Below are 57,671 nucleotides of genomic sequence, written 5' to 3'. Positions count from 1 at the left end.
CACCCAGCTCTATACTGTATCGGCTACCAGCCCAACCTAATGCCCAAGGGGTACTGGTTAGGGTGTTTTTTAATTTATCTTCTATTTTTGCTCTGATTAATGCACATTTAACAACAGGCTCTTTTTGCGTTTGTACAAACGCACTAATTTCTTTACTTAGCGCCTCTTTAAACAAGACTGTGTCCTCTTCGCTTTCTTTTTGGCAATCTGTTCTAGTCTCTACTGAATTTTTTAACAATAGATTAACAGCTTTTTCAAAATAAATAATATTTGATTTAGCCTGATTCAAAAACGCTTTACCAATTAAGAAATCTACAAATGCATGATTATGAACTTGACTAATCGAATTGATAGTAGAAGCTGGAATTTGCTTTATACCATCCTCCGTTGACAAAAAAACAACCGTATAAAATAAACTCTTGAAGCACTGAGCATTGTCAAATGGAGAAGACTGAATGGATTTTATTTTTTCGCGTAAATAAGGGGGCATTGTTTGTTGAGTAGGATCAAGTTTAAAATACTCAGTTTCAAAAAAATCCTCTATTAAGCTAATGCGATACCGTGAATCACTAAGCTCATAATCATAATTAGACACTTGCTGGTTTAACTCTTCAGATCCAGAAAGCTCTGTAACTTCTTTTATCAAGCTTGATAACTCTTCTATTAAATCTAAGAATTGCTTTTGTTTATTAAGTTCTTCTAAACAATTATCTAACATAAACATGCCGGTATTATGAGAGATTTTTTTTGACTTTTCATATCCCTCTCTCATTCCAAGACGTACAAATGCTGATTTAAACAATGTAGATTTTATAGTAGTTTCATTAATATTTTTTTGTTTTAACTCAACTAGCTTATTGAAGATACGCATAAATGTAGTATGGTCTTCTTCTCTGATATGCCCATCTGTTTTTAATACATCTAATAATTGCCTGATTTCATCAAGATTAAAGGCTGACTTAGGATATGCAATCGAAGAACTTATTAAATTAACAATAAATTCTTTAAAATTATCATCATCTATTTCTGTAAAGTAATTTGAATCTATAAATTCTTCTGAATATGATATGTGCCGCAATAGGCTTTCATAAAAACTTTTTTTATTTTCATCATCTACTTCAATTTCTACACTAATGCATTGATTATTATAAGTATTGTTACTGCTATCGAATCGAATTACAGCACTTCTATGTGATTTTTTGACTCCAATAGGTTGCTGATGATGCCGTGGTAATACAGGATCTTTCTTATATATGTGAGTATCATATTTACCAGCAGGCATATATTTAAAAACTATCGATGGCATATATATCTCTATTTGAATCTGGACATAAAATATTATAGCAGATTAATATTAATAAAATATTAACTAAATTTAGTCAATCGGTTTTTCTATAAAGCTGAACCACCTAAAATCAACTGGATATTCTAAAACAAAATTTTTATACTTATATCTTACATGGGTATAGCAATCCAATTAAGCTTAAGTTTTTATTAATATACGTTTTTGCAAAAATTGCACTAAATTATCCGGTTGTATGCCCCATTTTAAGTCTGATAATTATATTAATCAGATTTTTCTAGTTTATCATTAGTTGACTGTTGTTCAGATACCGCTTTTCTAGCATCTTTTAAAAGAAGTAGTAATTGATTCCCTCTTATTGGAGAAGGTTCAAATCCAAATCGTTTGTAAAAGGTCTCGGCTTTCTCATCAATAGCATGAACTAATAAAGCTCTGACCCCGCTCTGTTCTGCAATTTGTAAGGTTTTTAATATTGCATCTTTAAGCATTGCTTTCCCAATACCCTTTCCTTGATATGTATTAAGAACAGCTAATCTTGCTAATATGACAACAGGAATAGGGTATTTACCCATTCCCTTTTTTATCCGTTCAGATGCCTCATCAACATCAACCTGTCCTACTGTAAGGCTATAAAAGCCAACCACAAGAGCATTATCAGCAACTATAAAAGTATTGGCAGAACCGGACATTTTTGCTTGAAAAGCATATTTTTTTAGCCATTCATCTAATTCTGGATAATTACATTTAAAATCAGCTAAATTATGATCTTTATTTAAAGGTTCAGGTTTTTTTAACGTCATTTAAATCCCATGGAGATGATGAAGAAAATAAATCCTTTAGCCCTTCATTCTTTTGCTCTGGGCGATCCAGAATTTCAGAAAATTGATTAAAAATATCACCCGAAACCATAAAAAGCCGCTGATCCAAAATAATTTTTTCAGCCGCTTGATACGCACTCTCCGTTATAAATTCGGTCAATGACTTATGACTTATATCAGAGGCCATTCGGATTATTTTAGCTTGAGACTCAGAAGCACGAAATCCCAATCGGGAAGTTTTAGCACGCACAGTTCTTGACTGAGGTCTTTTTCCCCTTCTTTGGTCTTTAGCTGTAGGTGTTTTTATATTATCCACCTTTCTAGCATTAGTCATGTTATATCTCAAAATAATATCTAATATTTATATGTTAGTACAATTGACGCACATTATCAATGAAAATAGCTTTTAAGCTCAGGATGAAAGGGTACGTAATCCTTCTCGGTTAAGCATATCTTGCAAGCATAGGCGCACATATTGCTTCTCAGAATATCCTGGTTTACTTGCAAATAAAGCAGCTATGTTAGAGTGATTCCCATTTTACGCCAGCTACAAAAACTCGCATTTTCAAGCAACATGGGTATAATTTATTCTTCGGGTTACGATTGCAAAGTCTTTGGAAGGCGAAATTATTGAGGTAAATATGATTAGCCAGATTCAGCTAAGTTCAGAGAGCATTGCACTGATAAAGCAACTAACAAGGATAACCAGTTCATTAACTGTGCTCTCCGGGCAGGAGGAGCAGGCAACAGTCGAGCGCAGGCAACTTTGCCAATGGCTACTCACTGCACATGCAATTGCGGATTCAGAACGCTATCTCTGGGAAGGGCTGATGGTGGCTTTGCTGCGTGACCTGGCAGGCAACAACGCTGACTATGCCCGGCATACTGCCTCAACCTGGCGAGACAGGCTGAAATTTCTTATGTTGGCTTTTGCCGGTATTATTGTTTTGGGCTGTGAAGGATTTGATGGAATTACCTCTATTTTAAACTTGTTCATGCTGCCGGCCAGCGCGATTTTTTCGGTGGGGCTCGTGTTTTCTATCCTGTCGATTGCAGTATTTTTTGCGTTTGATTTTCTGGAGCTTTCCCGCAACCTTGGTTTTAGAATAAAACATACCCCGCATATGCTCGAATTATATCAACAGCAAACTGCTTTACTTAAAGGAATGCGCAAGCAGCTTGGTAATAGTTTATATAATGAAGAAAACATTGATAAATTGCGTGCAGATAAAACGCTGCTCGATTTGCTCCGAAATCGTCAGACGGTGCTGGATGAGGTCAGAGCCAAATTGCGTGCAGCGTTAAACAATAATGTCATGAATATCATTAAAATGATTACCGCGGCGGCAATAGGCGTTTTCTTTCGCTTTGGCGGCGGTTTCTTTGCTGGCCAGGCGGTTGCTATGTCTATTGCGGCGTTATGTTCTGCTTCGGTGTCGCCGACATTTCTGCCCATTATTCTGGCTTGCACAACGGTCGGATTAGCCAGCTTTATTGTGTACTGGTTTCTGGAGCGCCCTGCCATTGAGGGCGTCATTGGACGCTGGATTGGGTATGAAAAAGAAAAAATTGAAGAAATATGCGATGAAGGCATAGCCCAAAAGGAAAAAGACAAACTAATCGGGTTATCGAATTATGTTGAACAGAAAATAGCAAAATATGACGCGAAACCTGAGCCGATGCCTGTTATCCGGGAACAAGGCATTGCTCTCACCGCAAAACCGGTTACATTAAAGCGATCATTATCGGCAAACAGCTTTTTCAAACTTAAAACTCAGGACGACAATAGTGATGCCGAAATGGAGTTCATTGCCTGTCCTGATTATGAGTCGGCTGCTGGCAGACCATGCGCTTGATGCTGTCGCTTATGGTTGATAATTCAAGTTCCAGATAGACCAGCAACAAATCTCCATTCTGGTAATCAGGATTAACGGAGTAATAATAATCAGTTAACGTATTGTTGCTCATAGCTTTTGTATCATCGAGTGGTATAAGAGGCATGGGACTGGTAATCACCATGGGATGATTGGGATTGGAGAGCCAATTGTTTGCGGTTTTTACTTGTTCTACCAGGTTTAATACCGTTTCAGGAACGGTTTCATCAGGGTAAGGATATACGGTATCGCTTAAGCTGCATAAAAATTGATAACGTTCTGGACTATAGGCATGAGCAAAATAAAAGATGTCTTCTGATGGATTGGACAGTCTTTGTTTGACTGCGTGTGCCAGGCCAAATTTCGCATTGGCATTACCGAGATTACAGTGCTTGTCGTGATAGGTGCCGCCTGTATAAATAGTCGCCCACCTGTTATTAACATACAAGCGCTGGCGGTTAAAGCGGGTGAAACCGAGTAGTTGCCCATGGCAATCATAATAGAGCGCCAAATCCCCTTCCTGCCCAATTCCAAGAATTTGTTCCTGATATGCCTGTTGATCCTGAATAAAATAATGTTGGCGTACGAACCTTTCCAGACCGCTTAACAAACTGTCATTGAGCAGATCTGATCTCGCCGTGATGATCTCAGTCCTTGAAATCGTAGGCGCATTCATTGGCGTTCCCTAGGAATAATAAGTTATTAATATTATTGACTATATTAAGAAAAAATTAAATACCCAGAACCATTTTAACAAATGGAATGGTAATTTTACGCTGTGCTGCCAACGAGGCTTCATCAAGCCGATCCAGGATATGGTAAAGCTCATGCATGTTGCGGGCACAGCGGTTAATCATAAACAGGGCGACGCTGTCTGGTAGTTCAAAACCTCGTTTTTGTGCCTGTTTCTGTAAGGCGGTGATCTTGAGTGCATCATCAGGCGGTTCAATCTGGATAACCAAACTCCAGGCTAGCCGTGAGCGTAAATCAGGGAGCTGAATCGGAGATGACGCAGGAGGGGTTTTGCCGCTGATTAACAGAATAGTTCGGCCATTATCGCGTATTCGGTTATAAAGATGGAAAATAGCTTCTTCCCATGCCGCATTGCCGGCAATGGCATCAATGTCGTCGAGGGCGATTAAATCCTGCTCATCCATTCCCTCGATACTTTCAGTATCCCAGTCACGGAGAAAATTGAGCGGCAGATAAGCCGCGGTACTCTGGCGATTGATCGCATGACAGCAGGCCTGCAAAATATGGGATTTACCACAGCCGGTTTCGCCCCATAAATAAAGCAAACGTTCCCCGTTATGGTAGAGTGTGTGGTCAAGCTGTTGCTGCAGAATGGTATTGTTGCCCCAGCAATAGTCATCCAGGGTTGCCTGTTCATCAAGTTTAATGGCAAGCGCTAATTGAGAACTATTCATTTAGGTGCAGATTTCATTAAACGGGCTTTCCTGCCCCAGGTCAATCCATAGTCAATATAGGTGGCGGCAGTGGTTGCAGCTGTACACCACATCACTATCGCGATTAAATAAGGCAGTTTGAAAAACGCAAGTTCAAAGAGACAAAGGGTTACCAGAAATAATTGCAGGGTAGTATTAATTTTGCTGAGCATGGTTGGCTTAAATTCGAGCTTTCGTTGCACAAACCAGTACCAGAAAACGACCGAGAGCGAAATAGTCAAATCACGTAGAAAGACCAGAATGACTAACCACCAGGGCAGGCTGCCGATGACAGCAAGCGAAATAAAGCTCGTAGCCACCAGCAGTTTGTCTGCCAGGGGGTCAATAAAAGAGCCCAACGCACTTTGCCACTGAAAATGACGCGCAAGCCAGCCGTCCAGCCCATCAGTAAAGCCGGCGATAAAAAACACATAAAGCGCCTTATCGTATTGCTGATGGCATAAAAAAAACAGGAAAGGCGCGATCAATATCAGGCGAAAGAATGTTAAAATATTTGGTATATGTTTTAGCATTATCTGAATCAACTCTGCGCAATACTGCAAGTTTATACAATCTTCAGGAAGCTGTCACGCGCAATCTAATGCTACAATACCCGCAAAAGGCGATTAATTAACATCAAAAGCCAGAACATCATGCATCGGATTCAATTGTGCCAGATAGGAACATCCTCTCTTGCCGGTAAGCTCTGTCAGCAGCGGACTGCCTTTATACCAGTGACTTGCAGATAGCGCTTTTTTCAGACTTTGGATTGCCTTGTCCGTATCAACGGATTTAAAGCGTAACATCAGGCTGTCCAGCATGTTGGCCAACAGCTGCCATAGCCTCTGTTCCGGCAATTGATAATAATGACTCAGGCAATCAATCAGGATTGATATATTATTATGAATAGTATTCTCAATGAATAATGGAAAATATCCTGCCGGGCTGAAATCATCCCGTTCAGTCAAACTGTACTCAATATTTCTTAAAACAAGCGCTCGCGGTTGAGCATTTTCCATGACCAATAACTGATTTTGCGATTTAGTCATAAAAGCCAGTTTATCGATTAGCAACGCCTGGAGCTGGCTTGTCAGAATACATTGACAGTATTTGATAAAATAATTTTCTGGCGACAGACGGCTGGCAGTAATCAGATCCAGCAATAGCGGTTTGCTGCTTAATGGTGAATGAGCGAATACTGCCGGTAACGGGATTAATTGCTGGTTGTTTTGTAATACCTGAACCGGGTGCTCAGATAATGAGAAGGTCAAGGTGCCATGTAACGTGTTAATCTGGCTTGTTTGGGCCATGATAAAAAGCGATTGCTGATAATGATGATTTTCTTCCAGAATGGTTGTAATCTGCTGCATTATCTTATTATTCACACAATTTTCTTCAGGCCGGGTACTTGTAAGGTTTGTTTGCAGGCAGCGGTTTGATGTAGCTGGTGATATAAGGGTATCGCCTGTAGCCAGAGGCCGTGTTGGCTGGCAATGCGGCATAACCAGAATCAATTCTTTATTGTCGATTGGCTGAGCCAATTGTTGCTGGTTATGCGCCCTCCATTGCCAGGGATGGACAGGTATGGGGTAATAATCGTCGGGGTTAAGCCGTTTAAACAGCAAATGCTCATGCCAGATTTGCCATAATTTGGGAAAATACTGTTTGATTTCTGCCTTATAGCCAGGTGTAGCTTCGGCCTGGTTATGATGTAACGCGCACCAGTGCAAATTGACCTGAGCATTGAATTCTGGAAAATATTGCAGGCTTTCACGGTAGCTGAATAGCTTTCGTTCTAAAATTAATTGTTGTTGCTGGTATGCATAACTTCCCCATTGCTCTAAAAACAATAGCATTTCCTCGGCGGTATGATGCGTGATGAGCCATGACCAGAAGGATGCCGCCCGTTTGCTGCGGTTATAGAGTGTGTTCTGCCAATGATGCCGATAGGCACGTGCTAAAGCCTGATTGGCAATCGTGTGTTGAACTTCGGAATGGAATTGCTGCCATCGATAGAAAATACTTTCGCTGATTGTTGTTTTGCATTGCTGTTTTAATTGTCGGATAAAATCCGATGAATCAAAAGCCGAGACTGGCCTGTTTAGCAAACCATCGTTAGCGGCCTGCACTTTAAGCTGCCGCAGATGCGATTCACTGGCCGCAAGAATGAAGGACTCAATCGCGGCAGGGGATAATGCAATGCCAATTTCAAACAACAAAAAACGGATCTGATGATTCAGTTCAGAAATATTGGAATATGCAAATGCCATCGATTGCTCCATCTAAAGTGTTTTTATTCACTATAGATGATAATGATTATCATTTGCAATAGAAGTATTCTTTAGTTATTCAGGTTTTTTACGATACACAACAATTGTATTGCCAATGGTCTGTACCAGTTCAGCAGCCAATTGTTCGCATAACTCAATAGCCATCTGCCGGCGATCGTCACGTTCCGCGCCATTAATTTTGACTTTAATTAATTCATGCGCATTAAGCGCGACATCGGTTTCTTCAATAACCGCCTGAGTTAGTCCCTTGGCGCCAAGCAGGACAACAGGCTTCAAATGATGGGCCCGAGCCTTCAATTCTTTTCTAAATTCACTTTTCACAACAAATCCTTAATTAAAAATGGTGAATTATTGCACGTTTTGCTGGGAAAAGGTAGCGAAGTTGAGTATTATCCCTTAATCTATTTCTATTTTTTTAATGATTAACCAGCATGGCGCGTTCAAAAAGCAGTAAAAGATGGTTGCAGGAACATTTTGATGATGTGTATGTTAAGAAAGCTCAGGCTGAAGGCTACCGCAGCAGGGCTGTCTATAAACTCATTGAAATCGATGAGAAAGAGCAATTAATAAAATCCGGGATGACAATTGTTGATCTTGGGGCGGCCCCTGGCGGCTGGACACAATATGTCAGCCAGAAATTAAATGGTCAGGGCACGATTGTTGCATTGGATATACTGGTTATGGATGCTTTGCCTGATGTGACGTTTATCCAGGGCGATTTCAGAGAAGATACCGTTTTTCAGGCGTTGCTGGATGTTATTCCCGAAAACGGAATAGACTTGCTTTTGTCAGATATGGCCCCAAATATGAGCGGCACCGATGCGATTGATATTCCACGGGCAATGTATCTGGCTGAACTGGCTTTTGATTTTGCGGACAAGACTCTGAAACCAGGAGGCGCCTTGTTAATGAAGATTTTTCATGGTTCAGGCTTTGATGAATTGATTAAGCTGGCAAGGCAGAAATTTAGCCGGGTCGTAATCCGTAAGCCCGCGGCATCACGGGCTCGTTCAAGGGAAACCTATTTAATGGCAAAACAGTATAAGGGGTAGACGTAACCCAATAAAATTGTCAGGATGTTATAAAAATAAGATATTCAATTGCGGTGTAACTATAATTTATAGTAACTTTATCATTCCGGCGTCGTGAATACGTCCTAATCGAGGTTAATACTTTGAACGACATGGTAAAAAATTTATTTTTATGGTTGATAATAGCCATTGTGCTGGTATCAGTGTTTAGTAATTTCGGTCCGCGTCATACATCGACTGAAAAAATTTCTTACAGCCAATTCCTGAAAGAAATTGATCAGGGACTGGTAAATTCGGTAATTATCGAAGATAGCAAGGTTATTAAAGGAACAACAAAAAATAACCAACGCTTTATTACCTATATGCCGTTACAAGACGATGCTTTATTAGGGCAACTGCTTAAAAGCAAAGTTGATGTCAGCGGTCAGGAAAAACAACAGGAAAGCTTCCTGCTGCACTTGTTTGTTAACTGGTTCCCGATGTTGCTTCTAATCGGCGTCTGGGTTTTCTTCATGCGCCAGATGCAAGGCGGCGGCGGCCGGGGCGCGATGTCGTTTGGACGTTCACGGGCACGTTTGCTAGGCGAGGATCAGGTCAAGGTGACCTTTGCTGATGTAGCCGGCGTCGATGAGGCGAAAGAAGAAGTCAAAGAGCTGGTTGATTTTCTGCGCGATCCAAGCAAATTCCAGAGCCTGGGCGGCCGTATCCCGCGCGGTGTATTATTGGTAGGCTCTCCGGGTACAGGAAAAACGTTGCTGGCCAAGGCCGTTGCCGGTGAAGCCAAAGTTCCTTTCTTTACTATTTCCGGTTCTGATTTTGTTGAAATGTTCGTAGGGGTTGGCGCATCCCGCGTTCGCGATATGTTTGAGCAGGCCAAAAAACATGCGCCTTGCATTATCTTTATCGATGAGATTGACGCGGTCGGCCGTCATCGTGGCGCCGGTCTTGGCGGCGGGCACGATGAACGTGAGCAGACATTAAACCAGTTACTGGTTGAAATGGATGGTTTCGAAAATAATGATGGCGTGATTGTCGTCTCAGCGACTAACCGTCCTGATGTGCTTGATCCGGCCTTGCTGCGCCCTGGCCGTTTTGATCGTCAGGTTGTTGTTCCATTACCTGATATTCGCGGTCGCGAGCAAATCCTGAAAGTTCATTTAAGCAAAGTGCCGATTGACAAAAATGTTGAAATTCTGCCCATCGCGCGTGGTACACCCGGTTTTTCAGGCGCAGATCTTGCAAATCTGGTGAACGAAGCTGCGTTATTTGCCGCCCGTGCCAACAAGCGTAAAGTCGGCATGATTGAGCTTGATAAAGCAAAAGACAAAATCATGATGGGCGCTGAACGCCGTTCAATGGTTATGGATGAGAATGAGAAAAAACTCACGGCATATCATGAAGCAGGGCATGCCATAGTTGGGCTGTCGGTTCCTGAGCATGATCCGGTTTACAAAGTGACAATTATTCCGCGTGGACGCGCTTTGGGGGTTACCATGTTCCTGCCGGAGCAAGACCGCTACAGTCATAGCAAACGCCGTCTGGAAAGCCAGTTGTGCAGTCTGTTTGGCGGCCGTTTGGCGGAAGAACTGATTTTCGGTGTGGAAAGCGTCACGACGGGTGCATCAAACGATATTATGCGTGCAACGGAAATTTCCCGCAAAATGGTTACCAGCTGGGGGTTATCGGATCTGGGGCCATTAACCTTTGGTCAGGAAGAAAATGAAGTGTTTCTGGGGCGCAGCGTAAGCCAGAACAAAGAAGTTTCTGATAAGACTGCCCAACTGATTGATGAAGAAGTGAGAGCAATCATTGATCGCAATTATCAGCGTGCCAAAGAAATTCTGGTCGCTAAAATGGATATATTGCATTTGATGGCTGAGGCGCTGATTAAATACGAAACCATTGATAGCCAGCAGATTCAGGAAATCATGGCAGGTAAAACACCTTCACCGCCGGAAGATTGGGACTCTATGCAGTCGCTTGATAAAGATCAACACTCTGATAGCGGTAAAACAGCGAGAGTAGTGAACGGCAGTCCTGTCGATCACCCAGCCGAAGAGCATTAATCCGGGCAAATCAAACGTTGAATGATTTAATAGATGCCCTCCCCTGTAGAGGGAGGGCAAAAATTATTCGACCAAAATACATGCAATATACCAATGGATAGTTTTAAATTTAAAGAATGGCTTTTATCAGAATATAAATCTCCCTTGTTGATGGGGATTCTGAATATCACCCCTGATTCATTTTCTGACGGCGGCTCATTTCTTACCCTTGATGCTGCTATTGCTCGTGCCGAAAACATGATCCTCGATGGCGCCGATATTATCGATATCGGCGGCGAATCAACTCGACCCGGTGCTGGTGCTGTCAGTGTGCAGGAAGAGCTGGATCGGTTAATGCCGGTTATTGAAGCAATACGTGAGATGAGCGATATCTGCTTGTCTGTTGATACAACCAAGCCCGAGGTTATGGCTGCGGCAGTAGACGCAGGAGTAACCATTGTGAACGATACTAACGCCTTGCAGGCTGATGGCGCTTTGGAAACAGTTGCGAAATATCAGATACCAGTCTGTCTCATGCATATGAAAGGCAAGCCGGAAAGTATGCAGCAGAACGTGTTTTACCAGGGCAGCGTCATTGATGAAGTAAATGCTTTTTTTGAGCAGCGCATCGCCGCTTGTTTGCAGGCGGGTATCGCTGCTGAAAATATTATTCTCGATCCAGGGTTTGGGTTTGGGAAATTGGTTAATCATAACTTATTGTTAGTGCAATTATTGCAGTCATTTAAATATCATAATCTGCCGATAATGATGGGTGCATCCCGTAAACATACCATTGGCGTGGTGCTCGGGAAACCGCCGCAAGAGCGTTTAACAGGCAGTCTGGTTACTCATGCAATTGCTCTGATGAATGGTGCTGATTTAATAAGGGCGCATGATATTGCCGAAACACGGCAAACAATCATAATGACGCGCGCGATAATGCAGGCAAGTGAAACAATGCTAAATAAGGAAAACTGTAATGGCTCAGCGTAAATATTTTGGAACGGATGGCATCCGCGGTCGGGTTGGAGCATCAAACGTTAATCCGGAGTTTATTTTAAAATTGGGCTGGGCTGTTGGACGCGTTCTGGCAGATGGCCCGCGTAAAAAGGTGGTTATCGGTAAAGACACTCGGGTATCAGGCTATATGCTTGAGTCTGCCCTTGAGTCCGGCCTTGCCGCAGCAGGCGTGGATGTTAGCTTGCTGGGTCCAATGCCTACACCTGGTATTGCTTATTTAACCCAGACATTACGGGCTAATGCCGGAATTGTTATTAGTGCATCGCATAACTTGTTTGAGGATAACGGGATTAAATTTTTTTCTGCCGATGGCACTAAACTCGATGATGAGCTCGAACAGGCAATTGAGGACGAACTTGAAAAGCCAATGCAGATGGTTGATTCATCGCAACTTGGCAAGGCGCGGCGAATTAATGACGCTGCAGGCCGATATATTGAGTTCTGCAAATCAACTATTCCATCGCTGACCCGGCTCACAGGCTTAAAAATCGTAGTTGATTGTGCCAATGGCGCGACGTATCACATTGCCCCCAATGTTTTCAACGAACTGGGTGCAGAGGTAATGACAATTGGCGATAAGCCAGACGGTTTTAATATTAATCGCAAATGCGGTTCTACCGAACCTGACGCGCTCCGTAATAAAGTGCTGGAATCGGGCGCTGATATTGGAATTGCACTTGATGGCGATGGTGATCGGGTAATTCTGGTTGACGCTGCCGGTCATATTGTGGATGGCGATCAAATCCTGTATATCATTGCTAATGACCGTCATCAACGCGGTATCTTGCATGGGGGAGTGGTAGGTACTCAGATGAGCAATTATGGTCTTGAAAAAGCCATCACTGCCCTGGGCGCACCTTTTATGCGTACGAAAGTGGGTGATCGTTATGTTCTGGAAGCCTTAAAAGAACACAACTGGAAAATTGGCGGTGAAAATTCCGGCCATATTGTGTGTCTTGATAAGACTTCAACCGGTGACGGTATTGTCGCAGCGCTGCAGGTTCTGGCCTGCATGGTCAAGCAGAATAAAACCCTGCAACAATTGACAGAAGGCATTACGCTCATGCCGCAGGTTTTACTCAATCTGAAAACAGAAAATGCAAACAGGTTGCTGGAGAGTGCGAAAATAAAGTCAATGGTTGAAGACATTACGGTCGGGTTAAACCAAAATGGTCGTGTATTACTGCGTCCTTCAGGAACAGAGCCCGTGTTAAGGGTTATGGTTGAAGGTAGCGATAAAGAGCAGATTACCCGCTATGCCGAGCATTTGTGTAATGAACTTAAAGCACTGGAACAACAGCTGTAGGTGTGTCTATTTGCTCTACAAGTTCCACGTACCGCGGACAAGCCGCGGTACGTGGAACTTTAGAGGAATTGTCAACAGACATCTAATACTTTTAGTAGAGTGTTTAACCGCACTGATTCACCCTATTATTCAATACATTAACGCGCTTTTAGCTAGAACAGCTGCTACTGCTAGAAGAGTTTTCGTACGCAGGATGAGGCGGTTGTTCTACAATTGGTTGGTGAATCTGAGCTATTTCAAACTGGAGAACTTGCTCAAGCTCGCTGCGAGGTGGTGCACCACCCATCAAAGCCTGAATATGCTCAGGAGTGATATGCTCAGCATTCAATTCTGCCGCAAATTGCATGTGATCAGGCCGCTCCGAAGCGATTGCCCTTGCATGCAGATTATTAAAAAACCGATGAACATTTTCAGGTTGTGGGGGACTAAGTCTTCGCAGAATATCTCGTAACTCAGCTCTTCGCGGGTCATTTGCTGGTAACTCCACTATTAGTTGCCCAATATGTCTTCGGGCTGCTACTCTTAACTCCCTTTGCTGTTGATTATTACTTCTTATCTCATCTGCTCGTATCCCGTTTATTCGCAGAGCAGCCAACTGCCTTGCAAGTCGTTGTGGACGAGGTTCAGCATACTGATTTTGATTATTACCTGGTTTATTCTGATTATGTTTTGCCATTATTACTCTTCCAAAAATAAGGAAAATGCATTTTATCATAACATTTTATGTAAGTTAATATCATTATGATCTATTTGCAATCATTAATGCCCCAATCTACATTTGAGGACGACATCCTGCCTCAGCAAGTAAAATCTCCGTTCGAGTCGGACTGAAAAAAAAGTGTTTACGATAACCATTCTCCGGTTGTTTAAAAAATAGTCCTTTAATATCCGTAAAAATCTCGGCGAGCCATTGCGAAAGACGGCCAAATCCTCTGTGCCGCAGCAAGCACTCATAACGCGGATCTGCCAGCAAATCAGGTAAAGGCTCGTTCCCTGCCCGGCCAAGCGTCAATCCCTTCAGCCGTATGATCAGTTCTTCCAGCAATTTTGCTTCACGCGGATGCTTTTTAAGCAAATTTTCATGGTGCTCATATAAACGGGCAAATTTTCTTGTTAACTGCCGGCCAGGAGTCGTTTCAATCATTTCCATATCCGTAACAGGCAATACCGGCTTAAGCGCAATAAGTACATGCCAGTTTTGTGCAGGCAGGGGGCACAGTTTCCGGTATTTTTTTAAAACCGAATAATGTTTGTCTGCCGGGTATTGTAATTCGAAAAAAATATCATTGAGTAACTGGCAAGTCTGATAGTAAAGTCCTGTATCGGCAATTTGCTGTTTAAGAACTGTATGCAGTTGCTCATACCAATTTTTATATCCAGGAAATTGAGCAACAATTCTGGCGACGGTTTTTTTATGCATAGTCTCCAGATAAGCCAGTCTTTTGTCGTGAAAATTATTGTCCTGAAGATCCCTGGCCGGTTTTTCAGCTGGGGCAGCAACTGGCAGGCTGGTTTTTAGCCGGGTTTGCAAAGCAATCAACAATTCGCTTGTCTCCTGCTGAAGTGATGTCAGAGTCTCGAGAATTTGTTTTCTGTCACCCAGGCCGGCAAGTTCTTTTTGGGCTTGTTTCAGCTTCACATTAATTGCTTTCCTGTCAGTCTGTAAACGAGCCAGTTCTAATGCGCCATTTTGTACTTGTTTGGCCAATAGTATGCATTTATCGATGTCGCTTATTTGTTCGTTTAATTTATTTATGCGGGTATTAATTTCATTATCATCAGGCGGTAATGAGTTGGTATCAGAAGCCAGAAGATAGCTCGCAGCAAATGGGGTTATATCGCGGTTGATCTGGTCCAGATTTTTAAGAAGTTCCAGGAGTGCAGTATTGTTATTGTTGCTATTAGTCAGGGCTTCATAAACAGTTAGCAGGAGATTCTTTAATTCAACCCACTCAGTTGGATCAGCAACGTCTGGAATGTGCGGCCTTAAAAAATTTATTACAGTTGCTTTAATGTTTTCTTCATCGGGTAGTTGATCGCCAAATCGATTTCTGAACGATTGCGTTTCAATAAAGTGCTCATTAACTAAAGTGAGGAACAGGAACTCATCTGACAGATTTGAAGCTGGCTTATTACGGCTTAGCCACTTGGAGTACCAACCAGTCCCCTGGTTGGCTTTTAGTTCATATTCACGTAGCAGAGAATTTTTTTCTTCATCACCGCACGCTTGATATTGCGTTTCCAGAGCTGTTTTATTGGGTAATTGAATGGCATCAATTTTCTGACGCAGTTCTTTTATTTTTTTAGTATACAGGCAGGGCTCAAGTTGAAGCAGTAAATCATTTAACTCTTCGATTAATAATTGATTTTTTGTAATCAAGTGCTGCTTTTGTTCGATTAAATCCGGAATTGCTTCGTTATCTTCAATTGAACTTATCTTTTCATATTCGGCAATCTGTTCGATAATTTCTCTACGTTCGTTATTGAGTATATTCAGTTCCTGTCTGTCAGTAAAATTCTGGAGCTCGGCACGCTCTTTTTTTAAATCATTAGTAAACTGCTGCAGCAGACCAATCTGGGCAAGAAGCGAACTTGCACTGGTTACAGCCGCTGTCTGGGAAAGTTGGCGGGTTTCGTAAGCCGCATAAGTTTTTTGATAGGCCTTTTTAAAATCCTCTGTCTCATTAGCGTTGCTATTCTTTGCCGTCTTAATCGCCCTGATTAGTGTCTTTCGGTTTGCTGTTAAATCTGCAATTGTATTACTCAGCGCGTCATACTCCTGCAATTGCCGGGCTAGTTTCTGCCATTGTTCAATTTTTGCTGATAGCGAGCCATACTGACTGGCGAGCGTATTATCTTCAAAAATTGGCTGCTCCGTGTTGTTAGATTCAAATAGCTGTGTCAGCGTTTCCAGTCTGAATGGCGGTTGTATATCAATCAGCCGGCTTAATAGGGCAGAAGCATTTTTCATCAGGTTATTCCTTATTATTTATATCCCTAAGTATGATCATACCGATTTTAACAAGAAGATTTCTATATCACATTCATAAAAAAATTGACGGCAGTGTACCGATACGATATATTCCGCCTCGATATGATTTGGGGAACAAATGCGAAAAAAAATTGTTGCCGGTAATTGGAAGATGAATGGCCGGATTGAGTCGATTCGCCCATTGCTGGTCGAGCTAAAAGAGCTTTTGACTGAACAAAGCAACAATTGTGGCGTAGCAGTGTTTCCGCCTGCAATTTATTTACCGTTGGTAAGCGAGCTTTTAAACGGCACGGCAATCGCTTGGGGCGCCCAGAATGTTTATTCGCAAGATAGCGGTGCATATACTGGCGAGATATCGTCTCCCATGCTGAAAGATTATGGCTGCCGCTATGTATTGGCGGGTCATTCCGAACGGCGAAATCTGTTTGGAGAAAATGAAAAAAATGTTGCAGAAAAATTCCACCATGCAAAAGAACATGGTATGATACCGGTTCTATGTATTGGTGAGACTTTGCAGGAACGAGAGCAAGGCAGAGCAAAAGATGTTCTGGCTGCTCAATTAGGCAGTGTCGCAAAAGAAAGCGGTAACGCCTTCAGCGGTTGTATAGTAGCTTATGAGCCTGTATGGGCAATTGGGACGGGAAAAACAGCATCCCCTGAGCAAGCTCAGGAAATGCATGAATTTATCCGGTCGGTAGTTGCTGGTTACAACGCTGAACATGCGCAAAACCTGACTCTCCTGTACGGGGGTAGTGTTAATGAGAAAAATGCGCAATCGTTGTTTGCAATGCCGGATGTTGATGGTGGTTTGATTGGTGGTGCATCACTTAATGCACGACAATTTGTGGAAATTGTTAAATGTATCAACTAATTTTAGTGATTCATGTATTAATTGCCATGACTTTGATTGGTCTGGTATTAATGCAGCATGGTAAAGGCGCTGATATTGGTGCAGCTTTTGGTTCAGGCGCATCAAATACAGTGTTTGGCAGTCAGGGTACCGGTGGTTTTCTGTTTAAGTTAACTGGTGGTTTGGCGTTGGCATTTTTTGTTACCAGCCTGACTCTTTCCTTCCTTGTGTCAAGCCAGTATCAAAAGGCAGCACAGGGAGCGATACCTCAACAAACCAGTGTACAGGAACCTAAAGTTCCAGTGCCGGTTGATAGCAGTAAAAGTGAAAAACAATAATTAACGCGTGCCGAAGTGGTGGAATTGGTAGACACGCCGTCTTGAGGGGGCGGTGGCGTAAGCCGTGCCGGTTCGAGTCCGGCCTTCGGTACCATTTATCCAAGTGATGCGAATTATGCTATCAAATTATTTACCAGTACTTGTTTTTATTGTTATTGGATTGGCGCTCGGAATTGCTATGCTCTCCGGCGGTGCGCTGCTATCCAAACATAATCCTGATTCTGAAAAAAATTCGCCTTATGAGTGTGGATTCAGTGCTTTTGAGAGTTCCCATATTCCTTTTGATGTGCGTTTCTACCTCGTTGCTATCCTGTTTATAATTTTTGATCTCGAAACGGCATTTTTCTTTCCCTGGGCATTAGTGCTTCGCAAATTAGGCTGGTTTGGCTTTTCAGCAATGATGCTATTCCTTGGACTGCTTGTAGTCGGTTTCATATACGAATGGAAACGGGGCGCGCTTGAGTGGGAGTGATATCCTGTTCGTGCTGTAATTTATCGTAATCCAATAATTAATTAGAGGCTCTTGCTATGGCTGTTGCAGAATTGCAAAAAAGTGGCTTTGTTACAACCTCCGTCGATAAACTGCTAGGCTGGGCTCGTAGCGGTTCAATGTGGCCTATGACTTTCGGGCTGGCGTGTTGTGCGGTAGAAATGATGCACGTAGGCGCTGCGCGCTACGACCTCGACCGATTCGGAATTATTTTTCGACCAAGTCCACGTCAGTCTGACGTTATGATCGTTGCCGGTACTTTATGCAACAAGATGGCTCCTGCCCTGCGCAAAGTCTATGATCAGATGCCGGATCCACGATGGGTAATCTCTATGGGTTCCTGTGCTAATGGCGGCGGATACTACCATTATTCTTACTCAGTAGTGCGCGGTTGCGATCGGATAGTTCCGGTTGATGTTTATGTCCCTGGTTGTCCGCCGACTGCAGAAGCTCTTCTCTATGGAATTATTCAGCTTCAAAACAAGATTAGACGCAAGCCGATCATAGAAGCGTAATGAACAGCACAGGTGAACTAAATGACAAAATTAACCAAGTTGGCTGAACAGGTTGAAAAAGAATTAACTGGCATAATCAGCACAGCAGAATCCTCGTTTGATGAGCTTACTATTGAATGCGACGCTGTACATATCAGAGCAATATTGCTGCAATTAAAAAATAATGATGGCTTTTTGTTTGATCAACTTATTGATGTATGCGCAGTTGATTATCTTAACTATGGTGTTTATGACTGGGAAACCGAAGAAGCGACTGAAAGCGGGTTTTCCCGTGGAGTAGAACGGCAGGAAGCTCGGGCCTATGCGATGACCAAGCCGCGTTTTGCGGTTGTATATCACCTGTTGTCGTCCCGGTTAAACCACCGTATCCGGGTTAAAGTATTCCTCGAGGAACAACACCTGATTATTCCCTCTGCTCATGATATCTGGAAATCAGCAAACTGGTTTGAGCGCGAAGCATATGATTTATATGGCATTTTATTTGAAAACCACCCTGACTTAAGAAGAATCCTCACGGATTACGGTTTTATCGGTCATCCTTTCCGTAAGGATTTCCCGGTTAGCGGCCATATTGAGATGCGCTATGACGCCCATTTGAAAAAAGTGATATATGAGCCGATTGACTTGGAGCCAAGAGTACTTGTGCCCAAAGTGATACGCAATGATAATCGTTATCTTGATAATAAAAGGTCTGAACAATGATCGAACTTAAAAATTACACCTTGAATTTTGGGCCTCAACATCCAGCTGCCCATGGTGTTTTACGATTGGTTCTTGAGCTTGAAGGCGAAACAATTGTTCGCGCCGATCCGCACATTGGTCTTTTGCACCGTGCTACCGAGAAACTGGCTGAAACAAAACCTTATCTCCAGAGCATTGGCTACATGGATCGCCTTGATTATGTCTCCATGATGTGTAATGAGCATGGTTATGTGCTGGCGCTTGAGAAATTACTGGGAATAGAAGCGCCGATTCGAGCCCAGTACATTCGAACCATGTTTGACGAAATAACCCGTGTTCTTAACCATTTGCTCTGGTTGGGAGCTATCGCGCTCGATATTGGGGCGATGACGGTATTTCTGTATTGTTTTCGTGAACGTGAAGATTTATTTGATTGCTATGAAGCAGTTTCAGGCGCTCGTATGCATGCTACGTATTACCGTCCAGGCGGCGTAGCCAGGGATCTGCCGGATTCCATGCCCCAATACCAGCCATCCCGCTGGCATAACGAACAGGAAACAGACAGGCTGAATGAACATCGTCAGGGCAGTCTGCTGGATTTCCTTTGGGCATTTACCGAGCGTTTCCCAAAATGTGTTGACGAATATGAAACCTTGTTGACGGATAATCGAATTTGGAAACAGCGTACAGTTGATATCGGAATTGTTTCCCCTGAGCAAGCTTTGCAATGGGGTTTTACTGGTCCTATGCTGCGTGGTTCCGGAGTCGCTTGGGATTTACGTAAAAAACAACCTTATGCCGCTTATGATAAAGTTGAGTTTGACATTCCTGTGGGAAAAACCGGTGACTGCTATGACAGATATCTGGTCAGGGTTGAAGAATTGCGTCAATCGAACAAAATTATAAGACAATGCATTGAGTGGCTGCGTAAAAATCCTGGGCCGGTTCGTCTGGATGATTATAAAGTAACACCGCCCAAACGTGCGGTGATGAAACACGATATGGAAGCGTTGATCCATCATTTCAAATTATTTACGGAAGGGTTCTGCCTGCCGCGGGGTGAAGTGTATACCGCGGTAGAAGCCCCTAAAGGCGAGTTCGGCATCTATCTGGTATCAGATGGTGCAAACAAGCCTTATCGGCTTAAAATACGCGCACCTGGTTTTGCGCATCTGGCCAGTTATGATGAAATGGTCAGAGGACACATGCTGGCAGACGGTGTAGCTATTCTTGCCAGTCAGGATATAGTGTTTGGTGAAATTGATCGCTAGAGCGGTTATTGCCAGAGAATAAACGTTTTTAAAGGTAATTAAAGTATGGCTGAGAATTCAGATAAATTGCTTTGTCAGTTCGTTTCAGCAGAACGAATTAAAGATATCGATCACTGGATAGCGAAATATCCCGCAGATCAAAAGCAATCAGCAGTAATGAGCGCGCTTCGCATCGTTCAGGAGCAGTACGGCTTTCTGACTGCCGAGTTAATGGATGCCATAGCTGAATACCTGGAAATGCCTGCAATTGCTGTTTATGAAGTCGCTACTTTTTATACAATGTATGAACACAAACCAATTGGGCGTAATTTGATTAATGTATGTACGAACATTTCATGCAAATTACGTGGATCGTCAGAAATAGTTGATTATTTACAACAAAAGCTGGGCGTCAAATTGGGCGAAACCACGCCTGACGGCCGGTTTACCCTGCGCTTTGTAGAATGCCTGGGCGCATGCGTCAATGCCCCCATGATGCAAGTTAACAAAGATTACCACGAGAATTTGACCAGAGAAAAAATTGATCAAGTTTTGGAACAATGCCAATGAACAATAGAGGTAGTTTGCCATGGTTGAACTGAATCAAGTTTGTTACCGGACTTTCCATCTGCCAGAGTCATGGACTCTGAAAGCGTATGAAAGCGTTGGTGGCTATAGCGCATGGCGCCGTATTCTTGCCGAAAAGACACCGCCTCAACAAATTATTGAAGAACTGAAAACGTCGGCTTTACGTGGACGTGGCGGTGCTGGTTTCCCAACCGGCTTGAAGTGGAGCTTTATGAACAGCAAGGCTCCCGGTCAGAAATATGTAGTCTGTAACTCAGACGAAGGCGAGCCTGGTACTTGTAAAGATCGTGAAATTTTAAGCCTGAATCCGCATCAGTTAATCGAAGGTATGGCTATTGCCGGTTATGTGATGAATGCAACCGTTGGCTATAACTATATTCGCGGCGAGTTCTGGTTGCCGTTTGAGCGTACTGAAAGCGCTTTACGCGAAGCCTATGAAGCCGGTTTGCTGGGTAAAAATATCCTGGACAGCGGCGTTGATTTTGATTTATATAATCACCTGGGAGCTGGCGCTTATATTTGCGGCGAGGAAACAGCGCTGCTAAATTCTCTGGAAGGCAAAAAGGGAATGCCGCGCTTTAAACCCCCTTTCCCGGCTAACTTTGGATTGTACGGTAAACCGACAACAATCAATAATACTGAAACCTTTGCTTCTGTACCCGTTATTCTGGAAAAAGGCGGCGAATGGTTTTTAAAGCTTGGTAAACCAAACAATGGCGGCCCCAAGTGCTTCAGCGTAAGCGGTCATGTTAATAAACCCGGCAATTTTGAAATTCCACTGGGTACACCGTTTAAAGATCTGCTTGAGTTAGCGGGCGGCGTCAGAAACGGTAACCGCATCAAAGCGGTTATTCCTGGCGGTACCTCCATGCGAGTATTGCCTGGCGATGTAATGATGCAGCTTGATATGGATTATGACAGTATTCAGAAAGCTGGCTCAGGTTTGGGTTCAGGCGCCGTGATTGTCATGGATGAAACAACTTGTATGGTTGATGCGTTATATCGCATTTCCGAGTTTTATATGGACGAATCATGCGGACAGTGTACGCCTTGTCGTGAAGGTACAGGCTGGATGGTAAGATTAATTCACCGCATTCGACATGGTCATGGCGAGCCCGGTGATATTGAAAAGCTGGTTAATGTGGCTGATAAAATTGAAGGCCGTACGATTTGTGCGCTTGGAGAGGCTGCTGCCTGGCCAGTGCAAAGTTTCGTGAAACATTTTTACCATGAGTTTGATTATTTTATTAAGCACAAACGTTCTCTCGTTGCAGCATAATTAAAGAAGGTTTAAACAATGGCTACCATTGAAATCGACGGAAAAACATTAGAAGCAGACAACGGCAAAATGATTATCGAAGTTGCCGATGATGCCGGTATTTATATTCCCCGTTTTTGCTATCACAAAAAGCTCTCAGTCGCTGCGAACTGTCGCATGTGTCTGGTTGAGGTGGAAAATGGCCGAAAACCGGTTCCTGCCTGCGCTACGCCAATTACTAACGGGATGAAGGTTTTTACCAAATCAGAAGAAGCAGTCCGCTCTCAAAAAGCAGTTATGGAGTTTCTGCTGATTAACCATCCATTAGATTGCCCTATTTGCGATCAGGGCGGTGAATGCGAACTGCAGGATATTTCAATGGGTTTTGGCGCTGATGAATCAGAATACAACGAGGAAAAGCGCGCTGTAGATGATGATAATCTTGGGCCATTGATTGCAACTGAAATGACACGCTGTATACATTGCACGCGTTGTGTTCGCTTTGGCGACGAGGTTGCCGGCGTCCGTGAATTGGGTTCTACTGGCCGTGGCGAAAAAGTACAAATTGGTACCTATGTTCAGCATAGTATGACATCGGAAGTATCAGGCAATATTATAGATTTGTGCCCGGTTGGAGCCTTGACTTCCAGACCCTATCGTTTTACCGCCCGTCCCTGGGAATTGAACCAATATGACAGCGTAGCGCCTCATGATTGCCTCGGCTCTAACGTACATATTCATGTTCGCCGTGATCGTCTGATGCGCGTTGTACCACGCGAAAATGAAACAATTAATGAAACCTGGCTGTCTGATCGGGATCGTTTCAGTTATCTCGGTTTGAATAGCAAGGCACGCGCCAGTCAGCCTATGATTAAGACCAATGGCCAGTGGCAGGCAGTGGATTGGCCAACAGCGTTAAAATTTACTGCTGACGGTATCAGCAAGGTAATCAAGCAGCACGGTGCAGAGCAGTTTGCTGCGTTTGCGTCATCCTCATCTACTCTGGAAGAGTTTTACCTTCTGCAAAAACTGATGCGCGAACTAGGGGTTAACAACCTGGATTACCGTATTCGCCAGACTGATTTCAGCGATCAGGCTCATTTACCAGTTGTCATGTCAAATAGTCTCCGTTATGCCGAACTGGAACAACAAGAACGAATTCTGTTGGTTGGCTGCAATATTGAGCGTGAATTGCCATTGGCAGGTGTACGGGTAAGAAAAGCATTCAGGAATGGGGCGAAGATCTATGCTATCAACCCCGTTGATTACGATTATCATTTTGATGTCACCGAAAAATGCATCGTTTCTCCAGTAGAAATCCCGATGCAGCTGGCTAAACTGATTGTCGCCTCAGGCGTAGATGCTGCAACGTTGCCGGAAGAGTTACAGCGCCTGCTGATTGGCTTGAACAAAGAGCCTGCTGCTGAAACGATCGTGGCTGGCCTGAAAGAGCAAAACTCGGCTATTATTCTTGGTGCGATCAGTGAGAATCATCCTGACGCCGCCCTCATTCGTACCCTGGTTCACACATTGGAAAATATTACCGGTGCTAAAGCTATCCGCTTTACATCGGGAGCCAATGCCGCTGGCGCACAATTAGCCGGTATGGTACCGCATCGCGGTGCTGCGGGTAAGCACATTGAATCGACAGGTCTTGATGCTCAGACTGCGCTTAATAATAAATTAAAAGGCTACTTCCTGATGGGTGTTGAGCCCGGCTATGATTTTGCCAATCCGCACGGGGCGCATCAGTCAACGCTTGCAGCAGAATTTGTTGTCCTGCTCACAGCGTTCCAGAATGATTCCATGAAAGATTATGCTGATGTGATTTTGCCGGTTGCACCCTATGCTGAGACATCAGGTACTTATATTAATGTCGATAATGTCTGGCAATCAGTCGCTGGCGCCTGTAAACCGCATGGTGAAGCACGGCCTGCCTGGAAAGTGCTGCGGGTTATCGCAAACTTGTTACAGTGCCCAGGTTTTGAGTATGTTTCTTCTGAAGAAGTATTAGATGAAATTAAAGCAATGGCAGCAATTATGAGCGATATCAAATATCGCCCCTACTACCCTGAATCATTGCCGCTTAATAACCAGCAACTGGTTCGAGTAGGTGAATGGCCGCTGTATCGCGGCGATGCAATTGTCAGAAATGCAGGGGCACTGCAAAATTGTGCTGCTGCAGATCAGGTTTGTATTAAAATACACCCCGAGACTGCAAATCGCTTGAAATTAGATGAGGTTGCTACTGTATCTCAAGGAAATATTGAGATAACATTGCCCCTTAAACGCGACGAGCGAATGGCACCTGATGTGGTATGGGTAGCTAATGCAATGCCTGAGACAGTTGATTTAGGGCACTCATTTGCCGCAATAACAATTAAGCGCTAACAGGTATAAACATGCTTCAAGATATTAGCATATTGCTGTGGATCGTTATCAAAATTCTGGTCATTGTCGTTCCTCTGTTAATTGGAGTGGCCTATCTTACTTTTGCCGAGCGTAAAGTAATCGGTTATATACAAGTTCGGATAGGACCAAACCGGGTAGGGTTGAAGGGGTTGCTGCAACCGTTTGCGGACCTCATCAAACTGATTACCAAGGAAATTATTGTACCAACGCAATCAAACAAATATTTGTTTGTGATTGCTCCTTTGTTTGCGCTGGTGCCGGCACTGGCCGGATGGGCGGCAATTCCTTTTTCACAGGGCGTTGTATTGGCAAATCTTAATGCCGGCGTTCTGTATTTGTTTACCATCAGTTCTTTGGGTGTATACGGAGTTTTAATCGCTGGTTGGGCGTCTAACTCAAAATATGCCATGTTCGGTTCACTGCGGAGCGCGGCTCAGACCGTCTCTTATGAAATTGCCATGGGTTTTGCTTTTGTTGGTGTTTTGCTCGCTGCTGGCAGTATGAATGTGACTGATATCGTTCTGTCGCAACATGGCGGTATCTGGCATTGGTGGTTCTTGCCTTTATTGCCGTTATTTATCGTATTCTGGATTGCGGCACTGGCAGAAACTAACCGGGCTCCATTTGACCTGGCGGAAGGTGAGTCAGAAATTGTAGCCGGTTTCCATGTTGAATATTCTGGTATTGGATTTGCTCTGTTTTTCCTGTCGGAATATGCCAGTATGATTCTGATTTCAACCATAATTTCGCTGTTGTTCATGGGGGGCTGGCTTTCTCCCTTTGAAGGCGTTCCGGTTCTTGAAGATATCTTTTTTATTGTACCAGGTTTTGTATGGTTATTGCTGAAGATTTCATTCTTCCTGTTTGTTTACTTATGGGTGCGTGCTACATTCCCACGTTACCGTTATGATCAGTTAATGCGTCTTGGATGGAAAGTATTGATACCTGTGACCATTGTATGGGTTATAGTTACTGCCCTTATGGTCGTTGCCCACTTGAAACCATGGTTTTAATATGAAAAAAGCATATAGATACATAAAGCATTATATTCGCAGCTACCTCTTGCTGGAGCTGCTGGCGGGGCTGAAAGTTACCGGTAAATACTTTTTCAAAAAGAAGTTTACTGTTCAGTTTCCGGAAGAAAAAACACCGCTATCTCCGCGTTTCAGAGGTTTGCTTGCGCTGCGCCGTTATCCTAACGGTGAAGAGCGTTGTATTGCCTGTAAGTTATGTGAAGCGGTTTGCCCGGCACTGGCGATTACGATTGAATCCGAACCGCGGGAAGATGGTTCACGCCGTACAACGCGCTATGACATCGATATGTTCAAGTGCATTAATTGTGGATTGTGCGAAGAATCTTGTCCGGTTGATTCCATTGTTGTAACGCCGATCCATCATTATCACATCAGTGAGCGCGGCCAGAATATTATGACTAAAGAAAAACTGCTGGCTATTGGGGATCTGATGGAAGAGAAACTGGCTTCTGATCGTGAAGCAGATAAAGATAGCCGCTAACGGGGTGAAAAATGCATGATTTAATAGTACAAGTTCTTTTTTATGCGTTTGCTGCTTTGGCAGTTTCATCCGCATTAATGGTAATAACCCAAAATAACCCGGTGCGTTGCGTTTTGTTTCTGGTGGTAACTTTCTTTGCCAGCTCCGCATTATGGCTGATGTTATCTGCTGAATTTCTGGCTTTAATCCTGGTTCTGGTTTATGTCGGCGCCGTTATGACCCTGTTCCTGTTTGTGGTTATGATGCTTAATATCGATACCGAGTCAATGCGCTCGCATTTTACCCGATATCTGCCTTTTGGCCTGATTCTGGTCGCGCTACTGGTTGGTTTATTGTTGATTTCCGAGCCGGCGAGCTGGTTTAAGGACAGTTCTCAGGCACAGAGAGCCAGTGCTGAACCAACGCAGATTATTGACAATAATGCCGATGATAGCGATGACATTATGTACCCTGCACCAGTTAGCACGCCTTCCAATACCGAGCAGATAGGTATGGTACTGTATACCGATTATGTGTTCGCGTTTGAACTTGCATCGGTTCTGCTTCTGGTAGCGATAATCGCGGCAATTACTCTTGCCCATCGTGGGGCGATTCGATCCAAGCGGCAGGATATAACTGGACAGATAATGACCAGAAAGCAGGATCGCGTTAAACTTGTTTCATTAAAAGCAGAAAAATAAATATCAGGGGTACAAATGATACCAGTCAACAATTATCTGACATTAGCTGCCATCCTGTTTGGTCTGAGCCTTGTTGGAATTATGCTGAATCGCAAAAATGTGATTCTTTTACTTGTCTGCGTTGAGCTGATGCTTCTGGCAGTAAATACCAATTTTATTGCCTTTTCCCATTATTATGGCGGTGTCGCAGGACAGGTATTTGTGTTTTTTATTCTTACCGTTGCTGCTGCTGAAGCAGCGATAGGCCTGGCTATTGTTATGTTACTGTACCGTAACCGTGGCAATATTGATGTCGATAAAATGAATCATTTAAAAGGTTAATATCGTGAGCATTCAACAGTTATGTCTTTTTATTGTTCTTACACCTCTGCTTGGATCAGTGGTTTCCGGCTTTTTCCGTAACCAAATTGGTCGAGTCGGCGCTCATGCTGTCACGATTGCCGGGGTCGGTATTTCTTTTATACTGTCGTTATATGTTGCGAGCTCGATCCTGAGCGGGGCGGTTGATACCGTTAATGTTAATCTTTACACATGGGCTGACGGTGGTAATTACTTCCCTTATGCATTCCATATTGGATTTCTGATTGACCCTCTAACCGTTGTAATGCTGGTTATTGTGACTTTTGTTTCATTGCTGGTGCATATATACAGTATTGGCTACATGGCTGATGACGATGGTTATCAACGTTTCTTCAGTTATATTTCCCTCTTTACTTTCATGATGTTAATGCTAGTGACTGGCAACAACTTCCTGCAGCTTTTCTTCGGTTGGGAAGGAGTAGGCCTTGTTTCATATCTGCTTATCGGTTTCTGGTACCAGAAAGAATCAGCGATTGAAGGTAACCTGAAAGCCTTTCTTGTTAACCGCGTTGGCGATTTTGGTTTTATTCTGGGAATTGGGTTGGTGCTTGCCTATACCGGTACGCTCGATTATGAAACTGCATTCAGAAGTGCAGGAACGCTTGCCAGTCAGACTATCCAGTTATATACCGGCCATGATTGGTCACTGTTAACTGTAATCTGTATATTATTGTTTGTAGGGGCTATGGGTAAATCTGCTCAGGTACCGCTGCACGTCTGGTTACCGGAATCAATGGAAGGTCCGACGCCTATCTCAGCACTGATCCATGCGGCAACAATGGTTACTGCCGGGGTATTTATGGTTGCGCGTATTTCGCCATTAATTGAATATTCAACAACGGCATTAAGCTTTGTTCTGGTAATTGGTGCGACTGGAGCCTTATTTACCGGTATTTTGGCGCTGGTCATGAATGACATTAAGCGAGTAGTTGCTTATTCAACGCTCTCGCAATTAGGTTATATGATGGTTGCAATGGGTGCATCAGCCTATAGCGCCGGCATGTTCCATTTATTAACCCATGCCTGTTTCAAAGCGTTACTGTTTTTGGGGGCCGGTTCAGTTATTATCGGCATGCACCACGAACAGGATATGCGTAAAATGGGTGGATTATGGTCCAAAATGCCCATCACTTATGTAACTTTTGTTATCGGCACTCTGGCTTTGTGCGCTATCCCGCCTTTTGCCGGTTTTTATTCCAAAGATACAATTATTGAAGCAGCAAAAACGTCAGAAATACCTGGTAGCGCCTATGCATATTTTTGCGTAGCGGCAGGAGCGATGGTGACTGCGCTGTATAGTTTCCGATCTTTATTTATGACTTTCCATGGCAAACCACGGATGGACAAGCATACTTTGGAGCACTTGCATGAGTCGCCCTGGGTGGTCTGGTTGCCGTTAGTTATCCTGGCTATTCCTTCGGTGATCATTGGTTATGTGTTGTTTATGCCCATGTTATATGATACCCCAACCTTATTGGCCAAATCGCTATTCATTTTGCCGGAGCATAATGTACTTGCTGAAATGGCTCATGAAGTCAGTTCACCATTACAACTTGCCCTGCATGCGCCATACAGTCTGACTTTCTGGCTAACTATAGCAGGGGTTGCGATCGCCTGGCTTGCTTATATTGCTTTCCCTGCCATCCCTGGTGTTCTGGCAAAATATTTTTCAGTTATCTACCGCATCCTGCTTAATAAATATGGCTTTGATGCTTTTAACAATAAAGTTATTGTCGGCGGTTCAAAACTGCTGGGAAGATTCTTCTATCAGGTTACTGATCAAAAGCTGATAGATGGTTTTTTTGTCAATGGTACTGGCCGAACAATCCGTTGGTTTGCTCAAAAAGGCCGTGCTTTGCAAAGTGGGTATCTAAACCAATATGCCACAGTGATGGTATTAGGTTTGTGTGTATTTTTATGCTGGTTGCTGTTAGGCTGAATATAAGGTGAAGGTATGCATCATTTGCTTAATTTATTAATCTGGTTGCCGATTATCGGTGGTGTATTTGTATTTATCACTGGCGATGATAACAACCCCAACGTAGCGCGTTATCTGTCGCTGTTTACGGTGCTGTTAACATTGCTTATTTGCGTACCGTTGGTTTCAGGGTTTGATCTCGATACTTACAGTATGCAATATGTTGAGGACATTGCCTGGATGCCGGCCCTGGGAATTAATTACAGTCTGGGCGTTGATGGACTTGCTTTGCTGCTAATTGTATTAAGTATTTTTACTAACCTGATCGTTATTCTGGCGACTTGGGAAAGCATTCAGAAACGTGTTGCCCAATACATGGCGGCGTTTCTTATTATGCAGGGATTTCTGGTGGGTGTTTTTGCCGCAACAGATGCAATTGTTTTCTACATATTCTGGGAAGCAACGCTGATTCCAATGTACCTTATTATCGGTATCTGGGGATCAAGTAATCGGGTTTATGCTGCGGTAAAATTCTTCTTGTATACCTTTTTGGGTTCAGTGCTGATGCTGGCTTCATTCTTATATATGGGTTACGTTGTTGGCTCATTCAAAATTGAAGCGCTGTATGCTGCAAAACTCAGTATGACTGCTCAGACCCTGATTTTTATTGCTTTCTTTCTTGGTTTTGCTATCAAGATTCCAATGTTTCCGGTTCATACATGGTTACCCGATGCGCATACTGAAGCGCCTGCCGGTGGTTCAATCGTTCTGGCTGCGATATTGCTGAAACTTGGTGCGTATGGTTTTATTCGCTTTGCCTTGCCGATTGTGCCTGATGCCTGCGCCAAATTTGCACCTCTTATGGTTGCATTGTCGTTGATTGCGATTGTCTATATTGGTTTGGTTGCGATTATTCAGAAAGACATGAAAAAATTGATTGCCTATTCATCAATTTCACATATGGGATTTGTGACGCTCGGCTGTTTTGCTATCTTCGCTATTGCTGATCATGCGGGATTAAGCAATGCCGGCCTGATTCTTGAAGGCGCGATCGTGGTTATGATCTCGCATGCATTTGTCTCAAGCGGCATGTTCGCCGGCGTAGGTTATTTATATGACCGTATGCATACCCGTGAGTTAAAGGATTTTGGAGGTGTTGTTAATACCATGCCAATGTTTGCGACATTTTATATGCTGTTTGCAATGGCAAATGCCGGTCTTCCTGGTACATCGGGTTTTGTTGGTGAGTTTATGGTGATTTTAGGCAGCATGAAAGCAGGCTTCTGGATTGCATTCTGGGCTGCACTAACTTTAATTTTGGGCGCCGCTTATACATTATGGATGTACAAACGAGTGATCTTCGGTAAGGTTGCGAATGAAAAAGTAGCTGCACTAAAAGATCTTTCAGGTTTTGAGCTAAGCGCCTATGTATTGCTGGCGGCAATGGTATTGGCAATGGGTGTTTACCCCAAGCCTATGTTAAATTATGTTCATCAGACAGTAAGCCATACTTTGGCTCAAGCTGACAAATCAAAATTATAAATTGCAGGAACGAATTAGCTATGATGCCTTTACTTGATAATCTCCAATTTGCACTGCCAGAAATGATTATTCTGGCAACAGCCTGTGTTGCTTTAATTGCTGACTTGTTCTTCAAAACACACTGCAGGAATATTGCTTTCACAATATCGCTTATCGGTCTGATCCTGGCCGCGTGTGTAAGCGGTTTGTTCCTGGGGAACTTCAAGACAGTGATATTAGGCGGTTTGTTTATCAGTGACGATATCGCTCAGCTGATGAAGATCTTTATTTATCTAAGCGTATTTCTTTGTTTTGTCTATTCACGGCACTATATTGATGAACGTCAGATGCCTTCAGGCGATTATTATATTCTTGGCTTGTTTTCTACCCTGGGGATGATGACGCTGGTTTCAGCGCATTCTTTGCTGACTATTTATCTGGGACTGGAGTTATTGTCGTTGCCGTTATATGCCCTGACCGCAATCCGCCGTACAAACAGCGATGCAGCCGAGGCGGCGATGAAGTATTTTGTGATGGGCGCTATCGCTTCAGGGATGCTTCTTTATGGCTTGTCCCTGCTTTATGGCGCTACCGGCAAACTGGACTTGCTTGATATTGCCAACGGCATTTCAGCAAACTGGCAAGAGCAAAGCACATTACTGTCTTTCGCTCTGGTATTTATTATTGCCGGTGTCGGATTCAAATTGGCGGCGGTACCATTCCATATGTGGGCGCCTGATGTGTATCAGGGGGCTCCAGTTTCTGTCACCCTGTTTGTTAGCGCCGCTCCAAAAATTGCAGCGTTAGGTATGATGTTACGGTTACTGGTCATTGCTTTACCTGGTTTGGCAGCTGAATGGCAACATCTGATCCTGGTCATGGCATTACTGTCCACAGCGCTGGGTAATCTGTTGGCCATAACTCAACAAAATATCAAACGTCTGCTCGGTTATTCAGCGATTTCGCATGCGGGTTATGCACTGTTTGGCATACTTGCAGCCGATAATGCTGGTTACTCTGCGGCACTTTACTATATGTTGGTATATTCAATAATGACTGTAGGCGCATTTGGCCTGATTGTATTAATGTCGCGGGATGGTGTTGAAGTAGAAAATGTTGACGATTTGAAAGGATTAAACAAACGCAATCCCTGGTTAGCTTTTTTGATGCTGATTGTCATGTTCTCTATGGCTGGAGTACCGCCAACTGTTGGGTTTTTCACAAAACTACTGGTATTAAAAGCGTTGGTTGATGCGAACATGACCTGGGTTGCTACGTTGGGATTACTGTTTGCAGTGATAGGCGCCTATTATTACATTCGCATTGTCAAAGTCATGTATTTTGATAGCGCTGAAAATACCAGTCCTGTGGTTTTACCATTATCATCGCAACTGATTTATTCCGTAAACTGTCTTGCGTTGCTTTATTTAGGCATATTTCCATCAATTCTGGTTAATGCTTGTGCCAATGCTTTTGCAGGGTGATAAAATATTGCGAAATAATGTAAAATAAGCTTGCCAGGGAAGCCTTAAGACAGTATACTTCCCTTCAGTTGATGCGGGGTGGAGCAGCCTGGTAGCTCGTCGGGCTCATAACCCGAAGGTCGTAGGTTCAAATCCTGCCCCCGCTACCACTACAAAAACTGAAAGCCCCATTTATGGGGTTTTTTGTTATATGCGGAAAGTTAACCCTTGTTTAGCTATCCCTGAATCCGGAGGTCGTCAAGCCATTGATATCAGCAAATAATTTATTGGTACTTTGATCTGCAAGCAGGTAAATTCGACTTGCTGGCAAGTTGGTTTGGCTCTAAGACGAAAGCAATGTCATGGCGGGTGTTAACCAGAAACATTGATATGAAATTTGATGTTAAACGAGTATTTTATGATTAAAGATGATATCCAACAATTATTAATGCCGGTAATCGCTGATCTCGGTTATGAACTATGGGGCTGCGAGTATCTTGCCCAAGGTAAGCACTCATTGCTTAGGGTATACATCGATCATAAAGATGGTATTGGCATCGCTGATTGCGAGCGTGTAAGCAGGCAAATCAGTGCGCTTCTTGATGTGGAAGATCCAATCAAAGGTAATTATAGTCTGGAAATTTCATCTCCCGGCATTCCGCGCCCATTGTTTTATATCGAACAGTACAAGCGCTATTTGAATAGTTCTGTCCAGCTTAAACTGTTCAAGCCATTGAATGGCAGCCGCAAAATTACTGGTATTATCGATTCAGTAAATGATACTACAGTAGTTTTGCTAATTGGCGGAGAAAAGCAGGCAATTGAATTCTCCCAAATTGTGAAAGCAAATTTGACAGGCGAGTGAGGCCAACAATGAATAAACAAGTGTTAGAAATTGCTCAGGCACTAGCTAATGAAAAAGATGTAAGCCGGCAGACGGTTATTGATGCAATTCAGGCTGCGCTTGAATTTGCTACCCGAAAAATGTCTAACAGCGATATTGGCGTGCGCGTAAAGCTTGATGGACGAACTGGTGATTATGAAACGTTTCGTTATTGGGATGTGGTTGCTGATGATGAAGTAGAATTTCCTGAGCGCGAAATTGGCCTCACTGCCGCAAGCGAACGCTCTCCATCAATCAAAATAGGCGATCAAATTGAAGAGCCTATGGCTTCGGTTGAATTCGGCCGTATATCGGCGCAGACTGCCCGCCAGGTAATTACACAAAAAATTCGTGAAGCGGAAAGACAACAAATTATCGATCAATACCGTGGCAAATACGGGCAATTAATTTATGGTACCGTGAAAAAAGTAACCCGTGACAATATAATTATCGACCTGGGCGGCAAAGCAGAAGCGTTTTTACCGCGTCATGAAATGTTGCCCAATGAAATGTTCAGAGCAAATGATCGTGTTCGGGCTTATCTTTATGAATTAACGCCGCAAGCGCGTGGACCACAAATTTTTGTCAGCCGTGTCCGTAACGAAATGTTGATTGAACTGTTCCGCATCGAAGTACCGGAAATCGGTGAAAATGTGATTGAAATTAAAGCCGCGGCCCGTGAGCCAGGCAACCGTGCTAAAATTGCTGTAAAGACTAATGACGGCCGTATTGATCCTGTCGGCGCATGCGTTGGTATGCGCGGCTCACGTGTTCAGGCTGTTTCCAGTGAGCTGGGCGGTGAGCGGGTAGATATCATTCTTTGGGATGATAATCCGGCCCAGTTAGTTATCAATGCCATGGCTCCTGCTGAAATCTCATCTATTGTTGTGGATGAGGATAGCCATACTATGGATCTGGCGGTGCAGAAAGAGCATTTATCTCAGGCTATTGGCCGAAATGGACAGAATGTCCGGCTGGCAAGCCAGCTGACAGGCTGGACACTAAATGTCATGACTGTAGACGAGTTTAATGAGAAGAGCCAGCAGGAATCAGCGAAGCTGACCAACCTGTTTACCTCCGCGTTGGAAATCGATGAAGAAATTGCTGCTTTATTGGTTGCTAATGGATTTTCTTCGCTGGAAGAAATTGCTTATGTTCCTAAAGAGGAATTGATGGCAATTGAAGAATTTGATGAAGAGATTGTTGAAGAACTTCGCAAACGGGCAAATGATACATTGTTGATGCGTGCGTTGTCATCTGGAACCAGTTTATCCGGTACACCTTCTGAGTCGTTGCTGAATATGGAAGGAATGACACAATCTGTTGCCGATGCACTGGCAGCCAAAGGTATTTCTACTATGGAAGATTTGGCTGAACAATCGGTTGATGAGTTGCTGGATATTCAGGGTATGACAGAAGAAAAAGCAGCTGCATTGATTATGAAAGCGCGTGAGCCATGGTTTCTTTAACCAGAACTCGCGCTAGCGAAAATAAGCATGTTATTATGTTGTTTTATGCAGCAAAGTAACAACTAAAAGCACAGAATGAAAGACAAGTGATTTATTAAATCGCTGTAAGGGGATTATAGATATGGCGGATGTAACAGTTACGCAATTAGCTCAGGTAGTTGGAATCCCTGTTGGGCATTTATTGCACCAATTTCAGGAGGCTGGCCTGCCAATAACTGATAGCCAGCAGACGGTGAGCGAGGAACAGAAATTAATCCTGCTGAACCACCTTAAAAAAAGCGGCAGTAAAGAAGCACGTCCTTCGCCAGATCGCTTTACCTTGCAGCGTAAAAGCCAGACTCAGGTTACAGTCGGTAGTGATGCACGCAAAACAACGGTTAATGTCGAGATAAGGAAAAAGCGAACTTATGTTAAACGCCCTGTCGCTTCCGAAATCGTTGGTACAGAGGCTGAACAGGCCATTGCCGAAGCTGAATTGCCAAACGATGAGCTGGTGGATTCAGTTGTTGCTCACGAGCAGGCGGATCTGATATCGCAGGAAGAGCACATTGCTGAGCAGGCCCCAGTTGATCAAGTAAGCGATGTGAAAGCTGAAGCCCTAACAGAGTCTGAAGCAGAAGAGATTGCGGTAACAGAAGAAATTGCTGCTGATAAATCAGCCGCAGGCAATGAACCCGCAGAAGATGAGGTAGTAGTTCGCACTGCAAAAGCTGCTGTTGATGCTGAAAAACCCGCCAAAAAGAAACACCATGAGCATCATGGTGAAGACGAGGGCGAGCGCGGTGATGGCAGGAAAGGCAACAAGAAAAAAACCAAATACCAGCAACCTATTCAGCGTGTCAGCGATGAGGATGACGGTAATCCGCGTTTCAGACGCAGCAAATCAAAAAAGCGCAAGGGAAATGAAAAATCCGAGAAATACCGTGAAGCGGAAGAGTCGCTGAAACATGGTTTTGCCATGCCGACAGCCCCTGTTATTCGCGAAGTGCTTATTCCTGAAACAATTACTGTTGCAGAGCTGGCTAAGCGGATGTCGGTCAAAGCTGCCGAAGTAATTAAAGTCATGATCGGTCTGGGCGCCATGGCAACCATTAACCAGGTTATCGATCAGGAAACGGCAGTTATCGTTGTCGAAGAAATGGGTCACCGCCCGAAACTGCTGAAAGAAGATGCGATTGAACAAAATCTAGGCGATGTTATCACTAAAGGCAGCCTCAATGAAGAGAGGGCGCCTGTGGTAACTATTATGGGTCACGTAGATCATGGTAAAACCTCGCTGCTTGACTATATTCGCCGCACTAAAGTTGCTGCAGGCGAAGCCGGCGGCATTACACAGCATATTGGTGCATACCACGTCAGTACGCCAAAGGGTGAAATTACTTTCCTCGATACCCCGGGACATGCTGCGTTTACTGCGATGCGGGCACGGGGTGCGCAGGTAACGGATATTGTTGTCCTTATCGTTGCTGCGGACGACGGCGTTAAACCACAGACGATTGAAGCGGTGCAGCATGCCAAGGCAGCGAAAGTGCCAGTTATTGTTGCCGTGAATAAAATGGATAAGCCAGGTGTAGATCCCGATCGCGTAATGAATGAATTATCCGCTCATGAAGTGATCCCTGAATCCTGGGGCGGCGACACGATGTTTGTTAACATCTCTGCCAAAACAGGTATGGGTGTAGATGAATTACTTGATGCTATTCTGCTTCAGTCAGAAGTTCTTGAGCTGAGCGCTCATACAGATGGCGCGGCCAAGGGCGTTGTTATTGAATCACGGTTGGATAAAGGCCGTGGACCGGTAGCTACTGTACTTGTACAAAGCGGTACTTTGCACAAAGGCGATATTTTATTAGCGGGTTTCCAATATGGCCGAGTCAGGGCGTTAGTCAGCGACAACGGCAGTTATGTTGATAGCGCTGGCCCGTCAATTCCTGTAGAAGTACTGGGATTATCAGCTATTCCTCATGCTGGTGATGAGGCGGTTGTTGTACCTGACGAGAAAAAGGCGCGTGAAGTCGCTTTGTTCCGTCAAGGAAAATTCCGTGAGGTGAAACTGGCGCGAAGACAGAAATCGACACTGGAAGGAATTTTTGAAAACATGGCTGCTTCAGAAATCAAGCGCCTTGCTGTGGTTCTTAAAGCCGATGTACAGGGCTCGATTGAAGCGATTGCAGATGCACTGGTTAAATTGTCTACTGATGAAGTAAAAGTCGAAGTAGTGGGTAGCGGTGTTGGCGGTATTACTGAATCGGACGTACACCTGGCTATCGCATCCAGCGCTATCCTGATTGGATTTAACGTTCGTGCAGATGGCGGTGCAAAACGGCTTGCTGAGCAGGAATCTGTTGCCCTCCATTATTACAGTGTAATTTATGATATTGTGGACCAGGTTAAAGCGGCCTTAACTGGTATGCACGCTCCACAATTTAAAGAGGAAATTATCGGTATTGCCGAAGTCCGTGATGTATTCCGTTCGCCCAAGCTGGGAGCAATTGCCGGATGTATGGTGGTTGAGGGGACGATTAAGCGTAATAATCCAATTCGGGTATTGCGAAATAACGTAGTTATTTATGAAGGAACCCTGGAGTCATTACGCCGCTTTAAAGATGATGTGCTTGAAGTACGTCAGGGCTTTGAGTGCGGTATCGGGGTGAAGAACTATAATGACGTCAAACCTGGTGATCTGATAGAAGTGTTTGAAACAGTTGAAGTGAAACGAGATTTATGAGTAATGACTTTAAGCGAACAGACCGCGTAGCAGAAATGCTACAGCGGAAGCTGTCGCAAATTATTCAGCAGGAAATTAAGGACCCGCGATTACCTGCTTTTATAACGATTTCATCAGTAACCGTTACTGGTGATCTGGGGCATGCTAAAGTTTATTTTACGGTCTTTAACAGCGATGCTGAGCAGGCAGCCGGGATATTAAATGCTGCAGCAAGCTATTTAAGGACGGCGTTAGCACGTACGATTAAGCTTCGTACCGTACCGCAATTGCATTTTGTTTATGATGAATCAATTGAATATGGCAGACGGCTTAGCAAGTTAATTGATGAAGCCAACCCGGATGAAATGGAAGACAATGGGCAAAGCTGATTGTAACCTGGCTGTAAACGGTATATTGCTGGTCAATAAACCGCAGGGGCTGTCATCAAATGCTGTATTGCAAAAAGTCCGGCATATTTATCATGCCCGCAAAGCAGGTCATACCGGAAGTCTGGATCCGCTGGCAACGGGCATGTTGCCAGTGTGTTTTGGCGAAGCAACCAAATACTGTCAATATCTGCTGGATGCCGACAAGTCTTATGTCGCAACCGGATTACTGGGTATTCGTACCAGTACGGGCGATGCACAGGGTGAGATAATCAGCCAGACAGATAATTTCGAGGTTACCCGGCAGCAATTGGATCAGTCAATAGCGCGTTTTAGCGGTGTAATTCAGCAGGTTCCGCCTATGTTTTCAGCGTTAAAACATAATGGAACGCCGTTGTATCGATTAGCGAGAGCGGGACAGACTATTGAGCGTAAAGCACGCGAGGTTACCGTTCACCAACTTGAATTACTGGATTTTGATGGTAGACAGTTCACTATTAAAGTTTCCTGTTCCAAAGGGACCTATATCAGAAGCCTGATTGAAGATATTGGCGAGGTTTTGGGTTGCGGAGCCAATGTGACGGTATTGCACCGGTTATATACCGCGGGTTTTGACGCTGAGCCAATGTATGAACTGGATGAACTAAGGCAATTAAATCAGGAGCAATTGCAGGAACGCCTGCTGCCATTGGAACGGGCGGTGCAATATATGCCGTTGTTGCAGCTGAATGAAATGCAAATTACTCAGCTCAGACAAGGGCGGATCATTTCAGATTCTTTATCGCCGCAGGAAAGCGGACTGTATCGGATACACAACGATAAGGGACAATTTGTCGGGCTGGCTGAATTCGACAGACAAGGATCATTAAAGGTAAAACGTTTTCTGGCTGAGCCAGAAAAGAAAATTGAACAAATTATTAACTAACACTTGTGTCTTGTACGAGAGCTTGCTAGAATGCTGCTTTTGACCAAGATATCAAGCTTATATTCAGGAGTGAGCAATGTCGCTAACTAGCGTACAAAAAGCAGAAATTATTGAGCAGCACAAACGTTCTGAGAAAGATACTGGTTCGCCAGAAGTTCAAGTTTCGTTAATGACTGGCCGTATCCAATATCTGACTGATCATTTCAAAGCAAACCGCAAGGATTTTCATTCGCGTCGTGGTCTGCAGGCTCTGGTTAACAAACGCCGGAAACTGTTAAAATATTTGAAAAAGAATGATCAAGTGCGTTATCAGTCACTGATTCAAAATCTTGGTTTACGAGATTCTTATTAATTGCTGAGTCCTGTCCGATGGATAATACCTGCAGGAACAGTTCAGTTTAAAACGAAAGGCGCTTCTGCGCCTTTTTTATTTAATATTACCTAAAGAGGTGTTTACGTGACTAAAATCACAAAAGAAGTGCGATTCGGGGAACATATCTTAACCCTCGAAACCGGAGAAATCGCGCGACAGGCAGATGGGGCTGTGTTTGTTAGTATGGGTGGTACGCAAGTTCTGGTAACTGCAGTAGCCAAAAAAGACGGAGCTGAATCAAACAGCTTTTTCCCTTTAACAGTTAATTATCAGGAAAAAAGTTACGCAGCGGGTAAGGTTCCCGGCGGTTTCAACAAGCGTGAAGGCCGGCCAAGCGAAAATGAAACGCTGATTTCCCGTCTTATGGATCGACCTCTGCGGCCATTATTTCCCGAGGGCTTCCTTAATGAAGTTCAGATTATTGCCACAGTTATGTCATTTAACCCTGATGTACAGGCTGACATTTTGTCCATGATAGGCGCTTCTGCCGCTCTTGCAATTTCAGGCATTCCATTTGATGGGCCAATTGGCGCTGCGCGGGTTGGTTATAAAGACGGTATATATCTGTTAAATCCAAGCCATAAACAGATTGCAGAATCAGAGCTGGATCTGGTTGTGGCAGGAACCAGCGATGCCATTTTAATGGTTGAATCAGAAGCGCGCGAATTAAGCGAAGAGATTATGTTGGGTGCCGTTATGTACGGGCACGAAATGATGCAAAGCGTTATCAAGGCAATCAACGAACTGGCAAGAGAAACTGGCAAGGCGCGTTGGGAGTGGACTGCTGCACCGGTTGATCAGGCGTTGCGTACCCGTATTGAAGAACTGGCGACTGACGAAGTAACTGCTGCCTATTTGCTGAAAGACAAACAAGCCCGTTACCAGCGTCTTGATCAGGTCAGGCAAGAGATTAAAGATAAAGTTACCGCCGAACAGGAAGACGCTTGCCCTGCGAAAATTACTGACATTCTGGGCGAGCTGGAAAAAAATATTGTTCGCAATCGTATACTTAATGGCGAGCCGCGAATTGACGGCCGGGATCAGCGTACTGTTCGTCCGATTTCAATTCGGACTAAACTGCTTGAGCGGGTTCATGGTTCAGCGTTATTCACGCGTGGTGAAACCCAGGCGATTGTTGTTGCCACTTTAGGTAATGATCGCGATGCCCAAATGCTTGATGGTCTGATTGGTGAAGCGAAAGATCGCTTTATGCTGCACTATAATTTTCCCCCCTACTCAGTGGGTGAAACAGGAATGGTTGGCAGCCCCAAACGCCGCGAGATTGGTCATGGCCGTCTGGCAAAACGCAGCTTAATGGCAGTACTGCCTTCAGCAAGCGAGTTCCCTTATGTACTGCGAGTTGTATCAGAAATTACAGAATCAAACGGTTCAAGCTCGATGGCAACAGTCTGCGGTACCAGTCTGGCATTGATGGACGCTGGTGTACCCTTAAAAGCGCCCGTTGCCGGTGTTGCAATGGGGCTGATTAAAGAAGGTGATCGTTTTGCTGTTCTGACCGATATTCTGGGTGACGAAGATCACCTGGGCGATATGGACTTTAAAGTAGCCGGTACAGAAAAAGGGGTTACAGCCCTGCAGATGGATATCAAAATAACCGGTATCACTAAAGAAATCATGGAGCAGGCATTAGAACAGGCATTAGCGGGCCGTATCCATATTCTGGGCGTGATGAACAATGCACTGTCTGAACACCGCGACGAGTTATCACAGCATGCTCCCCGTATTGTTACCATGAAAGTAGCTGAAGACAAGATTCGCACGATTATTGGTAAAGGTGGCGCAACGATTAAGGCTCTGACTGAAGCAACAGGTGTATCGATTGATATTGACGATACAGGCGTTGTGCAATTATTCTCACCTGATGCGGCTGCTCTGGAAGAAGCGCAAAAGCAAATTAAAGCGTTGATTGCAGAAATCGAAGTTGGGCAAACTTATCAGGGCAAAGTCAGCAAAATCGTTGATTTTGGTGCTTTCATCAACCTGTTGCCTGGTAAAGATGGTTTATTGCATATTTCTCAGATTTGCAGCGACCGCAACCAGAAAGTTGAGTCGGTATTAAGCGAAGGTCAGGAAATCGAAGTATTTGTTGCAGGTGTTGATAAACAAGGCCGCGTCAAGCTCGAGTGGAAGGATAAACCTCAACCTGCTGCCAAACCTGAAGAAGAAGTTAAATCGGCATCGGTTGCAGAACAGCCTGAAGCTGCTGAAACACAGCCAACAGAAGAATAATCCAATAAACCAGTGTAGGTTGGGCTGCAAAGCCCAACACCTCATTATTCCTTGCTAGTTCAGAGCGGGTAAGCCCTTTCCTTTAAAGGCTTTTTGCAAACACGCATGAAGTCATCCTGACGCTCCCAGATGCCATCCCTGGCATTTGAGGGTTTGCAAAGGCCTTTTACTTCTTGCCCCCTCTCCCGTATCGGGAGAGGGTTGGGGAGAGGGTAAAATAAAACCTTGATTACGGTTGCGCTGCATTATGGCTTGCCCGGCTTATTATCAAAGACTCTTTGGGTATTAAATATTGCTCTATTGCGGTATAATACCTACATAAAGTTCTTTTAAAGACCAATCATGGCACAATCAATCCTTTTAAGCGAAACAAATTTGCAAAAATACCCGGCGATAAATCAGTTTCTTGCGAGTAACCCGCCTGATCGCAGTCTGATCACCGATGATTTAATCAATGAATACGAGCTTGAGATCAAAGGGCGCGGCACGTGTCGTTTGACGCTGGCCGCGATATGCGTGTTGTGTGAAAAATTAGATCATATACAAATTTTCTCTACCAAAGAGAAAAAAACAGCCATAAAAGCGGAGCAGTATAAAGTTATTCTGGAGGCCGTCAGATATGGCGATATTGCCGCTATTAAATATCTTGAACGTTATCTGACTGAGAAAGAAAAAAAAGCAGCAGTGACCAATAATAAATATCACGCTATTCGTTTAGCTGTCGCAAATGGTCATATTGCGGTTATTGAGTACCTTGAAAACTATTTAACTCCGGAAGAAAAAGCTGCGGTTACTACCTGGGGTTACGAGGCAATCCAGGATGCTGTCAAAAATGGTCATACCACTACTATAGAATATCTTGAAAACCACCTGGCTAGCGAAGATATGAACGCTGTGGTGAAGGCATGGAATTATAAGGCTATTTGTAATGCTGCTCAAAATGGCCATACAGGTATGCTTAAGTATCTGGAAAGTTACTTGAGCGAGGAAGAAAAAAATGCAGCAGTAAGAGCAGGCGATTATCTTGCTATTCGATTGGCCGCTCAAAATGGCCATACCGATACGTTTAAGTATCTGGAAAGTTATTTGAGTATCGAAGAAAAAAACAAAGCAATAAGAGCAGACAATTATTCTGCTATTCGATTTGCTATCGAAAATGGCCACCTCGACAGGGTTAAGTATCTTGAAGGTTACCTGAGCGAGAAAGAGCTAATAGATGTAGTTAAAATGTCGCAATACCGGGTTATTCAAGATGCTGCCGGAAATGGCCATACTGAGGTAATTAAGTACTTTGAGAATTATCCAGAAGAAATAAGAGCTGCAGTTAAGGCTGAGAATTATCAGGCTATTCAATTGGCTGCCAAATCTGGCCACCTCAAAACAATTGAGTATCTGGAAAGTTACCTGACTGATGATGAGAAAATAGAAGCGGTAAAAGCAAGTGATTATCTGGCTATTCGATGGGCTGCCCAAGATGGCCATCTCGATATTATTAAGCACTTTGAAACCCGCCTGTCTGAGGGAGAAAAAAAAGAGGCAGTGCGAGCGGGGAATTATGATGCAATTAAAAATGCCGTCAAGTCAGCTGACATTATTCGGCATCTTCAAAAATACCTGAATGCAGAAGAAAACAAAAAGATGGTGAAAGCGGAGAATTATAATGCTATTCAAGCCGCTGCCAAGCTGGGATATACCGCCGCTATCGAGTGTTTTGAAGATCAGTTGAATGATCAAGAGAAAAAAGTCGCTGTGGAAGTGGGTAATTATCGGGCTATTCGCGAAGCCGCCGCAAGAGGTCAAACGGCTGCGGTTCAACACCTTGCAGGCCACCTTTCCGGGATACAGAAAATAGGCATGGTGAAAGCAGATAATTATGAAGTTATTCAATTAGCTGCCGCAAATAACCAGATAGATACTATTAACTATTTTGAAAGCCTTCTAACGGAAGAAGAAAAGATTGATATGGTAAAAAGCGGCGATTATCAGCTTGTTCAAAACGCTATCCAATATGGCTGTATTGCGATGATCCAGCATTTTTCACGCCATCTGACTGAAGAGGGGCGAAATGAGATGTTGAAAGCTCGCGATTATCGCCTGGTAAATGATGCCATAACATCCAGACGTCTGGATACGATTTTCTATCTGCTCAATATCAATTGCGTTTTGGCTTATATGGAGTTTCATGATCAGGAATACGGGAAAAAATATGTCTATCCCTTTGTTAGCCAGCAACTCGATCAGCTGCAGGCTCAAAAAGCAGAGTTTGAAGAGGAAAATCCCGCTGGGGTTTTTAACATTACTGAGGATGAGGCGAAACAGGCATTTTATCTGCTGCGTAATCTGATTCGCCGGGGCGTCAGGCGCGACTATGCCCAGGAAGAGAATTTGTTGGATGACATCCGGTTTTTATTGAGTATTCCTGCGGTCAAAGCGCTGTGCCACCAGCAGGTATATGGTGGCGATCCTAATGAGTTATTACGGCTGGCGCTTAGCATTAATAATCAACCCGTTGCCGAATTATTGCTGGCTATTCCCGCAGTACGCCAACAGGCCCAGCGGGATGGATATTATCGCGAGGAAGCGCGCAATGGCCTTAGTGCGGAAATATTAGCACGCGATCACGAATCCTCTATGCGTGCCTTAACCAGTGGCGAACAGAAACGATTGCAATCAGCAATCGATCGTTACCAGCCGCTGGTGCGTGCACAAGGCGCGGATGTAATTGTTGAGGCGCTTCGCGATAAACTACGGGAGCGGTATCGAGCGAATCCGGCCATGATTGTTATTGCTGGACAGCCTTCTGCGCTGCCTGAATCATATGCGGAATTTAATCGTCTCGCTTTGAATGAGACTCAAAGGGCTGAGGCATTAAAGGCGTATTACCAGCATAAAGATCACACTGCTTTGCGCTACTTATCCAGGCCTAATTACTGGATACACCCTCAAGCTGCATATGTCAATGTTGAACCTGGCAATCTCAGTGAGCGCTGGTCAACGTTTGATGAATACTTGCCTGTCATTGCCATGCTTTATCTTGCCGCGACTGATAGTAAGATTGCGCCTGAAGATGGCCATACGGAGGCGTCAAGGCTTGAACATTTTATTGCCGAACTTGCTTTAATTGGCCGTGCCCATAATTGGGATAACAAAAGGCAGAAAAGGGATAAGGATGGCAAACTTTGCGTGGATAAAAAAAATAATCCGATATTTGAAGAATATGATGATTTACAGCCCGATAGACCCAGCTGTTTTTCAGGGGTAAAACGCCGGTTAGCCCAATCGGTGATTGGTCATCCATTATTGCGAATTTTAACGGTCGATGATATTCAGCGTGAAATCGTTGATTTTGTTCGGCAATGGTTTATTAGTAAACTTACCCCTGACAATCAGCTTAAGCTTAAAAAAGATTATCACGAGTACACCGAGACGTTAGAGCTTCCGGCTTCTTATGCTGAGTTTAATGTGCCGCCGGAGAAGCAGGAGGAATTTAAGGCTTATTTGCAAGAAAAATATGGTACGCAATTCACTGACGATAAATTTTTTAATCAGCAAGTAGTCAATGCTTTCCAGTTAGGCGACGGTGATAGCCATATTGCTCGTTTTGATACTGAAACTCAATTCAGAGAACGTTTGCTTGAGGAGCCGGTTGAGAAGCTCCAAAACGTTAGCGTTACACCAGTACCCACCACAACGGCGACTCAAGCTGATCTAATCCAGGTGATTAAAAATATTTGCGATAATAAAGCTTACTGGCAAGATAAAGTCCGTAATCCATTTAAAACGGTACCTGACGGGGTTAAGGCGATCACTGCGCTTATTGCGAAAAAAGGCAGTAATCCCGCAGATTGCTTGCGGGCCATCCAAAACTATTGCCAACAGCGCCATAGCAAACATTTCCAAATGGCTCATCGGTTGTTCAGGGGACGACAGGATATTACTAATAATTTTTATGGCTTGTTAGCGCAAATTAATGATCAAAATTTCGAGCAAAAGGCTCAGCAGTTAGCAGGGTGGATTGTTCCGAGCCAACAAAACGATCAGCAAATCACACTTTAAAAATCGGTAATGCTGAATCAAAACCTTGATTACGCTGAGCTGCATCCGACATCCTCTTGTAGCCTTGATGCAGCGTAGCGTAATCAAGGTTTTCCTCCGCCCAAGGTTTTTACTCCCCAAAACCAAACGCATTAACATTCTCAACCCCGTTGCCACTCCAATTATACGGCAATTGCCCAAAACGAACATAATGATGAAACGAAGAATGAGGCCACTGGTGTAGAGAGCTAACTAAACCATGTTTGATAGGGTTATAGTGAATATAATGAACATGGTTTTCAAAGTCCTTTTCATCCCGAATTGTATGCTCCCAAAATCGCCGTTGCCAAAGAATACATTCATTATGTTGGGATTTAAATACGGGCATCTCGGTTTTGCATACTGCCTTTGAAAACCTTGTTTTGATTTTTTGCCACCGCAGAGAGTAATTTGAGTCACGAGGCGGCAATTGCCAAATCATATGCATATGCTCAGGAAGCACGACATAAGCTCTGATTTGAAAAGGGTATTCTGTTTTTACCATATGGATAGCTTCTTTAAGCAACTCAATTTTATCGACTAACAAAGTTGATTTCCTATTGTGCAAAGTAGCGGTAAAGAAAAACATTCCCCCAGGAAGAAAGTTCCGGCGATAGTTGACCAATTTTATATTCCTTTTAGTGGTTGGAGCGCTGGCGATATTAGTGAAATATACCTTGATAAGCAAGTGGTAAGGTTTTTCCTCCTTGTTAGTTCCCTTGATTACGCTGCGCTGCATCAAGGCTACGCTGAATTTGAGAGGCTCTTGTAACCTTGATTACGCTGCGCTGCATCAAGGCTACGCTGAATTTGAGAGGCTCTTGTAACCTTGATTACGCTGCGCTGCATCAAGGCTACGCTGAAATCCGAGAGGCTCTTGTAGCCTTGATGCAGCGTAGCGTAATCAAGGTTTATTCTAATGAGAGAGGGAGTTGGCTTTACAGCTCAACCTGCTCGCAGTTACCGGATAAGCTTTAAAAATTCATCCTTGATCGCGGGATTATCACGGATTGTACCCAGAGTCACGGAAGTGACCATGGCTGAATTTTGTTTTTCAACGCCACGCATCATCATGCACAGATGCTTCGCCTCAATGACGACAGCAACGCCCTGGGCATTCGTGATCGATGAGATACAGTCGGCTATTTCGGAGGTCAGGCGTTCCTGGATTTGTAATCTGCGGGCATAGTAGTCAACAATACGGGCTATTTTTGAAAGACCCAATACTTTACCATTCGGAATATAACCGACATGGCATTTTCCTAAAAATGGTAACAGATGATGTTCGCACATAGAGTACATTTCGATGTCTTTCACGATGACCATTTCTTTCATTTCAGAATCGAACAATGCGCCATTAATGATGTCATCCAGATTTTCGGTATAACCTTTCATCAGATAACGCATCGCGTTCGCGGCTCGCTCGGGGGTATCCTGTAATCCTTCCCGTGCCGGATTTTCACCAATTTTTTCTATGATTTGTTTATATAGTTTGTGCATTAATTTAGTCCTAACCCGGAGGCCATGTCATTTGACGGCCGCCAAGAAGATGTAAATGGATATGATAAATCTCCTGCCCACCTTCAGGATTTACGTTAAATACCAGACGATAACCTTTCTCGCTCAGCATTTCAGATTTTGCCAGCTTTTTCGCAGTCAAGATAAGTCGGCCCAATAATTGTTCGTCATTGCTATCAGCATCATTAATGGTTGCAATATGCTTTTTAGGAATTATCAGCAAATGAGCAGGCGCTTGCGGTTTGATATCTCGAAACGCAATGATTTCCGAATCCTCGAAGACCACATTGGCTGAAATTTCTTTATGTATAATCTTGCAAAACAGGCAGTTCATAAATTATCCTGCTGATATGATGCGGTGCATTATTATAATCTGATAACGTGTTGAATAAAAAGTATCCTGTAGTGGTTTCCCTTTCAATTTTTTATAGAGAAGAGTTATGCCAGGTAATTTTTCAAAAGATGTATTAGTAAAAGTTCTTCAGAAATACGAAATGAGTTGCCGCAAAAAGATTGAATTGGAGGCAAACAATTTGCCTTTGGATGTGCAAAAGCAGTATTATAGTCAAGATGGGAATTATCTGGATATTAATCAGATCATTGATAAGGCCAAGACAGGGAGCACTCTCTATCAGAATATAACCGCAGCTTCCGAAGCGAAGCACTCATCCGAGCTGCATCCTGCATTGCACCTGAATATTCGTCGTTATAATCTGGCAAACAAACTGCTTTGCTGCTTTAATACTGACAAGAGCGATGCCGAACAAATTGAGGCGATGTACACTATCCTGCGTAATCGAGAAAAACTGGACATTATTACCAATAATGGCAAATCAAGAACAGATTTTTTACAAAAACTGGGATTAGAGCCTACAAGAACAGAAAAATTTAAACAACTCTTCCATTTGCAGAAAAAAAGCTCGTCGCCGCCCAGTATATCGCACAGTCCGTGTGCGAGTAGCAGCAGCTGTTCGAGTTAAAGCACGAGCTGAATCGGAGGCATGGCACAATCGGCCGTAGCTGCATACTGGCTGAAGAACCTGTGCTCATCAATATAATGACGCATACTTGTCTGATGCTCTTCCGGTTTTTGATTATTAAACCTTGCTGGTAAATGCAATCTTTCCAGCTTGCGCTGTACCGAGGGGTATTTATCAGCAAAAGCATCTTTAATTTGCCATAATTCCTGATCGGTAATCGCTTTAAGATAGGCGTTGCCCGCCGCTTTAATCAGGTAATCAATTGCCATATGAATGCGCTGCTCCTCTCCTTCTTCGGGGCTCATGCGGGCTTTGTATTCAGGTCCATTATTACCGATTTTGCCAGTTAGAACCAGCGCCTTGAACAACCATTGATAGCTTGGAGCATAGGGTAAATCTTGCCATATTATCGCTTGTCTTAGCTCTTTGTTGAGTGAAATATCAGGTAATATTTTCGGGAGAACAGAATAAAATATCTTTAAACGATACTCTATGCCTTGCTGTGACCGGTAATCTGTATTCCAATCATCACAATGTTTTACTGCATTATTGATACTGATCTTTAAACGTTCCATGCAATAATTCGCTGTATCTCTTGCTGCTTCATGAGACGGCTCAGGCGGGGGATCCGCTATTATGTCGATGCCTGGCGGCAGGGATGCAACGATAGCCATTCGCGCTTCTTGCGAGAAATTATTATAACAGAGATTAATTCGGGTAATACTGCGCGGCAGCCTGGAGATGAGGTAAATTAGCTTATCAAAAGGTATCAAGGCAAGCTGATTATCACTTAAATCAAGATATTCCAGGTGAGGCGGCATATGGCGAACAAGACTGTTTACCAACACCTCGGGTTTAAGTGCGCCGAGTTGGTTGCCCGATAAATTTAAATGCAATAAGTCTTTATTGAGGTTCGCAATAACATCAGTAAAACAGGGCGATCTCCCGAGTTGGTTTTCTGCCAGATTAAGATATTTTAACGTGTTGCCAATGGTGCGCAGATAATGGGGAAGGTTTTGCTGCTTATATAAGTCGTTATTACAAAGCTCCAGCCCCTCTAACTTGTTAAATGGGCGATTAAAAAGAATTTGTGCGCATTCATCACTCAAATCGCCAAGGCTGGTATTCCCCAAGTATAATTGCTCGACTTCAGACGGCAAATCATCCAGCCTGGTTTGTAGTTTGGATGCGCTTTCCTGGCTCAGGTTTTGACTGATCAGGGAGAGATATCTATCCTTTCTCGGAGAATCGGGATTATGTGGTGCAAAAATTACCGGTGCCTCGGCGTTTTCACGGCGATATTTTGCTGGCAAATTCAGTTGCTTTACTGAATGGTAACTATATGCTCCTTTAAGCCGCCATAATTCTTGCTCGGCATAGGGTCGCAGGGCAGGGTTTGCGGCTGCTTTTAGCAGGAAATCTACTGCCATATCAATATGTCGCTCTTCTATTTTGTCCGCTGGCAAGGTATTGAATTCAGAATTATCGTTACCGACTCTGCCAGTTAACAACAACGCTTTTAACAGCGATTGCAAGCTCTGATCATAAGGCCAGTCCCCGGTTATTATCGCTTTTCTAAGCTCAGAATGAAGCGACAGACCTTTAAGATTAAATTCAAGAATCTCAAGGTTTGTTTTTAAACACCGCAGGCAAAAATCAGCAATTTCAGCTATAGGATTATAAGCCTTGTCTAAGACTACGATTTTGACGGAGGGCGGCAGGGAAGCAAGAATGATGAGCAGTTTTTCTTCTACAAAGATTTCTTTACCCAGATTGAGCTCAATAATATTGCCGGGCAGACTGGATAAGATTCTAATTAAATCTTGCACTGATAGTTCTTCCAATCCGTTTGAGCTCAGATTGAGTTTTTGAACAGTTCCAGGAATAGCCCTGATTATTTTTATTAGTTTATCTACTATATCAGAGTCTGGATTGCCTGTTTCGGTCGTTTCAGAAATTTCATTTGTTTGCCTGGCAAGATGGTTGCCAGCGAGATTTAACTCAATTAAAGGCGCTGTGATTTCAGCAAAAATAAGATCCAAATCAGGTACTCTATCCAGGTTATTTCTGCTTAAATCAAGGAATATCAAGTTATGAGGCAAGCTAAAAGGCAGACCATATTTCAATTCATTACTATCCCTTATATAGCCAAGCCCATTATTCGATAAGTTTAAATGGGTTAGGCGCTGCAGTCTGGCTATAATGCCAGTAAAAAGGAAGCCGTGTTCCCCTAATTGATTACCTGACAAATCAAGTGATTGCAAATTTTTACAAATATTGACCAGATATGGAGCCAGATGTTGTTGTTCAATCAGGCCATTATTTTGTAATTCCAAGGTTTTCAATCTGTTAAAAGGATATTCAAAAAGTGTTTTGGCACATTCTTTCGTCATTTTACCAAGCTGGTTGTCTGCAAGAGAGAGGTTTTCAACGTCAGACGAAAAAATAGCTAATAAACTTTTCAGGCTTGCCTGACTCTCTTGAGCTAAATTATTGTTTCTTAAATTAAGGTAAGTATATTTTACATTCGCCTCAAGGCTGCCCTGTTCAAAAAACACGTGCCTTACTGTTTTGGGTAAAGCAGCGCGAATTTTAAGCATATCTTTCGAAGTAAAACCATTATCACTAAGATTAAGCTGGATAATATTGGGCGGGAGCGACTTGAGATCACTAAGAAATTGATTAAGTTTTGTTTCGCGTTCTGCTTGGGGTTCCTGAACCATAAATCCGTTTTTTTGGAGGCTTAAATGGTTGACAGAAGTTGGAACTGCCTTCAATACCAGCGCTAAATTTTCTACCTTATGGAGCTCATTCCCATCCAGAACTAATATATCAAGCAAAGGCGGCAGCTCTCTGAGAATCCTTATTAAAAAATCAGCAGGATGCCTGCTAAACAGGTTATATCCAAGATCAAGAGCGCGCAATTTTTTGTGTAACGCTTGCAGCAGCGTGATAATCCGGTCAGGCTGCTTTTCCAGTCCAAATTGATTTCCTTCGAGATTCAGGCTCAGAATGTTTTCTTTTATACTGGACCAGAAGCCCGCTATGTTTCCTCTTAAGGCTTGCATTTCATTTAAGCTCATATCGAGGTGCTGTATATGCTCAGGTATTTGTTTTAATATACTTTGTATAAGCAATGGGGAATAATAAACCAAATTATTTTTTCTGAAGCTCAATTTGGTTTCATTGAGAGGTATTCGATTGAGTAATTCTTCAATAAGTAATGGTGTGATACGAGTTATGTGAAACATGGGATTAAAAGTTCCTTAACTTCCTGAGTTAATATTTGGAAAACGTTATATAAAGTTTTTATACTAACATATTTTACATAATTTGAACAGTAAGAACTTAATTTGACTAGCCGGTAATTTTAATAATTCAAGTAGTCCTTTCTTAGGAATCGATTTAATTTTGTCTTTTAATTTTATTGAGTATAATAAGCGGTCTTTTAATTGTGGGTAATAAAAATGGGCTTAACACTTATTAACGCTGGCCGTAAAGTGCCGGATGAAATTAATGTCATTATTGAAATCCCTATGCACGGGGAACCGGTTAAGTATGAAGTCGACAAGGAAACCGGCGCTTTATTTGTTGATCGTTTCATGACGACAGCCATGTTTTATCCAACTAATTATGGCTATATCCCGAATACTTTGTCGGAAGATGGCGATCCGGTTGATGTATTGGTTGTCACACCCGTGCCGTTAATCAGCGGTTCTGCTATTCCATGCCGGGTTGTCGGGATGCTGAAAATGACTGATGAAGCGGGTGTTGATGCCAAATTACTCGCTGTTCCAACCAGCAAATTGACGAAAATGTATCAGAACGTTGAAACATACGCTGATCTGCCAGCACATTTGTTACTGTCACTGGAGCACTTTTTCAAGCACTACAAAGATCTTGAAGAAGGTAAATGGGTTAAAGTTGAAGGCTGGGAAGGCCCGGAAGCCGCCAAGCAAGAGATTCTTGCCAGCGTCAGCCGTTTTGAAGAAAAGTAGACCTGCTGTTGAGAAATTGAGTGTTGGGCTTTGCAGCCCAACCTATGCTGTTTAAACGATGCAATCCGGAAAAACGGCTTAACTCCGCTTTTTCTTTGGCTTTTCCGCCTGCTGATCACTCTGTAAAATCCGCTCAAGCTCGCCACTAACCTGTCTTGAGAAACTAATCATTTCAGGTTCATGGTCAAAAAATTCAAACGATTGCTTCAAGGTCATTTCGTCAAACTGGGCAAATGTTTTGGCCTTACGGCGCATACTCTCTTCACTGTGTCCCAGATGAATCATAATATCCCGCGCCATTGTCAATGCCGAATCAAATGTTTCCCGTTTGAAATAATCCGCGCCGGCTTTATGCAGTTCATACGCATGGCGGCGGTTGCGGGCACGGGCAAACAGCTTGAGCTGCGGAAAATACATTTTTGATGTTTTCACGATATCGAGCGTTGTATCCGCGTCATCAATCGCGATAAGCAATAAATGGGCTTTATCAGCACCGGCATTTTTTAACAAATCCAGCCTTGAAGCATCTCCAAAATAACCTTTAAAGCCAAATTTACGCAGCAACTCTATTTGTTCAGGATCTTTTTCCAGGATAGTCAGCTTTATTCCTTGCGCAGTCAGAAACCGTCCTATGACCTGGCCAAAGCGGCCATAGCCAGCCAGGATGACGCTATATTGGGCACTAATGGTATCAAATTCCTGTTTTGGCAATATGCTCATATATTGCGGCACGATAATGCGGTAATAGATAAGCATTAAAAACGGAGTAGTAGCCATCGACAAGGCAACTGCCAGCGTGAAAAAATTGGTTACGGCAGCCGATATGACATGTATTGAATTGGCAAACTGAAAAAGCACAAATGCAAATTCGCCCACCTGTGACAGAGCAAAGGCAAAACCGATAGTCTGGATAGCCGTCAGGCCGAAAATCCGGCCCAGAATAATCAATATCAGCGCTTTAATGGTAATAATTGCTGCGACTGTTTCCAGGATGCTCCAAGGCTTCGCCATGAGCAGCGTGAAATTAATACTCATCCCGACCGAGATGAAAAACAGGCCCAGCAGCAAACCTTTAAAGGGTTCGATATCCGTTTCAAGCGTCCGTTTATATTCCGAGTTGGCCAGAACAACACCCGCAACGAACGCACCTAACGCTGGCGATACGCCAACAGATTGCATGAGTAAGGTAGTACCGACAATTAACGCCAGTGAGGTTGCAGTAAATACTTCGCGTAAATTGGTTTTGGCAACCATCAAAAATAAATGCCGGGAAAGAAAGTGACCGGCGATAATCACGCTGCCAATCAGCACAATGATTAGCAAGGCCCGCAACCATTCCGGTTGCGTTACCGCATTGGCAGCCAATTTTTCCGCTTCAGCCGGATTGGCAAGCAGCGGCAGAATAACCAGAATGAAGATTACCGCAATATCCTGAAACAATAGTACGGAAAAAGAAGTTTCCCCTTCGGCTGTTTTGAGCAGGTTTTTCTCCTGTAGCATCTGTAATACCAGTGCGGTGGATGACAGGGACAGCGCCATACTGACCGCAAGACTGACATGCCAGTGATAACCCAGATACATCCCCAGAAAAGTCAGCGCGGCAGTGGTTAGAATGACCTGGGCACCGCCTAGCCCAATAATCGCTTTACGCAGGCGCCACAACATGGCTGGCTCAAGCTCAAGGCCAATCAAAAACAACATCATGATGACCCCAAACTCGGCAAAATGCATGATTTGCGATGCATTGCCAATCAGCTTGAAGCCAAATGGTCCAATTAAAACCCCAATGATCAAATAACCCAATACTGAGCCCAGCTTGAATCGGCTTGCCAGCGGAATAATAAGCGAGGCCGAGGCAAGAAAAATAAAGACATGGCTAAGCGGATTACTATTCATAGTTATTTGGGGTTAAGAGATGACAGACTATTGTGCTGAGAGAACACTATAATTGTCAATTAGTTAACCGGCCTGGTGCGGGCTATTTTGATTTGTGCATTTACAAAATCCACACAGTGGCGTAAAGTGGATGGTTTTGTAGAAATGGACTTGGGTAAAGGGATTGTTGGGCTTTACAGCCCAACCTACACGTATTACAAAAAAATGTCCTGTACAAGGCTAATCTATACAGGCATAGAAAACATTAAGTTTATCTTAAGATAAAACAGATATAATGCTTTTTTTCAAAGTATTTTTTAACAGCGTTGAGTGGAGCGAAGGAAGATCAATGACAAGCAGCAGCAACAAGCAAGCACTGACTATTTTCAGCCTGACGATGATAACAGTGGGATCTGTTGATAGCATTCGCAATTTACCTGCAACCGCATTGTTTGGCAGCCAGTTGATTTCCTTCTTTTGTTTAGGCGCATTGTTCTTTTTAATTCCTACTGCGCTGGTTTCCGCTGAACTTGCCTCGGGATGGCCCAAACAGGGTGGAATCTATGTCTGGGTTAAAGAAGCATTTGGCAAGAAAATGGGATTTCTTGCCATTTGGTTGCAGTGGATTGAAAATGTCATCTGGTATCCAACGCTACTATCCTTTGTTGCTGGCACGATTGGTTATTTAATTAACCCGGCCATGGCTGATAATCCGATATTCCTCTGGCTGGTTATTGTCAGTTCATTCTGGAGCGCTACTTTTTTGAATATGCGGGGAATGAAGTCCTCTGCCATGTTCAGTAATATCTGTGCATTATCCGGCCTGCTGCTGCCGATGTCGCTGATTATCGGGCTGGGAGCGGCCTGGGTCGCGGGCGGCAACCCGATTCAAATCAGTTTTGATACCGCAAGTATTATGCCGCACTGGCAGGATAAATCACTGTGGGTATCGCTGACTGCGATTATGATGTCTTTTTGCGGTATTGAAATTGCTACGGTTCATGCCAATGATGTACCCAATCCGCAACGGGCTTTCCCGCGTGCATTGATTAACTCGGTTGTTATTATTCTGGTAACGCTTATTCTGGGATCACTGGCGATAGCCGTTGTTCTGCCGCAGCATGACATTAACCTGGTTGCTGGAATTATGCAGGCATTTGATGCCTTCTTTGCCCGCTATCATTTATCCTGGATGATGCCCATTGTTGCCATCATGCTGGTAATGGGCGGCCTGGGGAGCGTCAGTAACTGGATTATCGCCCCGACCAAAGGATTATTGGTTGCCGCCGAGGAAGGAAATCTGCCGCCCTTGTTCCAGATTACCAATCAGCATGGCGCACCGGTAGTAATGTTGTTAACTCAGGCGGTAATCGTGACTGTCCTGTCAACCTTATTTTTGTTCATGCCAAGCGTTAACGGCTCTTACTGGCTGCTTACTGCCTTGGCTGCCCAGCTTTATATGCTGATGTATTTAATTATGTTTCTTGCGGCTATCAAGTTGCGAATCAGTGCGCCCGAACATAGCCGCGCATTTAAAATACCAGGCGGACTTGCCGGTATGCTTTTCGTCGGCGGCATAGGCATTATCGGAACCCTGATTACCCTGACGGTCAGTTTCATGCCTCCGGACGGCATTAATGTCGGCAATGTTGCCCGTTATGAACTGACGTTGATTATTGGCCTGCTGTTGATGTGCTCCCCACCCTTTATTTTTTCCTGGCTGAGTGAGCGGAGACTCACCATAAAAAAGTTTGAAATTGATCTGATTTAATCAGATGAAGTACACTACTGCTTGAATTTTTCGCGAAACCAGAGAACGTTTGTGACAGTAGATGATATTAAAAAAAAGCTGCAGGAAATTGGTAATGATCCTCGTGCCGTGCTCGGTTTTGTCGAAACAGAGCCTGTAGCGGCTAATTATATATGTGTTGAAAATTTTCAACTGCCTGCAGATTTGAAGTGTATTTTTTTTGGCTTGTGGAATTCAGGATTGACTTTATCCAACACAAAACGCTTTTATAAGTATGTGCTGAGCCTGTTAACTGATCAAGCCAGGGAAAAGTTATACCAAAATTTACCTAAGGAACCAGAGGGTTTTTTTAACAAGAATCAGGATGTGCTGACTATGCTTTGGTTACAGGACAAACATAAAAATATCGAGAACTCTTTTTTTTGCACGATGTTGCTGCCTATGTTGGAACTTGTAAGGCAAACAGCGGAACCGGAGCCCGCTCTCAAAGCGACCGCCAGATAGTTTACCAATGAGAATTAATGCCCTGATCAATACACTGCTTGCCCGATTACCTGAACTGGAATGGCAACTTGCCAAGCTCGGTACTGCTTTTGAACCGGAAACTCTGCCAAGAGGGCTTTTCAGGCAGCCGATTGATGCGCCTGTTTTTGCTTATATTGATGAAATTAAGGCTGAAATTGCGGTATTGGCTGATCATGGCAATCGCCAGGCCGCTTCTTTTCTCGCAGCTCGGATTAATCAGAAAATTAATGTCCTGGTGACAATTTGTGCCCGCTATAATCAGCATAATCCTGCGCAGCATAGCCCTCCGGGTTTTATTCTTGAGCAACTGGCAACCCGAAAGCAGCAATTTGAATTACTTGAACAGGCGATTAAAACCTTGAGTTCACAACGCGATGCGATGCTGCGCAGGTTACAAGAACCTGGCAGTGAAAAAAGCACGGAATTGCATTTGAATCTGCAACGGGAATTAGGCGATATTGAAAAACGGCTGACTTTGGCGAAAGAGGCATATGATAAGGCAAAGTGAAGGGTAAAACCCAACAACTTTCATGGCCTAACCCCTCAACAATCCCTCAAACTGTTCCGCACTTACTGCTTCGCCAAAATAAAACCCCTGGCCATCATCACAACCCTGTGCCCGTAGAAACTCAAGCTGTCTGTCATTTTCAATGCCGGTAGCGGCAACCTTAAGTTTCAGGCTATGCCCCATAGCAATAATTGCTTCAACCAGTGACGCATTTTTAAGGTTATCAGGACAACCAACCAGAAACGGCTGTGCAATTTTCAATTTACTGACTGGAAATTCTTTTAAATAATGCAGGCTTGAATATCCGGTACCAAAATCGTCAATGGATAAATTGATGCCTAGTTCGTGAAGTTGTTTTAATGTCTGCAGGTTTTGCTTTTTATCAGTCATAATCGTGCTTTCCGTCAGTTCAAGCTCAATGGCATTAGCATTTAACCTGTTTTCAGAAAGGCAATTTTGTACAAACTCAATAAAATGCTCCTGCTGAAATTGAATCCCGGATACATTAATCGCCGTTTTAATGGCTGGCAGCCCCGTGTTTTGCCAGATTTTATTTTGTTTACAGACTTCATTAAACACCCATTCTCCGATCGAATTAATCAAACCAGACTCTTCAGCAGTTGGAATAAAATTCAATGGCAGAATAAGCCCCTTTGTCGGATGCTGCCAGCGCAATAACGCCTCTGCACCGATAATATTTCCTGTTTCAAGACTGATAATGGGTTGATATTTGATAAAAAATTCCTGATTGGTAAACGCGTTACGGATTTCAATTTGCGTCTCAAGGCTTTTTTCCATCTTTTTACTGATGTTGCCGTCATAAAACTTATAATTATTCCGCCCCATTTTTTTTGCCTGATACATGGCCATATCGGCATTTTTTAATAAGGTAGCCGGATCATGGCCATCATCTGGATAAAAGCAGATGCCTATGCTGGTACTGACAACGATATCCCGATTAACGACCTGCATAGGCTGCCTTATAGTATCCAGAACATGCTGGGCCAAATGCTCCTGATTCAGGCTGCTTTCAACCAGAAACAGCATGGCAAATTCATCACCGCCAAAGCGGGCAAGGTTCTCTCGGCTGTATACGCAATCTTGCAGGCGCGAGGCGGTTTTCTGAAGAAGAATATCGCCGGCTTCATGACCCAGACTGTCATTAATTAATTTAAAGTTGTCTATGTCCAGGAAAAACAAGACCAGTTTTTTCCGGGTTCTCTGAGCAGTAATAATATGATTATTAATTTGCTCATAGAGCATCATCCGGTTAGGTAAACCGGTTAATTCATCATGTGTTGCCTGATAGGACAATTGCTGTTCCATTCCCTTACGCAGGGTAATATCCCGAAAGCTCCAGACTCTGCCAGCAATACGATCACCAATTTTATGCGCTTTGGAATACCACTCAAAAAATTGATTATTGTTTTTCAGACTGATTTCGCCCAGACCGGTTTTAGCGAGATTTTGTTGTAACTCAGTCATT

At 43.6% G+C, this 57,671-nt stretch carries 49 protein-coding genes, 2 tRNA genes and 2 pseudogenes (2 of these 53 cut by a window edge); 37 read left to right on the top strand and 16 right to left on the bottom strand.

The window, feature by feature from the left end:
• From ACFORL_RS07605 to ACFORL_RS07595, 3 genes are all read right to left on the bottom strand, one after another.
• On the bottom strand, positions 1-1,306 hold the 5' portion of the coding sequence (locus ACFORL_RS07605) for a hypothetical protein (RefSeq protein WP_382342687.1). Its footprint begins 224 nt before the window's first position; only the first 1,306 of its 1,530 coding nucleotides appear in the window; it begins with the start codon at positions 1,304-1,306; its stop codon lies off the left edge, out of view.
• A gap of 260 nt (positions 1,307-1,566) precedes the next feature.
• A complete protein-coding gene (locus ACFORL_RS07600) occupies positions 1,567-2,103 on the bottom strand; it encodes a GNAT family N-acetyltransferase (RefSeq protein WP_382342685.1) in 537 nt (178 codons plus the stop codon).
• Positions 2,084-2,455 carry a type II toxin-antitoxin system TacA family antitoxin gene (locus tag ACFORL_RS07595; RefSeq protein ID WP_382342683.1) on the bottom strand — a complete coding sequence of 124 codons (372 nt, stop codon included), beginning with the start codon at positions 2,453-2,455 and terminating at the stop codon, positions 2,084-2,086. The genes ACFORL_RS07600 and ACFORL_RS07595 overlap by 20 nt, the downstream gene beginning before the upstream one ends.
• 307 nt (positions 2,456-2,762) lie before the next feature.
• On the opposite strand from ACFORL_RS07595, the gene ACFORL_RS07590 reads away from it, so the two are divergent.
• Positions 2,763-3,977 carry a hypothetical protein gene (locus tag ACFORL_RS07590; RefSeq protein ID WP_382342681.1) on the top strand — a complete coding sequence of 405 codons (1,215 nt, stop codon included), beginning with the start codon at positions 2,763-2,765 and terminating at the stop codon, positions 3,975-3,977.
• Here the strand turns inward: ACFORL_RS07590 and ACFORL_RS07585 are convergent.
• The 5 genes from ACFORL_RS07585 to yhbY form a co-directional block, all read right to left on the bottom strand.
• The gene (locus tag ACFORL_RS07585; RefSeq protein WP_382342679.1) at positions 3,928-4,671 is read right to left on the bottom strand and encodes a hypothetical protein; all 744 of its coding nucleotides are present in this window, start codon (positions 4,669-4,671) and stop codon (positions 3,928-3,930) included. The two genes, ACFORL_RS07590 and ACFORL_RS07585, sit on opposite strands and share 50 nt — an antisense overlap.
• A 55-nt stretch (positions 4,672-4,726) precedes the next feature.
• Positions 4,727-5,422: a DnaA regulatory inactivator Hda gene (gene hda, locus ACFORL_RS07580; protein ID WP_382342678.1), complete on the bottom strand. Its 696-nt coding sequence runs from the start codon at positions 5,420-5,422 to the stop codon at positions 4,727-4,729.
• Entirely contained in the window at positions 5,419-5,976 is a 558-nt protein-coding gene (locus tag ACFORL_RS07575; protein WP_382342694.1) for a CDP-alcohol phosphatidyltransferase family protein, read from the bottom strand. The genes hda and ACFORL_RS07575 overlap by 4 nt, the downstream gene beginning before the upstream one ends.
• A 90-nt stretch (positions 5,977-6,066) precedes the next feature.
• Entirely contained in the window at positions 6,067-7,710 is a 1,644-nt protein-coding gene (locus tag ACFORL_RS07570; RefSeq protein ID WP_382342675.1) for an IucA/IucC family protein, read from the bottom strand.
• A 75-nt stretch (positions 7,711-7,785) separates the two neighbouring features.
• Complete coding sequence (yhbY, locus tag ACFORL_RS07565; protein WP_382342673.1) at positions 7,786-8,052, bottom strand: ribosome assembly RNA-binding protein YhbY; 267 nt, start codon at positions 8,050-8,052, stop codon at positions 7,786-7,788.
• Between the two features lie 110 nt (positions 8,053-8,162).
• Here yhbY and rlmE point away from each other — a divergent pair, with 110 nt between their 5' ends.
• The 4 genes from rlmE (at position 8,163) to glmM (ending at position 13,133) form a co-directional block, all read left to right on the top strand.
• Positions 8,163-8,783, top strand: coding sequence for a 23S rRNA (uridine(2552)-2'-O)-methyltransferase RlmE (gene rlmE / locus ACFORL_RS07560; protein ID WP_382342671.1), 621 nt, complete (start codon positions 8,163-8,165; stop codon positions 8,781-8,783).
• A gap of 131 nt (positions 8,784-8,914) precedes the next feature.
• Positions 8,915-10,828: an ATP-dependent zinc metalloprotease FtsH gene (gene ftsH, locus ACFORL_RS07555; RefSeq protein ID WP_382342669.1), complete on the top strand. Its 1,914-nt coding sequence runs from the start codon at positions 8,915-8,917 to the stop codon at positions 10,826-10,828.
• 93 nt (positions 10,829-10,921) lie between these two features.
• The gene (gene folP, locus ACFORL_RS07550) at positions 10,922-11,800 is read left to right on the top strand and encodes a dihydropteroate synthase (RefSeq protein ID WP_382342667.1); all 879 of its coding nucleotides are present in this window, start codon (positions 10,922-10,924) and stop codon (positions 11,798-11,800) included.
• On the top strand, positions 11,787-13,133 hold the full coding sequence (gene glmM / locus ACFORL_RS07545; protein WP_382342665.1) for a phosphoglucosamine mutase: 1,347 nt from the start codon (positions 11,787-11,789) through the stop codon (positions 13,131-13,133). Before folP ends, glmM begins: the two co-directional genes overlap by 14 nt.
• A gap of 148 nt (positions 13,134-13,281) precedes the next feature.
• Here glmM and ACFORL_RS07540 read toward each other — a convergent pair whose 3' ends face one another.
• The gene (locus ACFORL_RS07540; protein WP_382342663.1) at positions 13,282-13,809 is read right to left on the bottom strand and encodes a hypothetical protein; all 528 of its coding nucleotides are present in this window, start codon (positions 13,807-13,809) and stop codon (positions 13,282-13,284) included.
• 96 nt (positions 13,810-13,905) lie between these two features.
• The gene (locus ACFORL_RS07535) at positions 13,906-16,104 is read right to left on the bottom strand and encodes a hypothetical protein (RefSeq protein WP_382342661.1); all 2,199 of its coding nucleotides are present in this window, start codon (positions 16,102-16,104) and stop codon (positions 13,906-13,908) included.
• A gap of 139 nt (positions 16,105-16,243) precedes the next feature.
• Between ACFORL_RS07535 and tpiA the strand changes: the two genes are divergently transcribed.
• The 27 genes and pseudogenes from tpiA to ACFORL_RS07405 all read left to right on the top strand — a co-directional run bounded on the left by tpiA (position 16,244) and on the right by ACFORL_RS07405 (position 45,013).
• Positions 16,244-16,996, top strand: coding sequence for a triose-phosphate isomerase (gene tpiA, locus ACFORL_RS07530; RefSeq protein WP_382342658.1), 753 nt, complete (start codon positions 16,244-16,246; stop codon positions 16,994-16,996).
• Entirely contained in the window at positions 16,984-17,313 is a 330-nt protein-coding gene (gene secG, locus ACFORL_RS07525) for a preprotein translocase subunit SecG (protein WP_382342657.1), read from the top strand. The genes tpiA and secG overlap by 13 nt, the downstream gene beginning before the upstream one ends.
• A gap of 9 nt (positions 17,314-17,322) precedes the next feature.
• Positions 17,323-17,407 (top strand) — tRNA-Leu (locus ACFORL_RS07520).
• A 21-nt stretch (positions 17,408-17,428) separates the two neighbouring features.
• Positions 17,429-17,785, top strand: a complete 357-nt coding sequence (locus ACFORL_RS07515) for an NADH-quinone oxidoreductase subunit A (protein ID WP_382342655.1) — start codon at positions 17,429-17,431, stop codon at positions 17,783-17,785.
• A 56-nt stretch (positions 17,786-17,841) separates the two neighbouring features.
• A complete protein-coding gene (locus tag ACFORL_RS07510; RefSeq protein WP_382342653.1) occupies positions 17,842-18,318 on the top strand; it encodes a NuoB/complex I 20 kDa subunit family protein in 477 nt (158 codons plus the stop codon).
• 21 nt (positions 18,319-18,339) lie between these two features.
• Positions 18,340-19,020, top strand: a complete 681-nt coding sequence (locus ACFORL_RS07505) for an NADH-quinone oxidoreductase subunit C (protein ID WP_382342652.1) — start codon at positions 18,340-18,342, stop codon at positions 19,018-19,020.
• On the top strand, positions 19,017-20,270 hold the full coding sequence (locus ACFORL_RS07500) for an NADH-quinone oxidoreductase subunit D (protein ID WP_382342650.1): 1,254 nt from the start codon (positions 19,017-19,019) through the stop codon (positions 20,268-20,270). The genes ACFORL_RS07505 and ACFORL_RS07500 overlap by 4 nt, the downstream gene beginning before the upstream one ends.
• A 45-nt stretch (positions 20,271-20,315) precedes the next feature.
• The gene (gene nuoE / locus ACFORL_RS07495; RefSeq protein WP_382342649.1) at positions 20,316-20,819 is read left to right on the top strand and encodes an NADH-quinone oxidoreductase subunit NuoE; all 504 of its coding nucleotides are present in this window, start codon (positions 20,316-20,318) and stop codon (positions 20,817-20,819) included.
• A 19-nt stretch (positions 20,820-20,838) separates the two neighbouring features.
• Positions 20,839-22,116, top strand: coding sequence for an NADH-quinone oxidoreductase subunit NuoF (nuoF, locus tag ACFORL_RS07490; RefSeq protein WP_382342647.1), 1,278 nt, complete (start codon positions 20,839-20,841; stop codon positions 22,114-22,116).
• An 18-nt stretch (positions 22,117-22,134) separates the two neighbouring features.
• Complete coding sequence (nuoG, locus tag ACFORL_RS07485; protein ID WP_382342645.1) at positions 22,135-24,486, top strand: NADH-quinone oxidoreductase subunit NuoG; 2,352 nt, start codon at positions 22,135-22,137, stop codon at positions 24,484-24,486.
• 11 nt (positions 24,487-24,497) lie between these two features.
• The gene (nuoH, locus tag ACFORL_RS07480; RefSeq protein ID WP_382342644.1) at positions 24,498-25,520 is read left to right on the top strand and encodes an NADH-quinone oxidoreductase subunit NuoH; all 1,023 of its coding nucleotides are present in this window, start codon (positions 24,498-24,500) and stop codon (positions 25,518-25,520) included.
• Between the two features lies 1 nt (position 25,521).
• Positions 25,522-26,022: an NADH-quinone oxidoreductase subunit NuoI gene (gene nuoI / locus ACFORL_RS07475; protein ID WP_382342642.1), complete on the top strand. Its 501-nt coding sequence runs from the start codon at positions 25,522-25,524 to the stop codon at positions 26,020-26,022.
• Positions 26,023-26,033: 11 nt separating this feature from the next.
• A complete protein-coding gene (locus tag ACFORL_RS07470; RefSeq protein ID WP_382342640.1) occupies positions 26,034-26,702 on the top strand; it encodes an NADH-quinone oxidoreductase subunit J in 669 nt (222 codons plus the stop codon).
• A 15-nt stretch (positions 26,703-26,717) separates the two neighbouring features.
• Positions 26,718-27,023 carry an NADH-quinone oxidoreductase subunit NuoK gene (gene nuoK / locus ACFORL_RS07465; protein WP_382342638.1) on the top strand — a complete coding sequence of 102 codons (306 nt, stop codon included), beginning with the start codon at positions 26,718-26,720 and terminating at the stop codon, positions 27,021-27,023.
• Positions 27,024-27,027: 4 nt separating this feature from the next.
• Positions 27,028-29,001 carry an NADH-quinone oxidoreductase subunit L gene (gene nuoL / locus ACFORL_RS07460; protein WP_382342636.1) on the top strand — a complete coding sequence of 658 codons (1,974 nt, stop codon included), beginning with the start codon at positions 27,028-27,030 and terminating at the stop codon, positions 28,999-29,001.
• Between the two features lie 15 nt (positions 29,002-29,016).
• Positions 29,017-30,522 carry a complex I subunit 4 family protein gene (locus ACFORL_RS07455; protein ID WP_382342634.1) on the top strand — a complete coding sequence of 502 codons (1,506 nt, stop codon included), beginning with the start codon at positions 29,017-29,019 and terminating at the stop codon, positions 30,520-30,522.
• 20 nt (positions 30,523-30,542) lie between these two features.
• Entirely contained in the window at positions 30,543-31,985 is a 1,443-nt protein-coding gene (gene nuoN / locus ACFORL_RS07450; protein WP_382342632.1) for an NADH-quinone oxidoreductase subunit NuoN, read from the top strand.
• Positions 31,986-32,057: 72 nt separating this feature from the next.
• A tRNA-Met gene (locus tag ACFORL_RS07445) sits at positions 32,058-32,134 on the top strand.
• 248 nt (positions 32,135-32,382) lie between these two features.
• The gene (gene rimP, locus ACFORL_RS07440; protein ID WP_382342630.1) at positions 32,383-32,829 is read left to right on the top strand and encodes a ribosome maturation factor RimP; all 447 of its coding nucleotides are present in this window, start codon (positions 32,383-32,385) and stop codon (positions 32,827-32,829) included.
• 8 nt (positions 32,830-32,837) lie between these two features.
• Positions 32,838-34,316 (top strand): transcription termination factor NusA, encoded by a 1,479-nt coding sequence (gene nusA / locus ACFORL_RS07435; RefSeq protein ID WP_382342628.1) that lies wholly within the window; start codon positions 32,838-32,840, stop codon positions 34,314-34,316.
• Positions 34,317-34,437: 121 nt separating this feature from the next.
• Positions 34,438-34,735 (top strand): annotated as a pseudogene (locus tag ACFORL_RS12815) (translation initiation factor IF-2 associated domain-containing protein); the annotation flags it as partial.
• A gap of 296 nt (positions 34,736-35,031) precedes the next feature.
• Positions 35,032-37,044: pseudogene (gene infB / locus ACFORL_RS07430) on the top strand (translation initiation factor IF-2); the annotation flags it as partial.
• Positions 37,041-37,412, top strand: coding sequence for a 30S ribosome-binding factor RbfA (rbfA, locus tag ACFORL_RS07425; protein WP_382342624.1), 372 nt, complete (start codon positions 37,041-37,043; stop codon positions 37,410-37,412). The pseudogene infB and the gene rbfA, both read left to right, overlap by 4 nt.
• Complete coding sequence (gene truB, locus ACFORL_RS07420; protein WP_382342693.1) at positions 37,399-38,334, top strand: tRNA pseudouridine(55) synthase TruB; 936 nt, start codon at positions 37,399-37,401, stop codon at positions 38,332-38,334. Before rbfA ends, truB begins: the two co-directional genes overlap by 14 nt.
• A gap of 76 nt (positions 38,335-38,410) precedes the next feature.
• The gene (gene rpsO / locus ACFORL_RS07415; RefSeq protein WP_382342622.1) at positions 38,411-38,686 is read left to right on the top strand and encodes a 30S ribosomal protein S15; all 276 of its coding nucleotides are present in this window, start codon (positions 38,411-38,413) and stop codon (positions 38,684-38,686) included.
• A 105-nt stretch (positions 38,687-38,791) separates the two neighbouring features.
• A complete protein-coding gene (pnp, locus tag ACFORL_RS07410; RefSeq protein ID WP_382342621.1) occupies positions 38,792-40,957 on the top strand; it encodes a polyribonucleotide nucleotidyltransferase in 2,166 nt (721 codons plus the stop codon).
• Between the two features lie 342 nt (positions 40,958-41,299).
• The gene (locus ACFORL_RS07405) at positions 41,300-45,013 is read left to right on the top strand and encodes a hypothetical protein (RefSeq protein WP_382342619.1); all 3,714 of its coding nucleotides are present in this window, start codon (positions 41,300-41,302) and stop codon (positions 45,011-45,013) included.
• A gap of 109 nt (positions 45,014-45,122) precedes the next feature.
• On the opposite strand, the gene ACFORL_RS07400 is transcribed toward ACFORL_RS07405, so the two are convergent.
• The 3 genes from ACFORL_RS07400 to ACFORL_RS07390 form a co-directional block, all read right to left on the bottom strand.
• On the bottom strand, positions 45,123-45,770 hold the full coding sequence (locus tag ACFORL_RS07400) for an REP-associated tyrosine transposase (RefSeq protein WP_382342618.1): 648 nt from the start codon (positions 45,768-45,770) through the stop codon (positions 45,123-45,125).
• A 221-nt stretch (positions 45,771-45,991) separates the two neighbouring features.
• The gene (folE, locus tag ACFORL_RS07395; protein ID WP_382342617.1) at positions 45,992-46,531 is read right to left on the bottom strand and encodes a GTP cyclohydrolase I FolE; all 540 of its coding nucleotides are present in this window, start codon (positions 46,529-46,531) and stop codon (positions 45,992-45,994) included.
• 10 nt (positions 46,532-46,541) lie between these two features.
• Complete coding sequence (locus tag ACFORL_RS07390; RefSeq protein ID WP_382342615.1) at positions 46,542-46,883, bottom strand: histidine triad nucleotide-binding protein; 342 nt, start codon at positions 46,881-46,883, stop codon at positions 46,542-46,544.
• A gap of 106 nt (positions 46,884-46,989) precedes the next feature.
• On the opposite strand from ACFORL_RS07390, the gene ACFORL_RS07385 reads away from it, so the two are divergent.
• On the top strand, positions 46,990-47,529 hold the full coding sequence (locus tag ACFORL_RS07385) for a hypothetical protein (protein ID WP_382342614.1): 540 nt from the start codon (positions 46,990-46,992) through the stop codon (positions 47,527-47,529).
• On the opposite strand, the gene ACFORL_RS07380 is transcribed toward ACFORL_RS07385, so the two are convergent.
• Positions 47,526-50,612, bottom strand: coding sequence for a hypothetical protein (locus ACFORL_RS07380; protein ID WP_382342612.1), 3,087 nt, complete (start codon positions 50,610-50,612; stop codon positions 47,526-47,528). The genes ACFORL_RS07385 and ACFORL_RS07380 overlap by 4 nt on opposite strands.
• Before the next feature lie 384 nt (positions 50,613-50,996).
• Here ACFORL_RS07380 and ppa point away from each other — a divergent pair, with 384 nt between their 5' ends.
• On the top strand, positions 50,997-51,527 hold the full coding sequence (gene ppa / locus ACFORL_RS07375) for an inorganic diphosphatase (RefSeq protein ID WP_382342611.1): 531 nt from the start codon (positions 50,997-50,999) through the stop codon (positions 51,525-51,527).
• A 78-nt stretch (positions 51,528-51,605) separates the two neighbouring features.
• On the opposite strand, the gene ACFORL_RS07370 is transcribed toward ppa, so the two are convergent.
• Positions 51,606-53,423: a monovalent cation:proton antiporter-2 (CPA2) family protein gene (locus tag ACFORL_RS07370; protein WP_382342609.1), complete on the bottom strand. Its 1,818-nt coding sequence runs from the start codon at positions 53,421-53,423 to the stop codon at positions 51,606-51,608.
• 328 nt (positions 53,424-53,751) lie between these two features.
• Here ACFORL_RS07370 and ACFORL_RS07365 point away from each other — a divergent pair, with 328 nt between their 5' ends.
• Genes ACFORL_RS07365 through ACFORL_RS07355 form a run of 3 tightly spaced genes read left to right on the top strand, consistent with a single transcriptional unit; the run spans position 53,752 to position 56,185 of the window.
• A complete protein-coding gene (locus ACFORL_RS07365) occupies positions 53,752-55,173 on the top strand; it encodes an APC family permease (RefSeq protein ID WP_382342607.1) in 1,422 nt (473 codons plus the stop codon).
• A gap of 51 nt (positions 55,174-55,224) precedes the next feature.
• A complete protein-coding gene (locus ACFORL_RS07360; RefSeq protein ID WP_382342605.1) occupies positions 55,225-55,656 on the top strand; it encodes a hypothetical protein in 432 nt (143 codons plus the stop codon).
• A 7-nt stretch (positions 55,657-55,663) separates the two neighbouring features.
• Entirely contained in the window at positions 55,664-56,185 is a 522-nt protein-coding gene (locus ACFORL_RS07355) for a hypothetical protein (protein ID WP_382342604.1), read from the top strand.
• Positions 56,186-56,212: 27 nt separating this feature from the next.
• Here ACFORL_RS07355 and ACFORL_RS07350 read toward each other — a convergent pair whose 3' ends face one another.
• On the bottom strand, positions 56,213-57,671 hold the 3' portion of the coding sequence (locus ACFORL_RS07350) for a sensor domain-containing protein (RefSeq protein WP_382342602.1). 908 nt of this gene lie beyond the right edge of the window; 1,459 of the gene's 2,367 nt are visible here — the last part of the coding sequence; its start codon lies off the right edge, out of view — the gene reads right to left on this strand; it ends in the stop codon at positions 56,213-56,215.

Origin of the sequence: Legionella dresdenensis (genome assembly GCF_042649825.1) — a bacterium.
Taxonomy (GTDB): domain Bacteria; phylum Pseudomonadota; class Gammaproteobacteria; order Legionellales; family Legionellaceae; genus Legionella_C; species Legionella_C dresdenensis.
Note: the sequence above shows the minus strand (reverse complement) of the source record. Positions and strands in the feature narration are given on the sequence as shown.

Bases quoted from the DNA above. Each gene is read 5' to 3' on its own strand.
- ACFORL_RS07365 (WP_382342607.1), top strand. From the start codon at position 53,752: ATGACAAGCAGCAGCAACAAGCAAGCACTGACTATTTTCAGCCTGACG.
- rimP (WP_382342630.1), top strand. From the start codon at position 32,383: ATGATTAAAGATGATATCCAACAATTATTAATGCCGGTAATCGCTGAT.
- ACFORL_RS07535 (WP_382342661.1), bottom strand. From the start codon at position 16,104: ATGAAAAATGCTTCTGCCCTATTAAGCCGGCTGATTGATATACAACCG.
- nusA (WP_382342628.1), top strand. From the start codon at position 32,838: ATGAATAAACAAGTGTTAGAAATTGCTCAGGCACTAGCTAATGAAAAA.
- ACFORL_RS07600 (WP_382342685.1), bottom strand. From the start codon at position 2,103: ATGACGTTAAAAAAACCTGAACCTTTAAATAAAGATCATAATTTAGCT.
- ACFORL_RS07585 (WP_382342679.1), bottom strand. From the start codon at position 4,671: ATGAATGCGCCTACGATTTCAAGGACTGAGATCATCACGGCGAGATCA.
- nuoG (WP_382342645.1), top strand. From the start codon at position 22,135: ATGGCTACCATTGAAATCGACGGAAAAACATTAGAAGCAGACAACGGC.
- nuoH (WP_382342644.1), top strand. From the start codon at position 24,498: ATGCTTCAAGATATTAGCATATTGCTGTGGATCGTTATCAAAATTCTG.
- ACFORL_RS07355 (WP_382342604.1), top strand. From the start codon at position 55,664: ATGAGAATTAATGCCCTGATCAATACACTGCTTGCCCGATTACCTGAA.
- ACFORL_RS07370 (WP_382342609.1), bottom strand. From the start codon at position 53,423: ATGAATAGTAATCCGCTTAGCCATGTCTTTATTTTTCTTGCCTCGGCC.
- ACFORL_RS07400 (WP_382342618.1), bottom strand. From the start codon at position 45,770: ATGCAGCGCAGCGTAATCAAGGGAACTAACAAGGAGGAAAAACCTTAC.
- ACFORL_RS07405 (WP_382342619.1), top strand. From the start codon at position 41,300: ATGGCACAATCAATCCTTTTAAGCGAAACAAATTTGCAAAAATACCCG.
- folP (WP_382342667.1), top strand. From the start codon at position 10,922: ATGGATAGTTTTAAATTTAAAGAATGGCTTTTATCAGAATATAAATCT.
- folE (WP_382342617.1), bottom strand. From the start codon at position 46,531: ATGCACAAACTATATAAACAAATCATAGAAAAAATTGGTGAAAATCCG.
- rlmE (WP_382342671.1), top strand. From the start codon at position 8,163: ATGGCGCGTTCAAAAAGCAGTAAAAGATGGTTGCAGGAACATTTTGAT.
- nuoI (WP_382342642.1), top strand. From the start codon at position 25,522: ATGAAAAAAGCATATAGATACATAAAGCATTATATTCGCAGCTACCTC.
- ACFORL_RS07455 (WP_382342634.1), top strand. From the start codon at position 29,017: ATGCATCATTTGCTTAATTTATTAATCTGGTTGCCGATTATCGGTGGT.
- tpiA (WP_382342658.1), top strand. From the start codon at position 16,244: ATGCGAAAAAAAATTGTTGCCGGTAATTGGAAGATGAATGGCCGGATT.
- truB (WP_382342693.1), top strand. From the start codon at position 37,399: ATGGGCAAAGCTGATTGTAACCTGGCTGTAAACGGTATATTGCTGGTC.
- ACFORL_RS07595 (WP_382342683.1), bottom strand. From the start codon at position 2,455: ATGACTAATGCTAGAAAGGTGGATAATATAAAAACACCTACAGCTAAA.
- nuoE (WP_382342649.1), top strand. From the start codon at position 20,316: ATGGCTGAGAATTCAGATAAATTGCTTTGTCAGTTCGTTTCAGCAGAA.
- nuoN (WP_382342632.1), top strand. From the start codon at position 30,543: ATGATGCCTTTACTTGATAATCTCCAATTTGCACTGCCAGAAATGATT.
- ACFORL_RS07590 (WP_382342681.1), top strand. From the start codon at position 2,763: ATGATTAGCCAGATTCAGCTAAGTTCAGAGAGCATTGCACTGATAAAG.
- ppa (WP_382342611.1), top strand. From the start codon at position 50,997: ATGGGCTTAACACTTATTAACGCTGGCCGTAAAGTGCCGGATGAAATT.
- rpsO (WP_382342622.1), top strand. From the start codon at position 38,411: ATGTCGCTAACTAGCGTACAAAAAGCAGAAATTATTGAGCAGCACAAA.
- hda (WP_382342678.1), bottom strand. From the start codon at position 5,422: ATGAATAGTTCTCAATTAGCGCTTGCCATTAAACTTGATGAACAGGCA.
- nuoK (WP_382342638.1), top strand. From the start codon at position 26,718: ATGATACCAGTCAACAATTATCTGACATTAGCTGCCATCCTGTTTGGT.
- ACFORL_RS07470 (WP_382342640.1), top strand. From the start codon at position 26,034: ATGCATGATTTAATAGTACAAGTTCTTTTTTATGCGTTTGCTGCTTTG.
- ACFORL_RS07540 (WP_382342663.1), bottom strand. From the start codon at position 13,809: ATGGCAAAACATAATCAGAATAAACCAGGTAATAATCAAAATCAGTAT.
- ACFORL_RS07390 (WP_382342615.1), bottom strand. From the start codon at position 46,883: ATGAACTGCCTGTTTTGCAAGATTATACATAAAGAAATTTCAGCCAAT.
- ftsH (WP_382342669.1), top strand. From the start codon at position 8,915: ATGGTAAAAAATTTATTTTTATGGTTGATAATAGCCATTGTGCTGGTA.
- ACFORL_RS07510 (WP_382342653.1), top strand. From the start codon at position 17,842: ATGGCTGTTGCAGAATTGCAAAAAAGTGGCTTTGTTACAACCTCCGTC.
- glmM (WP_382342665.1), top strand. From the start codon at position 11,787: ATGGCTCAGCGTAAATATTTTGGAACGGATGGCATCCGCGGTCGGGTT.
- ACFORL_RS07500 (WP_382342650.1), top strand. From the start codon at position 19,017: ATGATCGAACTTAAAAATTACACCTTGAATTTTGGGCCTCAACATCCA.
- ACFORL_RS07505 (WP_382342652.1), top strand. From the start codon at position 18,340: ATGACAAAATTAACCAAGTTGGCTGAACAGGTTGAAAAAGAATTAACT.
- secG (WP_382342657.1), top strand. From the start codon at position 16,984: ATGTATCAACTAATTTTAGTGATTCATGTATTAATTGCCATGACTTTG.
- rbfA (WP_382342624.1), top strand. From the start codon at position 37,041: ATGAGTAATGACTTTAAGCGAACAGACCGCGTAGCAGAAATGCTACAG.
- ACFORL_RS07380 (WP_382342612.1), bottom strand. From the start codon at position 50,612: ATGAGCTTAAATGAAATGCAAGCCTTAAGAGGAAACATAGCGGGCTTC.
- ACFORL_RS07385 (WP_382342614.1), top strand. From the start codon at position 46,990: ATGCCAGGTAATTTTTCAAAAGATGTATTAGTAAAAGTTCTTCAGAAA.
- ACFORL_RS07515 (WP_382342655.1), top strand. From the start codon at position 17,429: ATGCTATCAAATTATTTACCAGTACTTGTTTTTATTGTTATTGGATTG.
- nuoF (WP_382342647.1), top strand. From the start codon at position 20,839: ATGGTTGAACTGAATCAAGTTTGTTACCGGACTTTCCATCTGCCAGAG.
- ACFORL_RS07570 (WP_382342675.1), bottom strand. From the start codon at position 7,710: ATGGCATTTGCATATTCCAATATTTCTGAACTGAATCATCAGATCCGT.